Source organism: Nocardioides sp. URHA0020 (assembly GCF_000620705.1).
Classification (GTDB): Bacteria; Actinomycetota; Actinomycetes; order Propionibacteriales; family Nocardioidaceae; genus Nocardioides.
This window is the reverse complement of the sequence record NZ_KK211165.1, coordinates 93,763-151,433: the sequence shown is the minus strand read 5'-3', so window position 1 is coordinate 151,433 and position 57,671 is coordinate 93,763. Positions and strand designations below refer to the sequence as shown.

At 72.1% G+C, this 57,671-nt stretch carries 44 protein-coding genes and 1 tRNA gene (1 of these 45 running past the window's edge); 14 read left to right on the top strand and 31 right to left on the bottom strand.

Annotated elements, in window-relative coordinates; genetic code table 11:
• Window positions 1-369 carry the start of a hypothetical protein gene (locus N542_RS0104175; RefSeq protein ID WP_155992848.1) on the bottom strand. Its footprint begins 1,005 nt before the window's first position, so the window shows 369 of its 1,374 coding nt (coding positions 1-369); it begins with the start codon at window positions 367-369; the stop codon falls past the left edge of the window.
• Between the two features lie 106 nt (window positions 370-475).
• Between N542_RS0104175 and N542_RS0104170 the strand changes: the two genes are divergently transcribed.
• Complete coding sequence (locus N542_RS0104170; RefSeq protein ID WP_028642852.1) at window positions 476-4,459, top strand: type VII secretion protein EccC; 3,984 nt, start codon at window positions 476-478, stop codon at window positions 4,457-4,459.
• A 266-nt stretch (window positions 4,460-4,725) separates the two neighbouring features.
• Here the strand turns inward: N542_RS0104170 and N542_RS0104165 are convergent, their stop codons facing one another.
• A complete protein-coding gene (locus N542_RS0104165; protein ID WP_051551384.1) occupies window positions 4,726-5,175 on the bottom strand; it encodes a nuclear transport factor 2 family protein in 450 nt (149 codons plus the stop codon).
• A 176-nt stretch (window positions 5,176-5,351) separates the two neighbouring features.
• On the opposite strand from N542_RS0104165, the gene N542_RS27750 reads away from it, so the two are divergent.
• The 3 genes from N542_RS27750 (at window position 5,352) to N542_RS0104150 (ending at window position 6,419) form a co-directional block, all read left to right on the top strand.
• Window positions 5,352-5,525: a hypothetical protein gene (locus N542_RS27750; RefSeq protein WP_197025847.1), complete on the top strand. Its 174-nt coding sequence runs from the start codon at window positions 5,352-5,354 to the stop codon at window positions 5,523-5,525.
• Between the two features lie 94 nt (window positions 5,526-5,619).
• Window positions 5,620-5,916, top strand: coding sequence for a type II toxin-antitoxin system VapB family antitoxin (locus tag N542_RS0104155; protein ID WP_028642850.1), 297 nt, complete (start codon window positions 5,620-5,622; stop codon window positions 5,914-5,916).
• Window positions 5,916-6,419: a LytR C-terminal domain-containing protein gene (locus tag N542_RS0104150; RefSeq protein WP_028642849.1), complete on the top strand. Its 504-nt coding sequence runs from the start codon at window positions 5,916-5,918 to the stop codon at window positions 6,417-6,419. The genes N542_RS0104155 and N542_RS0104150 overlap by 1 nt, the downstream gene beginning before the upstream one ends.
• Window positions 6,420-6,423: 4 nt before the next feature.
• Here the strand turns inward: N542_RS0104150 and N542_RS0104145 are convergent, their stop codons facing one another.
• Window positions 6,424-7,929 carry a potassium/proton antiporter gene (locus N542_RS0104145; protein WP_028642848.1) on the bottom strand — a complete coding sequence of 502 codons (1,506 nt, stop codon included), beginning with the start codon at window positions 7,927-7,929 and terminating at the stop codon, window positions 6,424-6,426.
• A gap of 106 nt (window positions 7,930-8,035) precedes the next feature.
• Here N542_RS0104145 and N542_RS0104140 point away from each other — a divergent pair, with 106 nt between their 5' ends.
• The 4 genes from N542_RS0104140 to N542_RS0104125 all read left to right on the top strand — a co-directional run bounded on the left by N542_RS0104140 (window position 8,036) and on the right by N542_RS0104125 (window position 12,499).
• Complete coding sequence (locus tag N542_RS0104140) at window positions 8,036-9,502, top strand: FAD-binding protein (protein WP_028642847.1); 1,467 nt, start codon at window positions 8,036-8,038, stop codon at window positions 9,500-9,502.
• 66 nt (window positions 9,503-9,568) lie between these two features.
• Window positions 9,569-10,750 carry a pyridoxal phosphate-dependent aminotransferase gene (locus tag N542_RS0104135; protein ID WP_028642846.1) on the top strand — a complete coding sequence of 394 codons (1,182 nt, stop codon included), beginning with the start codon at window positions 9,569-9,571 and terminating at the stop codon, window positions 10,748-10,750.
• A 55-nt stretch (window positions 10,751-10,805) separates the two neighbouring features.
• Entirely contained in the window at window positions 10,806-11,117 is a 312-nt protein-coding gene (locus tag N542_RS23335) for a putative T7SS-secreted protein (RefSeq protein WP_051551383.1), read from the top strand.
• On the top strand, window positions 11,114-12,499 hold the full coding sequence (locus N542_RS0104125) for a hypothetical protein (RefSeq protein ID WP_028642845.1): 1,386 nt from the start codon (window positions 11,114-11,116) through the stop codon (window positions 12,497-12,499). Before N542_RS23335 ends, N542_RS0104125 begins: the two co-directional genes overlap by 4 nt.
• Window positions 12,500-12,835: 336 nt before the next feature.
• On the opposite strand, the gene N542_RS0104120 is transcribed toward N542_RS0104125, so the two are convergent.
• Together N542_RS0104120 and N542_RS0104115 are read right to left on the bottom strand one after the other, a co-directional pair.
• On the bottom strand, window positions 12,836-14,212 hold the full coding sequence (locus tag N542_RS0104120) for a VWA domain-containing protein (RefSeq protein WP_028642844.1): 1,377 nt from the start codon (window positions 14,210-14,212) through the stop codon (window positions 12,836-12,838).
• Window positions 14,209-15,087, bottom strand: a complete 879-nt coding sequence (locus N542_RS0104115) for an AAA family ATPase (RefSeq protein ID WP_028642843.1) — start codon at window positions 15,085-15,087, stop codon at window positions 14,209-14,211. Before N542_RS0104115 ends, N542_RS0104120 begins: the two co-directional genes overlap by 4 nt.
• Before the next feature lie 106 nt (window positions 15,088-15,193).
• On the opposite strand from N542_RS0104115, the gene N542_RS0104110 reads away from it, so the two are divergent.
• Complete coding sequence (locus N542_RS0104110) at window positions 15,194-15,547, top strand: hypothetical protein (protein ID WP_028642842.1); 354 nt, start codon at window positions 15,194-15,196, stop codon at window positions 15,545-15,547.
• A 123-nt stretch (window positions 15,548-15,670) separates the two neighbouring features.
• Here N542_RS0104110 and N542_RS0104105 read toward each other — a convergent pair whose 3' ends face one another.
• Window positions 15,671-16,444 carry a crotonase/enoyl-CoA hydratase family protein gene (locus tag N542_RS0104105; RefSeq protein ID WP_028642841.1) on the bottom strand — a complete coding sequence of 258 codons (774 nt, stop codon included), beginning with the start codon at window positions 16,442-16,444 and terminating at the stop codon, window positions 15,671-15,673.
• Window positions 16,441-16,977 (bottom strand): gamma carbonic anhydrase family protein, encoded by a 537-nt coding sequence (locus tag N542_RS0104100; protein ID WP_028642840.1) that lies wholly within the window; start codon window positions 16,975-16,977, stop codon window positions 16,441-16,443. Before N542_RS0104100 ends, N542_RS0104105 begins: the two co-directional genes overlap by 4 nt.
• Before the next feature lie 147 nt (window positions 16,978-17,124).
• On the opposite strand from N542_RS0104100, the gene N542_RS26360 reads away from it, so the two are divergent.
• Both N542_RS26360 and N542_RS0104085 read left to right on the top strand, forming a co-directional pair.
• Window positions 17,125-19,233 carry an Ig-like domain repeat protein gene (locus N542_RS26360; RefSeq protein WP_028642839.1) on the top strand — a complete coding sequence of 703 codons (2,109 nt, stop codon included), beginning with the start codon at window positions 17,125-17,127 and terminating at the stop codon, window positions 19,231-19,233.
• Between the two features lie 71 nt (window positions 19,234-19,304).
• Window positions 19,305-21,296: an acyltransferase family protein gene (locus N542_RS0104085; RefSeq protein ID WP_197025846.1), complete on the top strand. Its 1,992-nt coding sequence runs from the start codon at window positions 19,305-19,307 to the stop codon at window positions 21,294-21,296.
• 85 nt (window positions 21,297-21,381) lie between these two features.
• Here N542_RS0104085 and N542_RS0104080 read toward each other — a convergent pair whose 3' ends face one another.
• The 3 genes from N542_RS0104080 to N542_RS0104070 form a co-directional block, all read right to left on the bottom strand.
• Window positions 21,382-22,002, bottom strand: coding sequence for a hypothetical protein (locus tag N542_RS0104080; RefSeq protein ID WP_028642837.1), 621 nt, complete (start codon window positions 22,000-22,002; stop codon window positions 21,382-21,384).
• Between the two features lie 224 nt (window positions 22,003-22,226).
• A tRNA-Ser gene (locus tag N542_RS0104075) sits at window positions 22,227-22,316 on the bottom strand.
• Between the two features lie 50 nt (window positions 22,317-22,366).
• Window positions 22,367-22,945: a TIGR03086 family metal-binding protein gene (locus N542_RS0104070; protein WP_028642836.1), complete on the bottom strand. Its 579-nt coding sequence runs from the start codon at window positions 22,943-22,945 to the stop codon at window positions 22,367-22,369.
• 73 nt (window positions 22,946-23,018) lie between these two features.
• On the opposite strand from N542_RS0104070, the gene N542_RS0104065 reads away from it, so the two are divergent.
• Complete coding sequence (locus N542_RS0104065) at window positions 23,019-23,453, top strand: MarR family winged helix-turn-helix transcriptional regulator (RefSeq protein ID WP_028642835.1); 435 nt, start codon at window positions 23,019-23,021, stop codon at window positions 23,451-23,453.
• Here the strand turns inward: N542_RS0104065 and N542_RS23325 are convergent.
• The 15 genes from N542_RS23325 to N542_RS0103990 all read right to left on the bottom strand — a co-directional run bounded on the left by N542_RS23325 (window position 23,431) and on the right by N542_RS0103990 (window position 47,864).
• Window positions 23,431-25,347 (bottom strand): CocE/NonD family hydrolase, encoded by a 1,917-nt coding sequence (locus tag N542_RS23325; protein ID WP_051551382.1) that lies wholly within the window; start codon window positions 25,345-25,347, stop codon window positions 23,431-23,433. The genes N542_RS0104065 and N542_RS23325 overlap by 23 nt on opposite strands.
• 69 nt (window positions 25,348-25,416) lie before the next feature.
• On the bottom strand, window positions 25,417-31,164 hold the full coding sequence (locus N542_RS27010; RefSeq protein ID WP_081795008.1) for a family 78 glycoside hydrolase catalytic domain: 5,748 nt from the start codon (window positions 31,162-31,164) through the stop codon (window positions 25,417-25,419).
• 202 nt (window positions 31,165-31,366) lie between these two features.
• Window positions 31,367-31,594, bottom strand: a complete 228-nt coding sequence (locus N542_RS23315) for a helix-turn-helix domain-containing protein (protein WP_051551381.1) — start codon at window positions 31,592-31,594, stop codon at window positions 31,367-31,369.
• Between the two features lie 3 nt (window positions 31,595-31,597).
• Window positions 31,598-32,191, bottom strand: a complete 594-nt coding sequence (locus N542_RS0104045) for a LutC/YkgG family protein (protein ID WP_028642834.1) — start codon at window positions 32,189-32,191, stop codon at window positions 31,598-31,600.
• 445 nt (window positions 32,192-32,636) lie between these two features.
• Window positions 32,637-34,076 (bottom strand): lactate utilization protein B, encoded by a 1,440-nt coding sequence (locus N542_RS0104040; protein ID WP_028642833.1) that lies wholly within the window; start codon window positions 34,074-34,076, stop codon window positions 32,637-32,639.
• Entirely contained in the window at window positions 34,073-34,801 is a 729-nt protein-coding gene (locus N542_RS0104035) for a (Fe-S)-binding protein (protein WP_028642832.1), read from the bottom strand. The genes N542_RS0104040 and N542_RS0104035 overlap by 4 nt, the downstream gene beginning before the upstream one ends.
• Before the next feature lie 17 nt (window positions 34,802-34,818).
• Window positions 34,819-37,824, bottom strand: a complete 3,006-nt coding sequence (locus N542_RS23310) for a glycosyl hydrolase (RefSeq protein ID WP_051551380.1) — start codon at window positions 37,822-37,824, stop codon at window positions 34,819-34,821.
• A gap of 71 nt (window positions 37,825-37,895) precedes the next feature.
• A complete protein-coding gene (locus tag N542_RS0104025) occupies window positions 37,896-39,386 on the bottom strand; it encodes a rhamnulokinase (protein ID WP_036506312.1) in 1,491 nt (496 codons plus the stop codon).
• Window positions 39,383-41,425, bottom strand: a complete 2,043-nt coding sequence (locus N542_RS0104020) for a bifunctional rhamnulose-1-phosphate aldolase/short-chain dehydrogenase (protein WP_028642830.1) — start codon at window positions 41,423-41,425, stop codon at window positions 39,383-39,385. The genes N542_RS0104025 and N542_RS0104020 overlap by 4 nt, the downstream gene beginning before the upstream one ends.
• Window positions 41,426-41,428: 3 nt before the next feature.
• Window positions 41,429-42,601, bottom strand: a complete 1,173-nt coding sequence (rhaI, locus tag N542_RS0104015) for an L-rhamnose isomerase (RefSeq protein WP_051551379.1) — start codon at window positions 42,599-42,601, stop codon at window positions 41,429-41,431.
• 6 nt (window positions 42,602-42,607) lie between these two features.
• A complete protein-coding gene (locus tag N542_RS23305) occupies window positions 42,608-42,985 on the bottom strand; it encodes an L-rhamnose mutarotase (protein WP_036506309.1) in 378 nt (125 codons plus the stop codon).
• 118 nt (window positions 42,986-43,103) lie between these two features.
• Window positions 43,104-44,147 carry a rhamnose ABC transporter substrate-binding protein gene (gene rhaS, locus N542_RS0104005; RefSeq protein WP_028642828.1) on the bottom strand — a complete coding sequence of 348 codons (1,044 nt, stop codon included), beginning with the start codon at window positions 44,145-44,147 and terminating at the stop codon, window positions 43,104-43,106.
• Between the two features lie 5 nt (window positions 44,148-44,152).
• Entirely contained in the window at window positions 44,153-45,268 is a 1,116-nt protein-coding gene (locus N542_RS23300) for an ABC transporter permease (protein WP_051551378.1), read from the bottom strand.
• The gene (locus N542_RS0103995; RefSeq protein ID WP_028642827.1) at window positions 45,265-46,314 is read right to left on the bottom strand and encodes an ABC transporter permease; all 1,050 of its coding nucleotides are present in this window, start codon (window positions 46,312-46,314) and stop codon (window positions 45,265-45,267) included. The genes N542_RS23300 and N542_RS0103995 overlap by 4 nt, the downstream gene beginning before the upstream one ends.
• On the bottom strand, window positions 46,311-47,864 hold the full coding sequence (locus tag N542_RS0103990) for a sugar ABC transporter ATP-binding protein (protein ID WP_028642826.1): 1,554 nt from the start codon (window positions 47,862-47,864) through the stop codon (window positions 46,311-46,313). The genes N542_RS0103995 and N542_RS0103990 overlap by 4 nt, the downstream gene beginning before the upstream one ends.
• A gap of 197 nt (window positions 47,865-48,061) precedes the next feature.
• On the opposite strand from N542_RS0103990, the gene N542_RS0103985 reads away from it, so the two are divergent.
• Window positions 48,062-49,093, top strand: coding sequence for a LacI family DNA-binding transcriptional regulator (locus N542_RS0103985; protein ID WP_051551377.1), 1,032 nt, complete (start codon window positions 48,062-48,064; stop codon window positions 49,091-49,093).
• Here the strand turns inward: N542_RS0103985 and N542_RS0103980 are convergent.
• From N542_RS0103980 to N542_RS0103955, 6 genes are all read right to left on the bottom strand, one after another.
• Window positions 49,090-50,343 (bottom strand): MFS transporter, encoded by a 1,254-nt coding sequence (locus N542_RS0103980; protein WP_028642824.1) that lies wholly within the window; start codon window positions 50,341-50,343, stop codon window positions 49,090-49,092. The genes N542_RS0103985 and N542_RS0103980 overlap by 4 nt on opposite strands.
• A gap of 182 nt (window positions 50,344-50,525) precedes the next feature.
• Window positions 50,526-51,254, bottom strand: a complete 729-nt coding sequence (locus N542_RS0103975) for an alpha/beta fold hydrolase (protein WP_028642823.1) — start codon at window positions 51,252-51,254, stop codon at window positions 50,526-50,528.
• A gap of 47 nt (window positions 51,255-51,301) precedes the next feature.
• Window positions 51,302-51,766 carry a RidA family protein gene (locus N542_RS0103970; RefSeq protein ID WP_028642822.1) on the bottom strand — a complete coding sequence of 155 codons (465 nt, stop codon included), beginning with the start codon at window positions 51,764-51,766 and terminating at the stop codon, window positions 51,302-51,304.
• A gap of 9 nt (window positions 51,767-51,775) precedes the next feature.
• Window positions 51,776-52,597, bottom strand: coding sequence for an alpha/beta fold hydrolase (locus tag N542_RS0103965; protein ID WP_028642821.1), 822 nt, complete (start codon window positions 52,595-52,597; stop codon window positions 51,776-51,778).
• Between the two features lie 95 nt (window positions 52,598-52,692).
• Window positions 52,693-54,951, bottom strand: coding sequence for an NB-ARC domain-containing protein (locus N542_RS23295; RefSeq protein WP_081795007.1), 2,259 nt, complete (start codon window positions 54,949-54,951; stop codon window positions 52,693-52,695).
• A 113-nt stretch (window positions 54,952-55,064) separates the two neighbouring features.
• Window positions 55,065-56,216, bottom strand: a complete 1,152-nt coding sequence (locus N542_RS0103955) for an alpha/beta hydrolase family protein (RefSeq protein WP_028642820.1) — start codon at window positions 56,214-56,216, stop codon at window positions 55,065-55,067.
• Between the two features lie 109 nt (window positions 56,217-56,325).
• On the opposite strand from N542_RS0103955, the gene N542_RS0103950 reads away from it, so the two are divergent.
• Entirely contained in the window at window positions 56,326-57,564 is a 1,239-nt protein-coding gene (locus tag N542_RS0103950) for a glycoside hydrolase family 1 protein (protein ID WP_028642819.1), read from the top strand.
• Window positions 57,565-57,671 lie beyond the last annotated feature (107 nt).

The following is a 57,671-nucleotide window of genomic DNA, read 5'->3' as shown; positions in this document are numbered from 1 at the left end:
GGCGGCGAGCCAGCCGGCCGCGACCGCGCAGGCGGCGGCGACGACGGCGATCGTGATGGGAGCGGCGTCGGTGGGCCGCGCCGTCGCGTCGGCGGCCACGTCGCGGCGCCCACGACCCGCGGCCGGGACGACCTCGGTGGTGGCGATCAGCACGTCTCCCGCCCGGACCCCGGCGCGGGCGAGCGACAGGTCGGGCGGCAGCATCGCGCCGACCCGGGTGCACAGGGCCGGCACGGTGGCGAGCCCGGCCTGCCGGGCGTAGACCTCGGCGACGTCGAAGGCCGCGGCGCCGGAGGGCACGACCAGGTCGAGCACGCCGACCGGACCGTGCACGCTCAGCGCCAGGTCGGCGGTCGCGTTCGTCGTCACGTCGTCCACCTTCCCCACCGATGGGAGGCGTCAACCACCTCCCGGAGGGGTAGTTGCTCCCCTGAGCCGCTCGGCTACGGGGGGTCGGACTGCAGGAGGGGACGCGTTGACGACGACGCTGCGCGGCACGCGGATGGATGCGCCGGAGATGCCGACCGGGCAGCTCGTGCTCCAGCCGCCGCCGCAGATCGAGCCCAACGAGGGCGCCAGCGGCGTGCTCATGAACGCCATCCCGATGCTCGGCAGCCTCGGGTCCATCGTGCTGGTCGCCACGATGGGCAAGACGAACGGCGGGCGCGGGCTCATCGCTGCCGGCATGTTCCTCTTCGCCACGGTCGGCTTCATCATCGTCCAGCTCGACCGGCAGCGTAAGCAGCGCACCCAGCAGGTGACGGGCTCCCGCACGGAGTACCTCCGCTACCTCGCCAACGTCCGCAAGGTCGCCCGCGACGCGGCCGACCAGCAGCGCCGCGCCCTGACCTGGCACCACCCCGACCCCTCCGCGCTGCCGGCGCTCGCCGACGAGCGCTCCCGCGTGTGGGAGCACGGCACGGGCGACGCCGGCTTCCTGCACGTGCGGTACGGCGTGTGCGCGCAGCCGCTCGCGCTCGAGCTGGTGCCACCCGAGAGCACGCCGATCGACCAGGTCGACCCGGCGGCCGCCTCGGCACTGCACCGCCTGCTCGTCGTCCACCGGCTCCAGCCGGACCTCCCCGCCTCGATCGACCTGCGCGCCTTCGACCGCGTGGAGGTCTGCGGAGGGGAGGAGCCGGCCCGCTCGCTCGCGCGGTCGCTGATCTGCTCCGCGACCGCCTTCCACTCCCCCGAGCACCTCGTCGTCGCGGTGCTCAGCTCGGAGCAGAACCTGGCCCACTGGGACTGGGTGAAGTGGCTCCCCCACGCCCAGAGCTCCCGGCAGTCCGACGCGGTCGGGCCGATGCGGATGGTCTCGACCTCGTTGGCCGACCTGGCCGGGCTGCTGCCCGAGGACCTGGCGGAGCGGCCGCGGTTCGGCGCCGACGAGCGGCCCGCGACCCCGCACCTGCTGCTGGTGATCGACGGCGGCGAGCTGCCGCCCGGCAACCACGTCGTACCCCCGGACGGCCTGCACGGCGTCACGCTCATCGACCTGCCCGCCCGCTGGGACGAGCTCGAGGACCCAACCCGGCTGCGCATCCAGTTCGACGACGAGACCGCCGCGGACGCCCAGGGTCGGCTCGCGATCCTGGCGCTGCGGCTGCGCGAGGAGCCGATCCGGGCCCGTGCGGACGCCTGCCCGGTCGCGACCGCGGAGGCCTTCGCCCGCCGGCTCACCCCGCTGCACACCGTCGCCTCCGGCGTGGTGGAGTCCGGCGGGGAGATCGCCGGGCCCACCGACTTCATGGAGCTGCTCGCGCTCGGCGACGTGCACTCCTTCGACCCCAGCCGGGCCTGGCGGCCGCGGCCCGCCCGCGACCGGCTCCGGGTGCCGATCGGCCTGGGCGAGGGCGGCTCGGTCGTCCACCTCGACATCAAGGAGTCGGCCCAGCAGGGCATGGGCCCGCACGGCCTGGTGATCGGCGCCACCGGCTCCGGCAAGTCGGAGTTCCTGCGCACCCTGGTGCTGGGTCTGGCGATGACGCACTCGCCCGAGCAGCTGAACATGGTGCTGGTCGACTTCAAGGGCGGCGCCACCTTCGCCGGGATGACGACGATGCCGCACGTCTCCGCGGTGATCACCAACCTGGAGCAGGAGCTCACCCTGGTCGACCGCATGCAGGACGCGCTGTCCGGTGAGATGGTGCGTCGGCAGGAGCTGCTGCGCGACGCGGGCAACTTCGCCTCGATCCGCGACTACGAGAAGGCGCGCGCCGCGGGCGAGGACCTCGCGCCGATGCCCTCGCTCTTCGTCGTGGTCGACGAGTTCTCCGAGATGCTGTCGGCCAAGCCGGAGTTCATCGACCTGTTCGTGGCGATCGGCCGGCTCGGCCGGTCGCTCGGGCTGCACCTGCTGCTGGCCTCGCAGCGCCTCGAGGAGGGCCGGCTGCGCGGGCTCGAGTCGCACCTGTCGTACCGCGTGGGTCTGCGGACCTTCAGCGCCACCGAGTCGCGCTCGGTGCTCGGCGTGCCGGATGCCTACGAGCTGCCGGCCGACCCCGGTCTGGGCTACCTGAAGCCGGACCCGGCCACGATGCTGCGCTTCAAGTCGGCGTACGTCTCCGGGCCGCCGGCGCAGACGCAGGTGCGCCGGGACGAGGGTGGTCACGTCCGGGGCATCCTGCCCTTCACGATCTCCGAGGTGCAGAGCCTCGACCTGCCCGAGCCGGCCGCCGAGCCGGTGGTCGTCGAGCCGTCGCAGGGCGAGGCCGAGTCGCTCTTCTCCATCGCCGTGCGCCACATGGAGGGTCAGGGGCCGGCCGCGCACCAGGTGTGGCTGCCGCCGCTCGGCGAGCCGGACACGCTCGACGAGCTGATGGGCGACCTCACCGCCGACGCCGGCCTGGGCCTGGTGTCGGGCCGGTGGCGGGCCCTGGGCGGACTCGTCGTGCCGCTCGGCACCGTCGACCGGCCGCGCGAGCAGCGCCGCGACACGCTCACCGTCGACCTCAGCGGCGCCGGCGGGCACGCCGCGGTCGTCGGCGGTCCGCGCAGCGGCAAGAGCACGGTCCTGCGCACGATCGTCGCGAGCATGTCGCTGACGACGACGCCGCAGGAGTCGCAGTTCTTCGTGCTCGACTTCGGCGGCGGCACCTTCGCGCCGTTCACCGACCTGCCGCACGTCGCCGGCGTCGGCAGCCGGGCCGAGCCCGACGTCGTACGCCGGATCTTCGCCGAGGTGCGGGGCATCGTCGACCGGCGCGAGGCCTTCTTCCGGGCCAACGGGATCGACTCGATCGAGACCTACCGCTCGCGCCGGGCGGCCGGCAGGGCTGACGACGGGTACGGCGACGTGTTCCTCGTCGTCGACGGCTGGAGCACGCTGCGCGCCGACTTCGACGACCTCGAGGCCGAGATCCAGCAGCTCGCGACCCGCGGCCTGACCTTCGGCCTGCACGTCATCGTGGCCGCGGCCCGCTGGGCCGACTTCCGCGCGGCGATGCGCGACCTCTTCGGCACCCGCCTCGAGCTGCGCCTCGGTGACCCGATGGACTCCGAGATCGACCGCAAGGTGGCCGCGCTGGTGCCGACCGGTCGACCCGGCCGCGGGCTGGTGCAGGGCAAGCTGCACTTCCTCGCCGCGCTGCCGCGCATCGACGGGGCCGGCGACGCCGACACCCTCGGCGACGGCGTGGAGAACCTGATCAAGCAGGTCGGGGCCGCCTGGACCGGGCCGGCCGGGCCCAAGCTCCGGCTGCTGCCCGAGCGGATCTCGCTGGACGACGTCCGCGCCTTGGGCGACGCGGCGACCGGCGGCCGCGACCTGCTGCTCGGCGTCAACGAGAAGGACCTCGGCCCGATCGGCCTCGACGTCGAGACCGAGCCGCACCTGCTGATCTTCGGTGACGGCCAGTCCGGCAAGAGCGGCGTGCTGCGGGCCTACGCGCAGGAGATCATGCGGACCCGCTCCCCGAAGGAGGCGCAGCTGGTCGTCGTCGACTACCGGCGCTCGCTGCTCGGCGAGATCCCCGACGAGTACCTGCTCAACTACCTCACCTCCGCCACCCAGGCGCAGCCCGGGCTCACCGACCTGGCGACGTACCTCCAGAGCCGGATCCCCGGTCCGGACGTGACCCCCGACGAGCTGCGCAGCCGGTCGTGGTGGACCGGCGCCGAGGTGTACGTCCTGATCGACGACTACGACCTGGTCGCGACCCAGCAGGGGTCGCCGGCACTGGCACTGGCCCCGCTGCTCGCCCAGGCCCGCGACGTCGGGCTGCACCTGGTGGTCGCGCGCCGCTCCGGTGGTGCCTCGCGGTCGCTGTACGAGCCGGTCATCCAGTCGCTGCGCGACCTCGCCATGCCGGGGCTGCTGCTCTCCGGCAGCCCGGAGGAGGGCCCGCTCCTCGGCAACCAGAAGCCGCAGCCGGCCCCGCCCGGTCGTGGCCGCCTGGTCTCGCGCGACCGCGGCGTCGAGGTCGTGCAGATGGCGTGGAGCGAGCCGACGGTCTGACGGCCGGGCGGTTGTGGGGTGGCGCTCCGGGAGTTTCACCGGTTACCCGGTGAAACTCCGGGTTCCTGCACGAAGTTCCGTCCCAGAACCCCGAGATTCGTCAGGGCACCGTGACGCTTGAGTCTGATGTGACTGGCCCTCGCCAATCGGCGGGTTTCACCGGCTACCCGGTGAAACTCCGGGTTCCTGCACGAAGTTTCATCCCAGTACCCCGAGATTCGTCAGGGCACCGTGACACATGAGTCGAGACGGGACCGTGTCGGACGTCAGACGTGCGTGTGCTTGCCGGGACCGTTGACCTTGGTGCCGGGGAGGTCCTTGAGGTCGTAGGTGATCTCGAACGTGCGGCGGTAGCCGGTGTGGGCGACCCGCCAGCCGTCAGGCGTGCGCACGTAGCGGTCGGAGTAGAAGGCCGCGCCCTCGAGCATGAACTGGAACGCCGGGACGATCACCCTGTCCTGGAGGTACCAGCGGGCGGTCGCGGTGTCGCCGTCGACAGCGATCTCGGGGTGGTGCACCTGGTGCATGGTGAGGAAGCCCTCGCCGAGGTTCTCCCTCATGTAGGAGACCAGTGCGTCGCGGTTCTCGAAGAGCAGGCCGTTGTAGTCGCCGGTCGTCTGCGGGATGAAGCAGTCGGCGAACTCGTCCCACTGCTTGGTGTCCAGGGTGCGCAGATAGCGGTACTTCAGCTGGCTGATCGCGGTGATGTCGTCCACAGAACTAGAACGTATTCTAGTTTTTCCGGCGACAACAGCCCGAACGTTTGACCTGCTTGTAACGCAGGGTCAACCTCCCGGCGATGTGAACGATCCAATCTTGTCCCCAGAAGGCCGCCCCATCCACCGGCGGCCGGACCCGACAGCTGGTCACCACACCCGATCCGGAGGCACCGATGGACGAGCACAGCACCCCCGAAGTTCCGATCGACCGCGTTGCCGAGCAGCGCGCCCTGCTGCGGCTGCGCCACTCGGCAGCGCTCACCAACCTGATGGTGGAGCGCACCGACCTGCGCGGCGTGCACGCCCTGGCCGACACCATCGACGACGCGATCCGCTGGTCCGCCTGAGCCCCTCCCCGGCGCCGCCGGAGGGCCGCCCGCACGCGGCGGACCTCCGGCGGACGCACGGCCGCCGTACGGCAGGTCTCGTTATAGTCGCGGCGTGATCTTCAAGCGCATCGGCGTCGGAAGGCCGTACCCGGACCACGGACTCACGTCCAAGGGCTGGGCGGCCGTGCCGCCGCGCCAGATCCGCCTCGACCAGCTCGTGACGACCAAGGACACCCTCCAGCTCAACGCCCTCCTCGACGAGGACTCGACCTTCTACGGCGACCTCTTCGCCCACGTCGTCGAGTGGCAGGGTGAGTACTACCTGGAGGACGGCCTGCACCGCGCGCTGCGCGCGGCTCTCCAGCAGCGCAACATCCTGCACGCGCGCGTGCACGCCCTGGAGGGTTGATGACCCAGGCCGCCCGGACCACGATCACCCTGCTGGTGCTGGGTGTCGCGCTGGCCGTCGCGGGGGTCTGGGGCTGGCGCGCGACGATGGAGCCGCTGCCCGCCAAGCCCACCAGCGCGGTCTGCGTCGCCACGCGGGTCGCGGCCGGCGAGAAGGTCTACCCGCAGCAGGTCACGGTCAGCGTCTACAACAGCGGGCGCCGCGAGGGCCTCGCCGGGCGGACCATGCAGCTGCTCAAGGACCAGGGCTTCGTCCGGGGCAGCTCCGGCAACGCGGCCTCGGCCAAGGTGCGCAGGGTCGCCATCTGGACGACCACCCCCACCGACCCCGACGTCCAGCTGGTGGCCAGCTACTTCGGCAAGGGCGTCGACATCGAACGACGCAAGGGCCCCGGCGTGGGAGTGACGGTCGTCGTCGGCGACGAGTTCACCGAGCTGGCGAAGGGCCGCGCCGCCGTACGCGCCGCGTCGGACACCACCATCTGCAGCCCACCGGTGAACTGACGCCTCAGCGCGTACGCCGCTCGCCCAGCCACTGCGCGAGGCGGCCGTGCGCGCTGATCTCGCGCAGCCGCTCCTCGGTCGTCTCCCGCAGCTTGCGCGGGGCGACGATGAGCAGGTCGTCCCCGTGCCGCAGCACGGTCCGGGGCTCGGGGACCAGCGTGCTCCCGTCGCGGATCACCATCGACACCACCACGCCGCGCGGCAGCCGCAGCTCCCCGACCTCGACGCCGTGCATGCGCGAGACCGGGCTGATCGTCACCTGGAGCAGGTCGGCGGCGATCCGCTCGAGCGGGGCCGCCTCGACCTCGAGCCCCCGCGGCTCCGACCGGCGGGCGACCTTGAGCACCCGGGCCACGGCCGGCAGCGTCGGGCCGGTCAGCAGGGTGTAGATGATCACCATCACGAAGACGATGTCGAAGAGCTCCTCGGCCTGGTCGATGCCGTCGGCCAGCGGGATGGTCGTGAAGACGATCGGGACCGCACCGCGCAGGCCGGCCCAGGAGATGAAGGCCAGGTCGCGCAGCGGCATCGGCTGGACCAGCGCGCTGGCGAGGACCGAGAGTGGCCGGGCCACGAAGGTCAGGACCAGCCCGGCCAGGACCGCCATCCCGAGGATGTCCCACGTCAGGCGGCCCGGGGACAGCAGCAGGCCGAGCATCACGAAGAGCCCGATCTGCGCGATCCACGCGATGCCCTCCGAGAAGGACCGGGTGGCCGCCCGGTGCGGCAGCTCCATGTTGCCCAGGACCAGCGCGGCGACGTACACGGCGGCGAACCCGGAGGCGTGCACGGCCGCGCCGGCGCCGTACGCCAGGACGGTCAGGCAGAGCACGGCGATGGGGTAGAGGCCCGACGACGGCAGCGCGGCGCGGCGCATGATCCAGGCGCCGCCGAACCCGATGGCGAGTCCGATCGCGGTGCCGGCGACGAGCTCGAAGACGATCAGCCCCATCATCGCCAGCACGCCGTCCTCGGCCGCTGCGCCCGAGGAGACGAGCACCACCAGGACGACGACCGGGGCGTCGTTGAGGCCGGACTCGGCCTCGAGCGCGCCCGTGAGGCGCTTGGGCAACGGCACCATCCGCAGCACCGAGAAGACCGCGGCGGCGTCGGTGGCCGAGGTGACGGCGCCGAGCAGGACGGCGATCTGCCAGGGCAGGCCGAGCAGGTAGTGCGCGCTGAGCGCCACGATGCCGACCGAGATGGTGACGCCGATGGTCGCGAGCCCGACGCCGAGCCGCATCGACGGGCGGATCTCGCGCCAGCTGGTGGTCAGGCCGCCCTCGGCCAGGATCACGACGAGCGCCGCGAACCCGAGCGCGTGCGCCAGCTCGGCGTCCTCGAACTGGATGCCGAGGCCGGCCTCGCCCAGGAGCACCCCCATGAGGAGGTAGATCAACAGGCTGGGCAGCCCGGCGCGCGAGGACAGGCGCACGGCGAGGATCGCGAGCAGCGTGACGCCCGAGCCGACCAGCAGGAACGTGTCCAGCTGGTGGGCGTCGAAAGTCATCTCACCTCAGGGCTTCACGGCGTCGGGACCGCAGTCTACCGACGGGCGGCCCCCCTCTTGACGGACCGCCGTCGCATGGAACTGGAACTTGTTCTAGATTTGCGCCATGAGCAAGGGCACCGCATTACCCGCCGTCCTCCCGGCCTCCGCGCTGGCGGACGACACCGCGTCGTACGACGTCGTGGTGGTCGGCTTCGGCATTGCCGGTGGCTGCGCCGCCCTCGAGGCGGCGCGCGCGGGCGCGCGGGTGCTGCTGCTGGAGAAGGCGGCCGTGCACGGCGGCACCTCGTCGATGTCGGGCGGCCACTTCTACCTCGGCGGGGGGACGGCCGTGCAGGTCGCGACCGGGCACGAGGACTCGGTCGAGGAGATGTACAGGTACCTCGTCGCGGTCTCCAAGCAGCCCGAGCACGACAAGATCCGCGCCTACTGCGAGGGCTCCGTCGAGCACTTCGACTGGCTGGAGGACCTCGGCTTCGAGTTCGAGCGGTCCTACTACCCGGAGAAGGCCGTCATCCAGCCCGGGACGCAGGGGCTGATGTTCACCGGCAACGAGAAGGTGTGGCCCTACAGGGAGCAGGCGGTCCCGGCGCCGCGCGGCCACAAGGTCCCCGTCGCGGGCGACACCGAGGGCACCAGGATGGTGATGGACCTGCTGCGGGCCCGGGTCGAGGAGGCGGGCGTCGAGGTCCGCTACGAGACCGGCGTGACCAACCTCGTGGTGTCGGACGCCGGCGCGGTGGTCGGGGTGGCCTGGAAGTCGTTCGACGTGACCGGTCACGTGGCGGCGTCGGCCGTCGTGGTCGCGGCCGGTGGGTTCGTGATGAACCCGGACATGGTCGCGGCGTACACCCCCTCGCTGGCGGAGAAGCCCTTCACGCTCGGCTCGACGTACGACGACGGCCTGGGCATCCGGCTCGGCTCGTCGGTCGGCGCCGAGCTCAAGCACATGGAGGAGCCGTTCATCACCGCACCCTTCTACCCGCCGTCCGCGCTGGTCACCGGCTTCCTGGTGAACCGGGACGGCGAGCGGTTCGTCGCGGAGGACGGCTACCACTCGCGCACCTCGCAGTTCGTGATGGAGCAGCCCGACCACACGGCGTACCTCATCGTCGACAGCGAGCACGTGGAGTACCCCAAGTTCCCGCTGGTGCCGCTGATCGACGGGTTCGAGACGATCAAGGAGCTGGAGACCTCGCTGGGGCTGCCGGATGGCTCGGTCGCCGCGACGCTCGCGCGCTACAACGAGCTGGCCGAGGCCGGCGAGGACCTCGACTTCCACAAGAGTCCCGAGTGGCTGGCGCCGCAGGGCACCGGACCGTGGGCGGTCTTCGACCTGCGGCTCGGCAAGGCGATCTACGCCGGCTTCACTCTCGGCGGGATCCGCGTCTCGGTCGACGGTGAGGCGCAGCGGCCCGACGGCTCGGTGATCGCGGGCCTGTACGCCGCCGGCGCGTGCGCCTCCAACCTCGCGCAGGACGGCAAGGGCTACTGCTCCGGCACGCAGCTCGGTGAGGGGTCGTTCTTCGGGCGGCGGGCCGGGCGTCACGCGGCGAGGGGTTTCACCGCTTAGCCGGTGAAACTCCGGGTTCCTGTACAGAACTCCGTTCAGGAACCTCCAGTTTCGTACAGTCACCCCATGACCGACCGCTTCCAGGTGGCGAGCCGGGCCAACGTGCCGCCGTTCCACGTGATGGACCTGCTCACGGCGGCGGCGACGCGCCAGCGCACGCACGGTGACCTGCTCAACATGCTCGCCGGCCAGCCGATGACGGGCGCGCCGGTGCCGGTGCGCGAGGAGGCCAAGCGGCTGCTCGACTCGGCTGACCCGCTGGGCTACACCCCGGCTGCGGGCATCCTGGAGCTGCGCGAGGCGATCGCGCGCCACCACCGACGCACGCACGACATCGACGTCTCACCCGACGAGGTGGTCGTGACGACGGGCAGCAGCGGGGGGTTCCTGCTGGCGTTCCTCGCGGCGTTCGAAGTCGGTGACCGGGTGGCGATGGCCCGCCCCGGCTACCCCTGCTACCGCAACGTGCTGACCGCCCTGGGCTGCGAGGTGGTCGAGATCCCGACGGGCCCGGAGACCCGCTTCCAGCCGACGGTCGAGCAGCTCGCCGCGCTTCAGGCGTCCGGCAAGGGCATCAAGGGACTCGTCGTCGCCAGCCCGGCCAACCCCACGGGCACGATGCTCCTTCCGAGCGAGCTGGCCGCGCTGGCGTCGTACTGCGAGGAGCAGCAGATCCAGCTGATCTCGGACGAGATCTACCACGGCATCGAGTACGCCCAGCCGCACCTCGCGCGCAGCGCCTGGGAGACCAGCCGCGAGGCGGTCGTCTTCTCCAGCTTCTCCAAGTACTTCTCCATGACGGGCTGGCGGATCGGCTGGATGCTGGTGCCCGAGCGGTTGGGTCGCGCGGTCGACGTGCTCACCGGGAACTTCACGATCTGTCCGCCGGTGATCGCGCAGCGCGCCTGCCTGGCCGCCTTCGACGACGCGTCGTACGCCGAGCTCGACGCCCACGTCGCGCGGTACGCCGACAACCGCCGGATCCTGCTCGACGGGCTGCCGAGGCTGGGCATCACCGAGCTGGCACCGGCCGACGGGGCGTTCTACGTGTACGCCGACGTCGGCCACCTCACCGACGACACGATGGCCCTCTGCCACCACCTGCTGGCGACCACCGGCGTCGCCGTGGCTCCGGGCATTGACTTCGACACCGTCGACGGCGGTCGCTCCGTCCGGCTCAGCTTCGCCGGCCCGGGGAGCGAGATCGAGGAGGCGCTCGAGCGGCTCTCCACAGCCCTCGACCGCTGAGGTTTCTCCACAGCCGCCGACCGGTGAGCCTCCCTGCACGACGAAGGGGGACGACATGCTCACCGACACCAGCGGCATCCGGCACCTCGCCCGGCAGCTGCGCGAGCGCGCCCAGGAGATCCGGGCCGAAGGGGCCCGGCTGCAGCGCCTGGGCGACGGCATCCCGTGGCGGGGGCGAGCAGCGGACGCGATGCGCGCGCAGCTCGCCGTCCGACTGGCCACGCTCGGCGCGTGCGCCGGCCTGCACGACGACGCCGCCGAGGCCCTCGAGCGCCATGCCGGCGCGGTCGACGCCGTGGTCGCCGTGGGCGGTGCCGTGACCGACACCGTCGGCGACCTCGTGCACGACGCGCGGAGCCTGCTGTGAGCGGGGCCGACATCACCGGCGTGACCGGGGGCGTCGGCGGGATCGAGGCGACGTACGACGCCGTACGGGCGCTCGCGGACGTCTTCGACCGCACCGGTGACGAGCTCCGCGCGTGGGCGGGCGACGGCTGCCGGGCGCTCGTCGACCCGGACCTCGCGTCGTCGGCGCTGCTGTCACCCGTCACCTTCGCCGCCGCCGAGGCGGCGATCCTCGCGGCGACCACCGGGCCGCTCGGGCTGCTGGCCTGCTCCCTCGGCTGGGAGGCGGACGCCATCCTGGTCCGGGGGGCGCTGGCGGCGCTGGTGGCCAGTGACGACGCCGCCCAGCTGGCGCTGGACGTCATCGACTGGCGACTGGGGCTGACGGCCGGCCTCGCCCTTCGGGCCGCCGGTCCCGCCGCCGCCGTCGCCCTGTCGTCGATGCCACCCGCGATGCGGGCCCGGCTGGGAGCGGCGGTCCAGCGGTGGATCGTCCACCATCCCGGCGTGGTGCAGCACGCGATCAACGGCGGGGGCGGACTCCTCACCGGGCTCTCGCCGCTGCCGGTCCTGGTGCCCGACAACCGCACCGCGACGAGGCTGCTCGCATCGGCGTACGACGACGGCGCGGCCGGCACCGTCCGCCGCCCGGACCTGGGGTCGACCGTCAGCGACCGGCAGCCGGCGACGGTCCGGGGCCTGGTCGAGCACCTGTCCGAGGTGGCCGCGCTGTCGCCGACGCCGTCGTCCGGTGACAACGGGACGATCGAGGTGCAGTCGCTCGATCCCGGCACCGACCACGCGCGGCACGTGGTCTACCTGCCCGGCACCGACGACCTGGGCACGCTGCCGACGACCCAGGACGGCGACATCCGCGACCTCGGCACCGACCTGCGCTCGGCGGCCGATCTGCCCACGTCGTACCAGCAGGGCATCCTCGACGCGATGCACCGGGCCGGGATCGGGCCGCACGAGCCGGTGCTGCTGGTCGGGCACTCCCTCGGCGGGATGGAGGCAGCCGCGCTGGCCAGCCACGACACGGGCTTCGCGATCACCGACGTGGTCACCGCGGGGTCACCGACCGCCCAGGTCTGCGGCTTCCCCGACGGCGTCCACGTGCTCTCCCTCGAGCACCACGGCGACGTCGTACCCCTGCTGGACGGGGCCGACAACCCCGACAGCGTCGAGCAGACGACGGTCACCTTCGACGACGACCGTGCCGACTCGACCGTGGTCGGCGCGCACGGCTACGGCCACTACATCGCCGGCGGGGCGGCGGTCGACGCGTCCAGCGACCCGTCGATCACCGAGCAGATCGCCGGGCTACGCGACCGGGGCTTCTTGGAGGGCGGCCGGCCCGCCGCGGAGGTCACGAGCCAGGTCTTCCAGGTCGTGCGGCGGTGATGCGGGCGCGCGGGTCGGCGGTGGGCCTTCCACCGTTGTCGCCCAGCAGATCGGTGGATCTCCCACCGCTGCCCGGGTTGGGGGTGGGGATTCCACCGTTGTCGCCCAACGGATCGGTGGATCTCGCACCGCCTCCGTGCCGGCGGTGGGTATTCCACCGCTCCCGGCCAAGGATGGGTGGGTCTCCCACCGCCCCCGGGCCAGCGGTGGGCCTTCCACCGTTGTCGCCCGGCAGATCGGTGGATCTCCCACCGCCCACCCCCGCCGCAACCGCGACCACGCTCACGCTCACGCTCACGCTCACGCTCACGCTCACGCTCACGCTCACGCTCACGCTCACAGGATGTCGTGCACGAACTCCCCGAGCTGGGTGAGGTTGCGGCACTCGACCATCGGCACGACCGCGCCGTACTTGGTGGCGGCGGAGTCGCCCGTGTCCCAGTGCCGGCGGTGCTCGGGGTTGAGCCACCACGCGTGCCGGGCCTGGCCGGCGAGCCGCTCGAGCACGTCGAGGTGCAGGTCGCTGTAGTTGGAGCGGGCGTCGCCGAGGATCAGCAGCGACGACTTCGGGCCGAGCGCGTCGGGGTGGTTCTCCTCGAACTTCAGCAGCGCGCGCCCGTAGTTCGTGCGACCCCACAACGCGGCGTGGGCCGTGCTCGCGGCGAGGTCGGCCAGCACGTCAGCGGGGTCGGCACCCGGCACGAAGTGCTCGGTGACCTCGTGGACGTGGTCGATGAAGGTGAAGGCGCGGACCTTCTCGAACTGGTCGCGCAGCGCGTAGACGAGCAGCAGCGTGAACTGCGCGAAGTTGGCCACCGAGCCGCTGACGTCGCACAGCACGACGAGCTCGGTGCGGTGCGGTCGCTTGGGCCGGTGGTGGGTGGTGAGCGGTACGCCGCCGGTGGACATCGAGGCCCGCACGGTACGGCGGAAGTCCAGCGGACCCCGTCTCCTCGCGTGGTGCTCCTGGGTGAGCCGCGTCGCGAGGCGGCGCGCCAGCGGGTAGATCTCGCGCCGCATCTGCTCGAGGTCGGAGCGCCGGGCGGCGGTGAAGTCGAGCCGGTCGATCGACGGCTTGATCGCCACGTTGGCGACGTGCTCGGGGCCCTTCTCCTCTGCGATTCTGCGCCGGGCGTCGCCCTCGACCATCGCGGTGAAGCTGCCCATCCGGCGCCCGGCCTCGCGGCGTGCCTCGTCGTCGAGGCGGCCCTCCGCCATCAGGGCCTGCACGATCTTGTCGACCAGCTCGGCCGGCGCGACTCGCTGCATCGCGGTGTACGCCGACCAGGACGACAGCCCCGGTCCGCGCCCTGGCATCGCACCGAAGCGGGCGATCATCTCCGCCGCCATCTCGAGCATCGCCTGCTGGTCACCCTCGGCGAGCGCGTCGGCCAGCGCGTCGCGGAAGCCGGCCAACGCCTCGCCGTTGTCGCGCACCGCGCCGTCGGAGCCCTCCGCGTCGTCACGCTGACCGGCCACGCCGTCCCCGACCATCCGCGGGAAGTAGACGTCGAAGAGGGCGTCGAACGTCGGCCGCTGGGTCTGCTTCTTGACCAGCGTGGCGGCGTACCCCGCCCGCACCACCGAGCGGTCGCTCCACGCGAGCGCGTCCAGCGCCGCGATCGCGTCCAGGTCCTCGGCGAGCGACACCGACAGCCCGGCGGCGCGCAGCGCCTCCAGGAAGGAGATGTGCCTGTCGACGAGACCACTCATGAGCGGAGTCGGAGCTCCTTGACGGCCTTGGTCTGGTCGGACGCGTGCTTGAGCACGACGCCCAGCGTGTCGGCGATGGCCTTCTCGTCCAGCTCGCCGATCTCCAGGGCGACGAGCGTCCGGGCCCAGTCGACGGACTCCGCGATCGACGGCGCCTTCTTGAGCTCGAGCTCGCGCAGGCGCGAGATCGTCTCGACCAGGCGTACGGCGATCCGCTCGTCGAGGTCGGGCACCTGCGAGGTCACGATCTCCCGCTCCCGCTCGGCGTCGGGGTAGTCCAGGTGCAGGTAGAGGCAGCGCCGCTTCACGGCCTCCGACAGCTCGCGGGTCGCGTTGGAGGTGAGCACCACGAAGGGACGGCGTACGGCGGAGACCGTGCCCAGCTCCGGGATCGTCACCTGGAAGTCGGACAGCACCTCCAGCAGCAGCCCCTCGACCTCGACGTCGGTCTTGTCGACCTCATCGATCAGCAGCACCGTCGGCTCCGCGCGCCGGATCGCGGTCAGCAGCGGCCGGGTCAGCAGGAACTCGTCGGTGAAGATGTCGTCGTGGGTCGCCGACCACTCCTGGTCCGAGCCCTGCGACGACTGGATCCGGAGCAGCTGCTTCTTGTAGTTCCACTCGTAGAGGGCCCGCGCCTCGTCGAGACCCTCGTAGCACTGCAGCCGCACCAGCTCGGCGTTCGTCACCTTCGCGACGGCCTTCGCCAGCTCGGTCTTGCCGACGCCGGCCGGACCCTCGACCAGGAGCGGCTTCTCGAGCGCACCGGCGAGGTACGCCGTCGTCGCGGTGGTCGCGTCGGCGAGGTAGCCGGCCTCGGCCAGCCGGGTGACGGCGTCGGTGGGCGAGGAGAACCAGGGGCTCGACTGAGGCATGCCCACATCCTCGCGTACCCCCGGGAGGAGTCCGTCGTTGTGGTGGTGGGAGGACCATGCCCGCCCTGGGGGGACGGGCGTGGAAGTCCCGCACGAGGAGGTCCCCATGCACCACCGGCTCGCACCGCCGCACCGGCTGCAGGTGGGTCTCCTCGTGATCAGGGCGGGGGCGCTGGCCCTCGTCGTGCTGGCCGGTCTCTGGACGCCGCCGTACGACGAGGGCGGCGGCGCGATCGCGACGGCCCCCGACCTGCCGCCGCAGGTGCAGCTGCTCATCGAGCGCCACGACTGCTCGACCACGGGGTTCGCGACCGCGGCGCCGGCCTCGGCGCTCATCCGCTCGCGCAGCGGCCACCTGCGGCTGGTCTCCTACGACCGTGGCTGGGAGGTGTTCACCGACCACGGCTCGGCGCAGCTGATCGCGGTCTGCCTCGACGACCCGCCGACCCGCGGCGGCTGACGCCGATCGACGGCGACCTGGTGGTGGTTTCGAGGCTCAGGCCTGGCGGCCTTCACACCTCAACCACCGTGGGCGACGCAGCGGTGGTGGTTTCGAGGCTCAGGCCTGGCGGCCTTCACCCCCTCAACCACCGTGGCCGTGCCGACCCTCGCCGCCGGCGAAGCGGGCCGCACCGTCGAGCGCGCCGGCGTCGAGCGACGCCAGGCCGAGCCGCAGCTCGTTCGCGAGCGCGTCCCGCTCGGTCAGCCCCTCCTGCTCGAGCACCGAGAGCCGGTCGTTGCGCAGGCAGGCCTGCGGGAGCGCCGCCAGCGTCCGGGCGAGCGCCTCGGCCTCGGCGCGGGCGTGACCGGCGGGGACGACGCGGTTGACCAGCCCCATCCGCTCCGCCTCCCAGGCATCGACCGGGCGGCCGGTGAGGATCAGGTCCATCGCGCGGCTGGCACCGATCAACCGGGGCAGCCGCACGGTGCCGCCGTCGATCAGTGGCACTCCCCAGCGCCGGCAGAATACGCCGAGGACCGCGTCGCCACCGGCCACGCGCAGGTCGCACCAGAGGGCGAGCTCGAGACCCCCGGCCACGGCGTACCCGTCGATCGCCGCGATCACCGGCTTCGAGAGCCGCATCCGGGTCGGCCCCATCGGGCCGTCGGCGTCGCCGTCGTCGACGGGCGTCACCTGGTTGCCGCGCTCGGTGCCGATCGCCTTGAGGTCGGCGCCCGCGCAGAAGTGACCACCCTCGCCGTGCAGCACCGCGACGGCCTGGGTGTCGTCGTCGTCGAAGGCCCGGAAGGCATCGGCCAACGCGGCAGCGGTCGGGCCGTCGACGGCGTTGCGGGCGCCGGGCCGGTCGACGACGACGGTCGTGACCGGGCCGTCGATCTCGACCCGGACACTCACGGCTGCTCCCGGACCTCGGGGGCGCCGGCCCGGTGGCGCTGCGCGAGCTCCTGGTAGTACGGCGGGTTCTGCTCGATCCAGAACTCCGACGAGGTGCCCTCGATCTGCTTCGTCGGCCGGGCCGGGATGCCGGCGGCCACCACGCCGCCGGGGATCTCCGTGCCCGGGGTGACGACCGATCCAGCGGCCACCAACGTGCGCGGACCGATCCTCGCGCCGTCCAGCAGGGTGGAGCCGTTGCCGATCAGCGCCTGCTCGCCGACCTCGGCGCAGTGCACCACGCACCCGTGCCCGACGGTCGAGTCGGCGCCGATCACCAGGCTGGTGCCCGGCGCGGCGTGCAGCACGGAGTTGTCCTGGATGTTGGCCCCCCGCCCGACCACGATCGTGCAGATGTCGGCGCGCAGCACGGCGCCGTACCAGATGCTCGCGCCCTCCTCGACGGTCACGTCGCCGATCAGGGTCGCGGTCGGGGCGACGAAGGCGTCGGGGTGGACGGTGGGGCGCTTGCCCTCGAACTCGTACAGCGGCATGGAGGACATTCCACACCCCCCGGCGCCGCGGCGTTCGGGAGGGCAGCTGTCCGATAACCCCACGCACCCGACGATTGGGCGATATCCTCGTCGGGCGCGGTAGGCCCGATCGGGGCTCGCACGGGGTCCATCGGGGGAACAAGGTTCATGCGTCTGTCTGCAGCGCTCGCTGCTCTCGTCGCCGCGGTCGCGGTCGTCGTCACGGGTCCGGGTCCGGCGCACGCCGCCGACCCGGCGGGGCCCTTCTCGCCGAACGCCGCCAGCCAGGTGGACCCGCACTGCTCGGGCAGCGCCTTCCGCACGACGCCCCAGGACCCGCAGCTCGCGGCCGACCTGATGGCGGGCAGGCTCAAGCTCCCGACGTTCGCCACCTGGCGGCTGCCGGTGGACCCGACGTGGGCAGAGAACCCCTTCAGCAACGTCAACTGGGACGCCAACTACCAGATGCTGCGGTGGGTCGACCCGCTGCGCCGGGTGGGGCTCGCGACCCGCAACCAGGCGATGCTCGAGCGCTACGCGGCGCTCTTCCAGGACTGGCTCGCCGACAACCCGCCGAACGCGTCCCCGTCGCACTACGCCTGGGCCGACATGGTCGACGGCGTCCGCGCGATCGGGCTCGTCTGCCTGGGCAGCCTGTACGACGTGCCCCCGCCGTGGCTGGTCGACGCCGAGGCCGCCCATGCCGCGGTGCTGATGGACCCTCGGCACTACCGCACGGTCGGCAACCACGGCCTGTGGCAGAACACCGGCCTGCTCGCCCTCGGCTGCAGCAGCAACGTGCCCGCGTGGCGCGACCTGGCGGTGAAGCGGGCGATGACGATGCTCGGCAACGCCGTCGACAAGCAGGGCGTCATCGACGAGGGCTCGCTGCAGTACCAGGTGCTCAACTACATGTGGTACCAGGAGTTCGCGACGCGCATGGAGGCCTGCGGCCTGACCCCGGGCGCCCTCTTCAAGCGCCTCGAGCGGATGCCCGACTTCATCGCCCAGGCCACGCAGCCGGACGGCAACCTGGTCGCCTTCGGCGACACCTCCGCGATCCGGCCGGCGCCGTCCTTCCGCGGCACCACGACGGAGTACGCCGCCACCCGGGGCGAGTCCGGCCCGCACCCCGGTCGGACGTTCTCCCTGTACGGCCGCGGCTACGCCTTCTCCCGCTCCGGCTGGTTCGACACGCAGCGCGCCGACCAGCAGTCGCTGGTGTCGGTGCGCTTCGCGCAGTCGATGAAGGACGCGGTGCACGGCCAGGAGGACGCCGGCAACGTCGGCTACTTCGCCCACGGGCGGCAGATCCTCTGGCAGCCCGGCGTGTACGGCGGCGGTGGCGGCGCACCGCGTCGGTACGTCGTGTCCAACGAGGCGCACAACGTGCTCGACATCCCGGGGCGCCCGTACGACCGCACCGCGCGCACGCCGCTGCTCGCCTCCCGCTCCACGCGCCAGCTCGACCTCGTCAGCGTGCGGACCCACGCCATCACCGGCGCGACCTGGCAGCGCACCGTGATCCACCTCAAGGCACCCGAGCTGCTGCTGGTCGACGACCAGGTGCGCCAGCCCACCTCGCGCCCGATCGTCCAGCGCTGGCAGCTCGCCGCCGATCGCTCGGTGACGAGCAAGGGGTGCGGGCGTGCGGAGACCGCCGGTCCCGGCACCGACGCGACCCTGGTGTGGGCCGGCTCCTGTCCCCAGATCTCGGTCGTCAAGGGCCGCAAGACGCCCACCCTGCTGGGATGGCGCAGCGAGGACGTCAACAAGTTCGTCCCGACGCCCACCCTCCAGGCGACGACGTCCGGCAGGTCCGCCCGGCTGACCGCCCTGGTCGTGCCCCGCGCGACGGGGCACGGCCCCTCGACCGTCCGGGTGCTGCGCACCTCCACCACCGGTCAGCACCGCGTCGTGGACGTGCTGATCGACCGCGCGGGCTACCGGATCACGTTCAACGCCGCCCGTGCCACGGTGCGGCCGCTGCGCAGCTCGGCGCGGGTCCGCGTGAGCGCTCCGGGACGCATCTCGGCGACCACCCGGGCGACCGTCCGCACGGGCGTGCACGGCGACTGGGCGAAGGCGACCGGCCGGGTCACGGTCCAGGTCGACGGACGCTCCCTCGCGACCGGCACGCTGCGCCAGGGCGGCGCCGCGATCCGGCTCCCCCGCCTCGGCCCCGGCACCCACCACCTCCGGGTCGTCTACCGCGGCAGCTCCGCCGTGCGTCCCGCCACCAGCACGACCCGCACCGTCGTCGTACGCCGTCGCTAGGGATCGCCGCAGCGCTTCGGCGCTGCGCCCGGATGCGGCGCCGGCTCCTCATCCTGCGTAACCTCCCGCGGGTGACCTGGTCGCACCGCCCCGCGCTGGACGGCGTGCGCGCGCTCGCCGTCTACCTGGTGCTGCTCTTCCACGTCGGCCTGGCGACCTTCGACGGCGGCTTCGTCGGCGTGGACCTCTTCTTCGTCCTCTCGGGCTTCCTGGTCACCAGCGTGCTGCTCAGCGAGATCGACGCCACCGGCTCCCTGCGGCTGGGTCGGTTCTACGCCCGCCGGGTCCGCCGCCTGCTGCCGGCGGCCGTGGTGGTCGTGGTCGCCACCGGCGTGGCCTTCGTGCTCTTCACGAGCATCGTGCGGCGATTCCCGCTGGTCGCCGACGCGCGCAGCGCACTGCTCTACTACGCCAACTGGCACTTCCTCGGCCAGTCCAACGACTACTTCGCCGCCGACCTCCAGCCCAGTCCCTACCTGCACTTCTGGTCCCTGGCGATCGAGGAGCAGTACTACGTCGTCTTCCCGCTGGTGCTGCTCGGGCTGGTGGCCCTCAGCAGGCGCCGGGCGTGGGCGCTCCCGGTCGGCCTCGCCGTCCTCGCGCTGGTCTCGGTCGCCAGCCAGCTCTACTGGAGGTCGGCGGACCCCAACCACGCCTACTACGGCACCGACGCCCGGCTCTACCAGCTGCTGGTCGGATCGCTGCTCGCCCAGGTCTTCCGCGCGGGGTGGTCCCGCACCCGCCCGGCCTGGTCCGGCCTGGTCGGGCTGGCGATGATGGTCGTGGTCTCCTCGGCGCTGCTCGACGTCAGCCCCACCTGGCGGGGACTGCTGGCGACGCTCGCCGCGGTCCTGCTGATCGTGGGGATGATGGGCGAGGGGCCGGCCACGCGGCTGTTCGCCCTGCCGGGACTGGTCTACCTCGGCAAGATCTCGTACGGCACCTACCTGTGGCACTGGCCGGTGATCCTGATCCTCCGGGAGGTGCTCGACGTGTCCCCGTGGCTGCTGGCCGTGCTCGCCGGCGTGCTCAGCACCGCACTCGCCGCGCTCTCCGCCGAGATCCTCGAGCTGCCGATCCGCCGTCGGCCGGGCGCTCCCCGCTGGCAGTGGCCGGTCGCGGCGATCGGGGTGACGGTCAGCGCCATCACGGCGTTCGTGGTGATGCCGCCGATCCTGCACAGCGACCGTCAGCCCGCGCTCGTGGCCGGGGGCACCGGGTACGCCGGCTCCGACCGCACGCCCGTGCCCGACCTGGACTGGGACGCGGTCGCCCACGACTTCGGCGGGGCCCACAAGTGCAGCCAGCCGGAGGACTGCTACGTCGTCGACAACGGCGGTCCGACCGTGGTCCTGGTCGGCGACAGCCACGGCAAGATGGTGCTGCCGATGTTCGAGGAGCTCGCGCGGGAGAAGGGCTTCACCCTGGCCGTCAACGTCGCGGACGGATGTCCCTGGCAGGCGGGTCTGTCCAACGAGAACCGACCGCCGGACCTGCGCCAGAAGTGCATCGACCTCCGCGGGGACTGGTACGACGACGTGCTGCCACGGCTGCACCCCGACCTCGTCGTCCTGGTCGAGCAGAGCTACGACGGCGAGGCCGAGAAGTACGAGGGGACGCTCACCCGGATCGGCGGCTCGGACGAGACCCTCTCCGAGCTGCTCGCCCGGACCACCCGCGAGACCCTCGACACCTTCCACGACCACGGCATCAGGTCGCTGGTCGTCAAGAACACCATCCCGGCCGAGGCGGATCCGCTCGACTGCCTCGCCGGCGCGACCTACGTCTCGGAGTGCCTCGTCCCGGTGCCGATCGGCGTCGACGACAGCGACGCGGCGTACCAGGCCGAGGACGTCGCCCGCGACGACATGTGGTCGGTCGACCTCAACCCGGTCCTCTGCCCGGACGCGCCGCTGTGCCGCCCGGTCCTGGGCGACACCGTGGTCTGGCGCGACCACGACCACCTCACGACCAAGATCCTGCTCCGGCTGCGCGAGCAGATCTGGCAGCAGATCGTCGACTCCGGCGCGCTCGACGGGTCGGGCCTGGCCGGGACCCGCTGACAGCGGAAGGTCCCCAGGTGTCTCGTTCGCCTGGAGGTCGTCGAGGGTCGCTCACGCGTCACCCGCGAGTGCGTGGCTGGCGCCGCTACGGTGCCACGCGCACGGAGGACATGACGATGAAGACCTCGTCGGTGCCGGGCTTCGGCAGGCACGGGTCTGCCGTTCCAGCGCTCACGTAGGTGCTGGCACCGCCGACCTCGACGACGTCGCCGCCGTGGGCCACGACGGACCCGTACGAGTAGATGGTCAGCCGAGCGTCTCCGTCGACGGTGGCGGTGTACCCGGCCGGCCAGACCCAGTACGAGCGCCGTCGCTCCTGGTCCGCAGATCCTGCACGCGTCAGGGCCTGCAGGTCAGCGGCCCCGGCGAGGTAGACGCAACCGTCTTCGTCGACGGCCAGGGTGCCGCCGGCAGCGGCCGTCATGGCGGGGTCTCCAGACGACCAGCCGGACGTGGGCAGGTCGAGCGGTGTCGCGGCCACCTGAGCGCCGGCTCCGGCTCCGTGGTCTCGGGTCGCCGCCTGCTGGATGACCGCGGCACACGCGAGAGCCACGGCGAGGCCGAGGAGGCCGGCGGTCCGCTTGCGTCGGCGTGCGACGCGGGTGCCCCGGATGATGTCGTCGACCGGTGGGGTGCCCGCGGGCACCTCGTCCGGGCCCCGACGGGCACCCGCGTCCGCGGCGAGGTCTCCGTCTCGGTCCATCATGTCTCCCCCTGGCGTCCTCGGCGGCTACCCCCTGGACGAGCTGGCGCCCCAAGCGGCTCCGCCACCGACCACTGTGCCCGAGTCCTGCGGCCGGCAGGGGGCTTCGAGGAAACACCTCGCTGCCGAGCTCAGGAGGGCGGTGCCCAGAACGGTCGAAACCCCTCCGGGACCGGGTCCTGGAGGGGCTTCGTCACTGCTGGGTGCTGACTCTCGTCGGCACCTCATGGCGGTGGCGGTGGGATTTGAACCCACGGTGGGTTTGACCCCACACAACATTTCGAGTGTTGCACCTTCGGCCGCTCGGACACGCCACCGCCGGAGAGGCTACCGGAGGGGCTCGGTCGCGACGAAATCAGGTGGACCGTCAGGAAGTCCAGCCCGGGTCGCGTCCGGTGGCGCCCATCAGGCGATCGAGAGGAGACGCGGAGTCGGGGACCGGGACGGGCGGGCCGAAGGGCCCGGCGCCGGCGTCGGGCGGCACCTCGAAGCTCGACGCGAAGCCCAGGCAGGCCAGCACCACCGCGTCGTCGGGCCCGTAGGGCTGGTCCGTGGCGCGGGCCAGGTCCCAGCCGTGGACGACCACCTCGTCGAGGGCGACCAGGGCCGCGATCTCGGCCGGCATCTCCACCGGGCCGGCCATGGTGAGGCCGTCGTACGCCGTGGGGTCGCTCCAGGCCGCGGCGAGCCGGTCGAGCGCTGTCGGGATCTCGGAGCGCCACGAGGGCGGCAGCCGCGAGCCCTCGGCGGAGGCCTGGCCACCGCCGGGGACGGGCTCCTTGGTCGCGGCCAGCGTGAACGCCAGCGAGAGGCCGCTCAGGTGGTCGAGCAGGTCCGCGAGCGTGAGGCCCGGACACGGGGTCGGGCGACCCAGCTGGTCGTCGCGGATGCCGCCGAGGACGGCGGCCACGGCGTGCGTGGCAGGACGGAAGTCGAGGGTGGCCATGTCAACACCGACCAGCCCGGGCCCGGAGACTCATCGATGTTGCCACGACAACATCGGCCCCTAGGCTGGCCCCATGGATCCGCTGACCGACTCCGAGGCCGAGCTCTGGCAGGCGTGGCTCGCCGCGAGCGAGGTGTTGGCGCAGGTCAGCACGGATGTGGCCCAGGAGACCGGGCTCTCCGAGCCCGACCTCACGGTGTTGACACGTCTCCACGACCTCGGCTCGGGACGACTGCGGCAGAGCGAGCTGGCGGCGGCGACGGGGTGGCACCGCAGCCGCCTCTCCCACCACCTCCGGCGGATGCAGGAGCGGGGGCTCGTCGACCGCGCGGACGTGCCCGGGGGTGTCGACGTGCGCCTCACCACCATGGGCCGCGCGGCCCTGCACCGCGCACGGCCGGTGCATGCGGACGCCGTACGCCGTCACCTCGCGCAGGCTCTCCCGGCCCGGGACCGGGAGAGCCTGCTGAGGCTGCTGCGGAAGATCAGCCCAGCGCCGGGATCGTGAGCACCGACGGGTACGCCGCCGAGCTGTGGATCGTCAGCCCGGTCAGCGTCCCGGGCAGGTCGGGGACGGTCGGGAGCAGGTGGGGCACGTCGTACGCCTGGACGGCGATCCGCAGCCGGTGGCCCTTCCCGATCTGCGCGGAGGTCGGGAAGACCTCGACGTCGACCGGGGCGACCTGGCCACGGGTCAGCGGTCTCTTGGACGACCGGGTGAAGGGGTGGAACGGCTGGAGGACCTGGCCGTCGAGGTAGCGCGTGCGGGTCCGGTCGAGCGCGCGCTGCGAGACGACCTGCCAGCCGCCGGTCAGCCGGCTGACCTTCCCGTCGGGCGCCACGTCGGACACCGAGACCGACAGCATCCCGTCACCGCTCACGCTGGAGGCGTAGAGCCGGGCGTTGATCGGACCGCGCAGCCGCGTCGCGCTCGTCAGCGGCGCCGTCTCGTAGACGATGCCGGTCCGGTCGTTGGCCGCGTTGTCGCTCCAGCACGGGAGGTCGGCGAGCGCCGCCTCCGGGACGCCCGCGGTCCACTGGTTGGTCGAGCGGGTGCACAGCCCGGAGACCGGGACCGGCGGGACGTACGCCGTGCCGGCTGCGGCGCGGCCGGCGGTCAGCACGCCGTGCCCGCCACCGGCGGTGGCGGAGCCCGAGAGCCGGTACGACGCGGCGTGCTGGTCACCGACCCAGCGCCGCGCCTTGGTCCAGCGACCGCTGCCCTGCTCGTAGTAGGTGATCGGCGGGATGTCGGCGTCGAGCGTGGCGTCCTCGACGCCGCGCACGTAGCGGTCGAACCACCGCAGCTGCAGCTCACTCAGGCTGCCGTGACCTGCCTGGCCGACCCCGGCGCCCGACGAGCCCTCGAGGTGGTCCCAGGGACCGATGATCATCTTGGTCGGCACGCCGCGCCTCTGCAGGTCCTCGAAGAGCAGCGGGGTGCCGCGCTGGAAGAGGTCGTACTCGCCCCCGATCAGGAACGTCGGCACGTTGACCCTGCCGATCACGCGCGACGGCGACCGGTCGCGGTAGAAGGTGCCGTCGTACGCCGAGTCCCCGCCGGCCACCGCGTCGAGCAGCAGCGGCAGCGTGAAGGTGCCGGCGGCCGCGAGGTGGTCGATCAGGGCTCCGAAGCCGGACTGCGGGTCGGTCGCGGCGACCGCCGGGGGCAGGACTCCGGTGGAGGTGACCAGGCCGAGCCACAGCGGGATGAAGCCGACGTCGACCTGACCGCCGGAGGCGACGACGTCGCGGTAGACGTCCGCGGCGGGCACCTGCGGGAAGATCGCCCGGAGCCCGGCCGGGCGCGCCCCGGCGGCGAAGATCTGGCTGATCCCCATGTAGGACGGGCCGTTCATGCCGATCCGACCGTCGCTCCACGGCCGCCTGCTGGAGTGCGCCCACTCCACGATCTCGCCTGCGTCCTTGTCCTCACGTCGGCTGAACGCCGCCCACCGACCCTCCGAGCTGCCGGTCCCCCGCGCGTCGACGGTCAGGTGGACGTAGCCGCGCTGGACCAGGTAGTCGGGCGCGGACGGCTGGCCGGAGAGCCCGCCACCGGAGCCGAGCACGGTCTTGTTGTACGCCGTGATCGTGATGATCACCGGGAACCGCCTGGCCACCGCGGTGCCGTTGGTGTGGGCCGGGCGCACCACGTCGCCGCGCAGCACCGTGCCGTCGGACATCGGGATCGCGACGTCCTTCTCGGTGACCGTGGCGGGGTACGACGCGGGACGCGGCTGCCACCCAGCGGCCCGGGCCGACGACAGGGCGGACGACCGGGCCGACGTCGGCACGGACGCCGACGCGGGAGCGGCGTGCGCCGGCGTGGAGACCGCCACGACGGACGAGAGCGCGAGGGCCGAGACCAGGGTCAGGACGGTGCTGCGGATCGGGTTCACACCCGATCCAACGAGCCGAGCCCGGAGACGTGACGCAGGGTCACCTCTCCGGGCTCGGGAGCAGGTCGGTCAGCGCACGCGGATCGTCCTGGCCGCCGACGTGGAGCCGGCGACCACGGAGGACCCGGCGTACCCGGCCGTGACCTGGTGCGTCCCCTTGCTCCTGACCACGACGTCGACCGCTGCCCTGCCGCCCGAGAGCGTGACGGTGCGGACCGCCCTGCCGTCGACGCGGACCACGACCTTGCCGGTCGCCCGCGGGGTCGAGACCACGGTGACGCCCACCCGGACGGGCTTGCCCTTCTTCACCGTGGTCCTGTTGACCGTGAGACGGGTCGACGAGGTCGCCTTGGCCACGGGGGCCGTGGCCGCCGAGACCGCCGTGCCGGGCGCCCTTCCGGCCTTCGTCGCGGTCACCCGCACCGAGATCCGCTCGCCCACGTCCGACGCGCCCAGCCGGTAGGCCGTCGTGCGCGCACCCGAGATCGACCGGCCGTCGCGCAGCCACTGGTAGGTGAAGGTCAGGCCCTTGGTGTTCCAGGACCCGCTCGTCGCCTTCAGCGTGCCGCCGTACCTCGCGGTCCCGGTGACCTGGGGAGCGACCAGCGCCTGCACGGTGTCGACGTCGGACAGGTCGACGACCTGCTGGTGGACCACCTCGGGGTTGCCCGCCACGTCGGTCGAGGCGAAGTCGACCACGTGCTCGCCGAAGCCCTGCACCGTGATCTTCTCGGCGCCCACCGTGGCCCAGTCGCCACCGTCGATGCGGTACGCCGTCCGCGCCACGCCGCTGAGGGCGTCGGTCGCCGTGAGGGCCAGCGTCGCGGAGTCCGCACCGGCGACTCCCGCACCGCGGGTGGCCGTCAGCGTCGTCTGCGGCGCTGTCTGGTCGATCCAGACGGGCAGCGTCCTGCTGCCCGACGTGTTCTCCGCGGCATCGCTCGCCCGGTAGGACAGCTCGTGCTTGCCCTCACCCGAGACGGTCACCGGTCCGACGTACTCCTGCCACGTCTCGCCGTCACCGGTCTCGACCAGCGGGGCGTCGTCGCGGTTGTCGGCCGCGGACACGGCCACCGCCACGTCGCTGCGGTACCAGCCGTCGTCGCCGACCGTGCCGGACACCGCGAGAGCGGAGACGTCGGGAGCCTGGGTGTCGCCGGCGACCGGCAGCACCCACAGGTCCGCGATCGAGGGGTCGTAGAACCCGCTCGCGTCGGTCGGGTACTCGAACTTGACCCGGACGTTGCCGTCGTTGGCCAGGACGGCGGGGTCGTCGACCAGGAGGTCGTAGACCTTGGTGCCCGTGCCGGTCTCGGTGCGCGGCACCAGCTGGGTCTTGACCAGCGTGCCGTCCACGTAGACGTGGTACTTCTTCGTCCGCGCGCCGTCGAAGGTCTCGACGGCCCGGAGGACGAACGGCTGGTCCGGTGTCACGTCGACCGTGGCCGAGTACCACGCACCCGGGCTGGCCGAGTTGGCGTAGCGACGGGTGAGCCCCGCCTCCGTGTTGGTGCCGCTGCTGGCCGACGCCTGGATGTCGTGCGCGCTCTCCGAGGCCGTGTCGCCGAAGTCGACGTGGTCGACCACGGTGCCGGTCGGCGGCGTCGCCAGCGCGAACACCGGCTCGGCGTCGGTCGTGACCAGACGGGCACCGGCTCGTCGCAGCTCCACCTCGGCCGCGACCGCACCGGCCACGAAGTCCAGCGGGACCACGACCGGCACATCGGCGGTGACGGTGCCACCGGCCGGGACGGTCACCCGGTCCGACGGGACCGACTTCCACCCGGTCGGCAGCGTGACCACGACGTGCCCGGTGATGTCGGTGGTGCCCTCGTTGGTGACCGGCACCTTCACCGTGGCGTGCTCGGTCGGGTCGCCCTCACCCATCGTGGCCGTGACCGACCCGATCGTGAGTCCCGAGACGACCGCGGCCCAGTCGGCCGTGGTGTCGGTGAGCGTGAGCTCCTGACCACCGACCGTGAAGGTCAGCGACAGGGCGGCGTCGTACCCACCGGGCAGCTGGTGCTTCGGCACCTCGAAGCTGATCGGCAGCTGCGCGGTCTCGCCGACGGCGAGGCTGGCGCGGGTGGCGGTCCGGGTGCCCCAGCCGTCGACCGAGACCGCGGCCTCGAGACCGGTGACCGGTCCGGTGCCGTTGTTGGTCACGTCGACCGTGCCGGTCACGGTCGTGCCCGGCAGGACGGAGCCGGAGACCGGCGGCAGTGCGACCTGGATGCCCAGGCTCACGGTCAGCGCCCGCACCGCCTGCGCCTCGATCTGCGCGAGCCGACCGTGCAGGTCGGTCCGGACCGCCTGGTCGACGTCCGAGCCCGCCAGCCAGCCACGCAGCGCCTGCACGCCGGCGAGGGCGTCCTGCAGGTCGCCGGTGGCCGGGTCGCCGGCCAGGACGGCGAGCAGCGCGGAGCTGACGTCGCCGCGGACGCCGGCCAGGCCGCCGTCCAGGTGCTCGGCGTCGGAGGCCTCCAGGTCGTCGCTGTCCACCAGGTCGTCGAGGTGCGCCCGCACCGCGTCGATGGACCCGATGATCGCCCCCAGCCGCTCGTTGGCGGCCGTGACCTCGAACTCGTAGTGACCGGACCCGACGGTGACGGTGACCGAGCCGTCGACCGCGGCCACGTCGGTCACGCCGTCGACGTCGGCCAGCAGGTGGCCGCCCTCGGTGACGGCGTACTGGTTGCCGGCCGGCACCACGACCTCGGCCGTGGTGTTGACCGGGACCTCGACCTCGAGGGACAGGTCGTCCCCGGTCGTGCTCCAGTCGGTGTCGATCGCGCCGTACACCGAGTCGTAGTGACCGGACCCGTGGGTGAGCCCGCCGCCGACGGCCGGCTTGACCTGGATCTTGCGGTAGCCCGGCTCGAGGGCCTTGATGGCACCGATGTTCTGGTACATCCAGTCGCCCACCGCGCCGTACGCGTAGTGGTTGAAGGAGTTCATGCCCTCGTCACCGAAGCTGCCGTCCGGGCCGATCGAGTTCCAGCGCTCCCACATCGTGGTGGCGCCGTGCTCGATCTCGTAGCCCCACGACGGGTAGTCCTTCTTGAGGATCATCGTGTAGGCGAGGTCGGTGCGGTCGATGCTGGTCAGGGCCGGCAGCAGCCACGGGGTGCCGAGGAAGCCGGTCGTGAGGTGGTAGTCGCTGGTCTTGAGCTTGGCGACGAACCTCTGCGCCACCTTGGCACGCAGCGCCGGGTCGGTCACGAGGTCCATCCCGAGCGCCATCGCGTACGCCGTCTGGCTGTTGCCGTCGACCGTGCCGTCGGCGGCCACCAGCTTGGCCGTGAAGGCGTCGCGGATCTGGCCGGACAGCGCGGCGTACTCGGCCGCGTCGTCGTCCTCGCCGATGGCGGCCGCCATCTCGGAGAGCATCCGGGCGTCCTCGGCGTAGTACGCGGTGCCGAGCACGTCGACCCCGGTGTTGTCGTCGAGGTTGAGCCAGTCGTTCCAGTTGCCGCGCGCCGAGTCGATCAGGTCGGCGCCCGCGCCGGTCCTCACGAACGCGAAGAACTTCTGCATGGCCGCGTAGTTCTGGCGCACGATCGCCCGGTCGCCCTGCGCGTGGAAGGACGCGTAGGGGACGGTGATCGCGGAGTCCGACCAGCCCAGGCCGCTGCCGAGGTCGATGGTCGGCACCGACGGCGCGATGCCGGGCAGGTTGCCGTCGTCGTACGCCGAGTCGCGCAGGTCCGTGGTCCACTTCGAGAGGAACGCGCGGGTGTCGCGCAGGTAGCTCGCGGTCGGGGCGAACACGTTGATGTCGCCCGTCCAGCCGAGCCGCTCGTCGCGGGCCGGGGTGTCGGTCGGGATCGACAGGAAGTTGCCCCGCTGACCCCAGGAGATGTTGCTGACCAGCTGGTTGAGCATCGCGTCCGAGGTCTGCAGGTCGCCGGTGGCGGTGAGGTCCGAGCCCCAGACGACGCCGGTGACGTCACCGGTCTCGGGCGGGGTGGCCGCGCCGGAGATCTCGATGTAGCGGAAGCCGTGCTGGGTGAACTTCGGCGTGTACTCGACCGTGCCGGACTCCTTGAAGGTGTAGTAGTCCGTCACCTTCGCGGCCCGCAGGTTGCCGACGTAGAACGCACCGTTGGCGCGGAGCTCCTCGGCGTACCGGAACTTGACCGTCTGGCCGGCCGTGCCGGAGATGCGCATCCGTGCGACGCCCACCATGTTCTGGCCGAGGTCGTAGATGTAGCCGTTGGCGACGCCCGGCGAGGCGACGCGGGTGAGGGCCGGGCGCTCGCCGGTCACCCGGACCGGCTCGTCGGGCTGGGGCACCAGCTTGGCGGTGTCGGAGCCCGCGACCGTGACCTGGTGCCAGTCGGCGTCGTCGAAGGCCGGCTGGTCCCAGCCCGGCTGCTCGGCGTTGGCGTCGTACGTCTCGCCGTCGATGTTGTCCGCGGCGGCGTACGGACCGAAGTGGCTCGTCCAGCTGTCGTCGGTGCCGACGACCTGCTGGGTGCCGTCGGTGTAGTCGATCCGCACCTGGGCGATCAGGCCGAGCGACGACCCGAACATGCCGGGGCCCCACATGCCGACCTTGCCGGCCCACCAGCCGTCGCCGAGCTCGGCGCCGATGGCGTTGTCGCCCGCGCGGACCTGGTCGGTGATGTCGTAGGTCTGGGACTGGATCCGCTTGCGGTAGTCGGTGCTGCCGGGCGCCAGGAACTGGTCGCCGACCTTGTCGCCGTTGAGCTCGAGCTCGTACACCCCGTGCGCCGAGGCGTACACGCGAGCCGACTCGATCGTCTTGCCGGGCTCGGTGGTGAACTCCTTGCGCAGCAGCGGCTTGTTGGCGTCCGGCGAGCGCCAGAGGACGTCCTTGCGGTCGGCGACGTGCAGACCCTGGGCGGTGACGGTGCCACCGGTGAACGGGTTGCCGTCGGTGAAGTCGGTGTCGAGCAGGACGTCACCGTTCTTCGCGGTGACCTTCACGGCCTTGATGTCCGCCGACTCGTCGATGTCGTTGGCGAAGTCCTGGCGGAAGCCCACGAAGCCCTTCGTGAACGTCGCATCGGTGCGCTGGTCGATCTGGGTCCCGTCGAGGACGGTGGTGATGGTGCTGCCGTCCACCGTCACGGACAGCCGGTGCGTGCCCTCGAGCAGCTGGGCCGAGGACATGCTCGTGATCGGCAGGCTCCCGAGCAGCTGGTAGGAGTTGCCGACGCGCTTGTGGGGGCGGAACTTCGGCACGCCGGTGCCGTCGGCGGTCGAGATCTGCCACATGTAGGCGTTGGCGGTGTCCTTGGCGCGGACGAAGACCCCGATCGCCTGCTGGTCCAGGTCGAAGTCGATGTCGGCGGTGTAGTCGGCCCACCGGTCGATCTCGCCGCCGGCGGACTTGCCGATCCAGTCGGAGCCGTCCCAGTCGCCGGCGTCGAGCAGTCCGGTCTCGAAGGTCGCGGGCTCGCTCCACGCGGAGGCCTCGCCCGCGCCGTCCCAGACCTTGACCTGCCAGACGTAGCGCGTGCCGGACGTCAGGTCCGGGCCGCCGTACTCGACGTCGGCCTGCTCGTCGGAGTCGACCTTGCCCGAGTCCCAGACGTCGGCGTCGGCGAGTGCGTCCTCGCTGCTGGCCACGCGCACCTGATAGGCGCTCTGCACGACGCCACGCGCGGTGGACTGCGACCTCCAGCCGAGGCTCGGGGCGGCGCCCGGGATGCCGAGCGGCTCGGTGCGGCCGTTGGTCTGGAGACCGGTGACCGTCAGGGCGGCCGGCGCAGGAGCCGCGGCGGCGACCGCCGAGCTCGACACCAGCACGGCCGGGACGCTCAGCGACAGACCGGCTGCCAGCGCCATGACGGGCGCGACGAGACGGACTCGCGCCCGAGCGCGGGTTCGAGGTGCAGAAGACATGGGGGACTTCCTTGCGACGGGGGATTTTGAAACGTTGCAACCGCAACGTAGGGCGAAGTGATCGCCGTCACAACGGTTCTGTCCGCATCCGGTCACCGGAAAGGCTCAGGTCCAGGGAACGATTCAACCCGGCGGTCGAGACCGGTCAGATCACGCGCGCCCGGACGGCGTACACGACGGCCTCGATGGTGGAGTCCACCCCGATCTCGTCGGCGATGGTCCGCAGGCGACGCCGGATCGTGCGCTCGGAGACGCCCTCACGACGGGCGACCGCGTCGGTCGTGTGGCCCTCCGAGAGCAGCCTGAGGAGCCGCACGTCGTCCGGGCTCGGCTCCCAGCCGTGAGCAGTGGTGGTGCGACCCGGCTCCACCATCGCTCAGGATCCCTCGACGAGGACCAGCACCAACTTCCGAGGTCCGTGGACTCCTTCGACGCGGTCGAGCTCGATGTCGCTGGTGGCCGACGGGCCGCTGATCCAGGTGTGCGCGCGCTGGGGGTCGAGCAGGGGGAGCGCGTCGGGCACGTCGGGGACGACCTGGTCGGTCCGGACGATGCAGACGTGCAGGTCGGGCACGAGCGAGATCGCTCGGCGGCCCTGGCCGGGGCCGTGGTCGAGGATGATGGTGCCGGTCTCGGCGATGCCGACCCGCGCCTCGGTCACCACGGCGTCGTACGCGTCCAGCTCGTAGGGGTCGAAGCCGGTGTCCTCGTCGGCGCAGGGCACGTCGAGCGACAGCCCGGCCGGCACGACGACGCGGGCCCCCGCCGGCAGCGCGGCCGCGACCTCGGCAGCCAGCTCGGCGGACGTGCAGCGCACGACGACCGCCCGGTAGTCCGCGACCCGCTCGGCGAAGTGACCGACCAGGTCGGCGATCGGCGCGATCCGGGGAGCCGGCGGTACGGCGTACCCCTGCTCGACGCCGTCGAGCGCCCGGCGGACCCGGCCCAGGATGTCCTCGCGGGCGCTCATGCTCGACCTCCGGGGCCGTGTGGGGCGGTGGGCAGTCCACGGTCTGTGGGCGGCAGGCCGTGGGGGGCGGTGGACAGTCCACGGTCTGGCGGCGTGGAACGGTGGAGGGCCCACCGCTCCCCCGGGCCGCCTGGGGCGGTGGGCAGTCCACGGTTTGTGGGCGGCAGGCCGTGGGGGGCGGTGGACAGTCCACGGTCTGGCGGCGTGGAACGGTGGAGGGCCCACCGCTCCCCCGGGCCGCCTGGGGCGGTGGGCAGTCCACGGTTTGTGGGCGGCAGGCCATGGGCGGCGGTGGGCAGTCCACGGTCTGGCGGCGCGAAACGGTGGAAAGCCCACCGCTCCCCCGGGCCGCCGCGCGACGGCGGTGGGCGATCCACGCTCTGGCGGCGCGGAACGGTGGAGGACCCACCGCTCCCCCGGGCAGCCGCGCGACGGCGCCGGGCGCTCACGACCGACCCCCGTCGGTCCGCTTCCACCAGGTGCGGAAGGACTCCGGCGGCGCGGGTGGGAGGTCGCGGGCGTCGGTCCACTTGGAGGCGCCGAAGCGGCGCGCGACCCGCAGGCCGATGCGGGTGAAGCGCTCGCCGAAGGCGAGCTTGCGGGAGTCCGAGAGGGCGACGGCGGCCCCCTTGAAGGCCAGCGCCTCGGCCTTGGGTACGCCGCCGCGGTGGGCGTCCACCACCTGGGCGCGGAGGTCGACCAGCACCGACGGGATGTCGATGAGCACCGGGCACACCTCGAAGCAGGCGCCGCAGAGCGAGGACGCGTACGGCAGGGAGTCGACCTGCTCGTCCGCACCCGGGCCGCGCAGCAGCGGGTTGAGGATCGCGCCGATCGGGCCGGGGTAGACCGAGCCGTACGCGTGACCGCCGGTGCGCTCGTAGACCGGGCAGACGTTCAGGCACGCCGAGCAGCGGATGCAGCGCAGCGCCTGGCGTCCGACCTCGTCGGCGAGCGCGTTGGTGCGGCCGTTGTCGAGGAGCACGACGTGCACCTCCTGCGGACCGTCGCCGGGGGTCACGCCCGACCACGTCGACGTGTACGGGTTCATCCGCTCGCCGGTGGAGGAGCGCGGGAGCAGGCGCAGCAGGGGGTCCAGGCCGTCCCAGGTGGGCACGACCTTCTCGATCCCGACCACGGAGATCAGCACCTCGGGGAGGGTCAGGCACATCCGGCCGTTGCCCTCGGACTCGACGACGACCAGGGTGCCGGTGTCGGCGACCGCGAAGTTGGCGCCGGAGACGCCGACCTTGGCGCGCAGGAACTTCTCGCGCAGGTGCGACCGCGCCGCGGCCGCGAGCACGGCCGGCTCGTCGGTCAGGTCGGCGGGCGCGGCCAGTCCGACGGCACCCATCCTCGCGCGGAAGATCTCGCGGATCTCGGAGCGGTTGCGGTGGATCGCGGGCACCAGGATGTGCGAGGGCAGGTCGTCGCCGAGCTGCACGATGAGCTCCGCGAGGTCGGTCTCCCAGGCAGCGATGCCCTCGGCCTCGAGCGCCTCGTTGAGGCCGATCTCCTGCGTGACCATCGACTTGACCTTGACGACCTCGTCGACGCCGTGGGCCTTGGTGATGGCGGCGACGATGGCGTTGGCCTCGGCCGCGTCGTTGGCCCAGTGCACGGTGGCCCCGTTGGCGGTCAGCGTCTGCTCGAGCAGCTCCAGCTGGTTGCCGAGGTCGCGCAGCGCGGACTCCTTCACGCCAGCGCCGGCGAGGCGCAGCTCCTCCCAGTCGCTGTTGGCGTTGACCTCGTCGACGAGGCGCTGCCGCTTGGCCCGGATCGTGCCGGTGGCGTGCGCGAGGTTGTGCCGCAGCTGGGCGTTGCCGAGCGCCTCGTGCGCGGCGACGGGGAACGCCGGCATCCCGACGAACGTGGCCCCGCTCATGCGGTCGCCGCCAGGATCTCGGCCAGGTGCACGCTGCGTACGCCGGACCGGTCGCGGGTCAGCAGCCCGCCGATGTGCGTCAGGCAGGAGTTGTCGCCCGCGGTCAGCACCTCGGCGCCGGTGTCGGTCACGTGCCGCGCCTTGTCGACGCCCATCGCCACGGAGGTGTCGGCGTTCTTGAGCGCGAAGGTCCCGCCGAAGCCGCAGCACTGGTCGGCCGCCGGGAGCTCGAGCAGGGTGAGGCCGCGGACCTTCTCGAGCAGCTGGAGCGGGCGGTCGCCCACGCCGAGCATCCGCAGCGAGTGGCACGTCGGGTGGTAGGTGACCGTGTGCGGGTAGTAGGCGCCGACGTCCGTCACCCCGAGCACGTCGACGAGGAACTCCGACAGCTCGTGGACCCGCGGCGAGGTCTCGGCGACCGCCGCCTGCAGACCGGTGTCGCCGGAGCGACGCGCCACGATCGAGTGCTGGTGCCGCGCGCACCCGGCGCAGGACCCGGACGGCGTCACCACGGCGTCGTACCCGGCGAAGGTGTCCACGAAGTTGCGGACGACGGGCACCGCCTCGTCGAGGTAGCCGGTGTTGACCATCGGCTGGGCGCAGCACGTCTGCGACTCGGGGAACTCCACGTCCACCCCCAGCCGTCGCAGCAGCGTCACGACCGCCTGTCCCGTGCCCGGGTACAGCGCATCGTTGATGCACGTGACCATCAGGGCTACCCGCATTGCCTCATCCTGCCTCGCTATCGGGAGATCGTCGTCTCGGCGTACGGCACCAGACGCACCGGGCCGACCAGGCCGTAGGCCTGACGCGGCACCGAGCCGTACACGGCCGGCGTCACCGTCCGGAGCCGGTTGATGAGCGTGGTGGCGACCTCGACCTCGATGGTGTTGCGACCGCGCCGAAGCAGGCCGCCGAGATCGACGACCGGGTCGAGCACGTCGCACGGCGCGACCTGCCGGCCGTTGACCCGCACCCGGAAGGTGTCGTTGACCTCGCCGAGCTCGAGGACCGCACCGTCGGCGTCGGTCCAGTCACGGCCCAGGTCGACGACGGTCCTGTAGACGCCCACCCCTGACACGTCGGCCAGCTCCGGCACCTGCGACCACGGCAGCAGCGCGTCGAGGTGCACGGTGCGCACCGGCCGCACCGTCTCGGTCGCGGTCGCGCCCGGCTGCCAGTCCTCGACGGCGAGGTCCCACGACGTCAGGGCGACCGGCTCGCGGACCCGGTCGATCGTCGCCATCCTGGTCCGCCCGTCGGTGGTGACGGTGTGGTCGCCGGCCGTGGTGGAGCGCAGCACGAGCGACCGGCCCGCGATGCGGACCGCGCCACCGGAGACGGCGGTCGCGGACGGCGTACGCCGTCGCGGCCGGTCCAGCGCCACGATCGTGGACTGCCCCGGCAGCAGGTCGACGCTGACGCGCACCTGGTCGCCCTGCCGCTCCCACAGCGCGACCGGCGTGGTCTCACCGGTCCAGGCGTCGAGGACGTACGGCACCGCGTCCGAGCGGCTGGCGGTCAGCCAGACGTCCTGGGTCACCCGCACCAGCTTGCGGTTCTCGGCGTGCTTGGCGTTGGCCACGTAGTAGAGGTCGACGTCGTCGGCGGTCCGGCGCAGCGTCATGACCGTCGAGCTGTCGTGACGCACGTCCGGGGTGATCCCGAGGTCGGCGAGCGCCGCGGGGATCTCGGTCTCCAGGGCGATCGTCCGGGTCGTCGACAGGGCCCGGACCTGCGTGAGCAGGGCGCGCAGCTGGTCGGTCTCCCCCGGCTGGGCCAGCCCGACCGGCTCGGCCGTGGACCAGTCGCCGAGGAAGACGATCGGCAGCCCGGCCCGGCCGAGCTCGAGGACGCGCCTCGCGGTCGAGACGGCCATCGTGCGCTCCCCGCCGCGGAACTGGTCCGGGCCGATGATCATCACCTTGTACGCCGGGCCGTCCGGGGCCAGCCGGCCCCGGCGTACCTTCGCGCGGGGCAGGTCCAGCAGCGCCGGGGTGGCGAAGGAGTGGGTCCAGCCGACCGGGATGCCGTTGTTGGTCGCCCACGGGGCACCGATGCCGGTGGAGGCCCAGCCCTTCTGGCGCAGGAAGACGATGTCGTAGCGCGGCGTACCCGTCTGCAGCACGAGCTGGGTCCGGGCGAGGTAGTCGGACACGTCACGGATGTGGCGCCACTGCGGCGTCCGCGGCCCCCAGGCGTCGCCGTAGCCGACGGCGCCGTTGTAGTACGGCGAGAAGGCGGCGAACCCCGGCCACGTGACGCCGGGCGCGTCGGCGTAGGCGAAGCCGTGGATCATGGCCATGTTGACGCCTGCGGCGTAGATGCTGTTCAGCGTCTGCAGGGCGCGGTCCCAGGTGGTCTGGTACGCCGCACCGGCGTAGCAGATCGCCTCGCAGGAGAGCACCGTGTGCCCCGCCAGGTCGCGGCCGCCGGCCATCACGCGGTAGTCGTCGAGGTTCTTGAACCCGAGCGACTCGGTCTCCGGCACGTCGAGCAGCGCCGCGTGCTCGACGGTGTCGGTCTCGAGCCCGTAGGGCTGCACGCGCAGGCCCAGGCCGAGCGAGCGGGCGAAGCCCTGGACCGGGAGCAGGTGGCAGTCGCGGTAGAGGTCGGACAGCACCTGGTTGAAGTCGTCGCGGACCCGGGTCGTGGTGACGGCGTCGTAGGCGAAGACGTACTTCTCCTTGACCTCCAGCACGACGGGGAGGAACGGCAGCAGGTCGTAGCCCGCACGGCGACGGAACTCGGCCAGCATCCGCGGGGTCCAGATGGTCGCGTCGGTCTCGATCTCCAGCGAGTCCTCGAAGAGGTAGCCGCCGGCCTTGGCGAGCAGACGACGCAGGGACGGGTCGAGGATGCGGTCCTTCCAGAAGTCGATGACCGCCCCCGAGCCCGCCGCGCTGAAGTGGTCGACGACGTAGGCACGCGGTGACGTGTGCGGGCCGGCCTCGGGCTCCTGCGCGGAGCCGCGGCGCCAGTGGGCCAGGAGCACCCACGACCCGTCCGCCGGCGCCGTCCAGGTGATGCGGCCGTCGACGACGGTGCTCGTGAGGTCGACGTACGACGCGGGGTCGAGCGTCTGGACGGCCTTGACCGGGGCACCGACCGTGCGCAGCGCCTGCACCGCGACGAGGTGCCGCTCGGTGCTCGCCGACTCGGGGGCGACGACCGGGTCCGGGAGCAGGCCGTCGTACGTCGTGCCGCCCGCGACCACGACCTGCCCGTGCGCCAGCTCGGAGCACGCCGCCTCGTCGTCGGGGGTCACGGTCGGGACCGCCGCCGGCCAGGACGGGCCGACGGTGATGTCGACCCGGATCCCGTGCCGGGACGCCCGCTCGAGCGCGGCCTTGACCCCGGCGACCCAGGACGCCGTGCCCCAGCCCTGCTTCTCCAGGTCGATGGTGATCCCACGTGCCGACAGGCTGTGCGTCACGTCCGCGATCTCCAGCGCACCGAAGCCGGCCGCGGCGACCTGGTCGACCTCGCGGGCGATCTCCTTCGGGTCCACGGCACCGTGCGGCCACCACCAGCGGAAGCCCGCGGCCGTCTCCGGGCCCGGACGGCTGAAGCCGCGCAGGACGCTGCCGCCCGTCGCGGGGCGCACGCCGCCCGGCGCGGCGCCGGCCGACGCCTGGCCGGCGACGACGACGCCCGCGGTGACGGCGGCCGCCCCGAAGAGCGTGCGCCGGCGGACGCCGGTGGTCGCGGCGTCGGGGTGCTGGTCTGGTTGCTGCACTTCACTCATCAGGTCTCCCGAGAAGGACGGAGGGTCAGGTGGGTCAGGAAGAGGTCGGGCGGGTCGAGCAGGTGGAGGACTCAGCGGCCGACGCGTGCCGCGGCGGCCTCCCAGTCGAGGCCGCTGCGCGGCTCGTGCCGTCGTACGTCGTGGGTGCGCCGGATCAGCGCGCGCATCGCGGCCAGGTCGGGCAGGTCGGCGCCGAGGGCCCGGGCCTGCACGAGGCCGTTGCCGAGCGCGGCCGCCTCGGCCGGGCCGGCCAGCACCGGTACGCCGAGGGCGTCCGCGGTGAGCTGGCAGAGCAGGGTGTTCTGCGAGCCGCCGCCGACCAGGTGCACGACGTCGACGTCACGCCCGGCGAGGGACGCGGCCAGCCGGATGTTGCGGCGGTACGCCAGCGCCAGGCTGTCGAGGATCGTGCGGGTGATCGCGACCGGCGTGCGCGGGATCGGCTCGCCCGCCTCCCGCGCCAGCTCCTGGATCCGGGCGGGCATGCTGTCGGCCGATGCCGTGCCGGGGGTGAGCAGCCGCGGGTCGTTGATGTCGACCACGGTGCGCAGCGGCGGCGCCTGGGCCGCGCCGGCCAGCAGCGCGGGGAGCGTGACGTCGGTGAGCCGCTGGTCGGCCCAGGCGCGCACCGACTCGGAGAGCACCCACAGGCCCATCACGTTCTTGAGGAACCGGATCGTGCCGTCGACCCCGCCCTCGTTGGTGAAGTCGGCGATCCGCGCGTCCTCGGACAGCACCGGGCTCTCGAGCTCCAGGCCGACCAGGGACCAGGTGCCGGAGGAGATGTAGGCGAAGCTCTCCTCGGCGGCCGGCACGCCGACGACCGCCGAGGCGGTGTCGTGCGAACCGACGGCGATGACGGGGACGTCCGGCCGGCCGACGTGCTCGCCGACGGCGGGCAGCAGCGGCCCGACCACCGATCCGGGATCGCGCAGCGGCGGCAGGATCGACCAGGGCAGCCCGAGCCGCTTGGCGAGGTCGAGCGCCCACTCCCGGGTGCGCACGTCGTACAGCCCGGTCGTCGAGGCGTTGGTCCGCTCCGCGCCGAGCTCGCCGGTGAGCCAGTAGGTCAGCAGGTCGGGCAGCAGCAGGAGGTGCTCGGCCGCCTCGAGCGAGGGCAGGCCCAGCTCGGAGACCAGCTGGTAGACGGTGTTGAACGGCAGCTGCTGCAGGCCGGAGATGTCGTACAGCTCGGCGTCGGAGACGCTCGCGCGCACCTGGTCGGGTACGCCGGCGGTGCGGGGGTCGCGATGGCTGCGCGGGTTGCCGAGCAGCCGGCCGTCGCAGTCGAGGAGGCCGTAGTCCACCGCCCACGAGTCGATCCCGACGCCGTGAAGCTCGCCCGTGCGGGCGACCTCGCGCAGACCCACCAGCACCTCGCGGTGGATGCCGAGCACGTCCCAGTAGAGGTCGCCGCGCACCGGCACCGCACCGTTGGAGAAGCGGTGCAGCTCCTCGAGGTGCAGGGTGCGCGCCCCGACCCGGCAGGCCATCACCCGGCCACTGGTGGCCCCCAGGTCGACCGCGGCGACGCGGATGGGCTCAGCCGAACGAGCGGTCATCGCAGGAAGGCCGCCGCGACCCCGGCGTCGACCGGGATGTGCAGTCCGGTCGTGTGGCTGAGCTCGGCGCTGCAGAGCACGAAGACCGCGTTGGCGATGTTCTCCGGCAGCACCTCGCGCTTGAGGATGGTGCGCTGCGCGTAGAACTTGCCGAGGTCCTTCTCCTCGACGCCGTAGACCGCGGCCCGGTTGGCGCCCCAGCCGCTGGCGAAGATGCCCGAGCCCGCGACGACGCCGTCCGGGTTGACGCCGTTGACCTTGACGCCGTAGGCGCCGAGCTCGGCGGCGAGCAGCCGGACCTGGTGCGCCTGGTCGGCCTTGGTCGCGGAGTAGGCGATGTTGTTGGGGCCGGCGAAGACGGAGTTCTTCGAGGAGATGTAGATGATGTCGCCACCCATCTCCTGCTCGATCAGCACCTTGGCCGCGGCCTTGGAGACCAGGAAGGAGCCCTTCGCCATCACGTTGTGCTGCAGGTCCCAGTCGGCCTCGGTGGTCTCGAGAAGTGACTTGGACAGCGAGAGGCCGGCGTTGTTGACGACCAGGTCGAGGCCGCCGAAGGCGAGCACGGCCGCGTCGACCATCGCCTGGACGGCGCCCTCCTTGCTGACGTCGGCGGCCAGCCCGATGGCCACGTCCGGGCCACCGATCTCGGCGGCGGCGGCCTGTGCCTTGGCCAGGTCGAGGTCGGCGATGACGACGCAGGCGCCCTCGGCCGCGAGCTTGGTGGCGGTGGCCTTGCCGATGCCGCCGGCGGCACCGGTGACGAGCGCGACGCGGGTGGCGAGCGGCTTCGGCTTCGGCATCCGCTGGAGCTTGGCCTCCTCGAGCGCCCAGTACTCGATGCGGAACTTCTCCGCCTCGTCGATGGGCGCGTACGTCGAGAGTCCCTCGGCGCCGCGCATCACGTTGATCGCGTTGGTGTAGAACTCACCGGCGACGCGGGCGGTCTGCTTGTCCTTGCCGTAGCTGAACATGCCCACGCCGGGCACCAGCACGACGAGCGGGTCGGCGCCCCGGATGGCCGGCGACTCGGGGGTCGCGTTGCGGTCGTAGTAGCCCTGGTAGTCCTCGCGGTAGGAGACCGCGAGCTCCTTCAGGCGGGCGATCGAGTCCTCGACGGTGGCGTCGGACGGCAGGTCCAGGACCAGCGGCTTCACCTTGGTGCGCAGGAAGTGGTCGGGGCACGACGTGCCGAGCCCGGCCAGCCGCGGGTGCTCGGCGGCGGAGAGGAAGTCGAGGACGACGTCGGTGTCGGCGAAGTGGCCGACCATCGGCCGGTCCTGGCTGGCGATGCCCCGGATGGTCGGGGCGAGGGCGGCCGCCTTGGCACGACGCTCGGCCTCGGGCAGGGCGCCGTACCCGGCGAGGGCGGGCCCGAAGGGCTCGGCCTTGCTGTGCTCCGCGATGTACGCCGCGGCGGTGTCGATGATCCACAGCGAGCCGGCCTCGGCCTCGTCGCTGGTGTCGCCCCACGCGGTGATGCCGTGGCCGCCGAGGATGCAGCCGATCGCCTGCGGGTTCTGAGCCTTGATCTCGGCGATGTCGAGGCCGAGCTGGAAGCCGGGACGACGCCACGGCACCCACACCACCTTGTCACCGAAGATGGTGGCGGTGAGGGCCTCGCCGTCGGCCGCCGTCGCGATGGCGATGCCGGAGTCGGGGTGCAGGTGGTCCACGTGCGCGGCATCGACGAGGCCGTGCATCGCGGTGTCGATCGACGGGGCGGCGCCGCCCTTGCCGTGCAGGCAGTAGTCGAACGCCGCGACCATCTCGTCCTCACGGTCGAGACCCGGGTAGACGTCGACCAGCGCGCGCATCCGGTCGAGGCGGAGCACGGCCAGGCCGGACTCCTGGAGGGTGCCCAGGTCGCCGCCCGAGCCCTTGACCCAGAGGAGCTCGACGTCCTGGCCGGTGACCGGGTCGGTCTCCGTGCCCTTGGCCGAGGTGTTGCCGCCCGCGTAGTTGGTGTTCTTCGGGTCGGCGCCGAGCCGGTTGGAGCGAGCGATCAGCTCGGCTGCTGCCGGGTTAGTGGTGCTCATGGGTCAGTTCCATCCTGCCTGGGTGCCGCCGACGCGGTCCGCTTCGATCTGTTCCTGGTAGCCGCTCTCGAGGAAGGCCCGCATCGGGTTCGCGGGCAGGCCCCGGCCCTCGCGCCACGCGGCGAGGTCGGCGCGGACGTCGGTGTAGAAGGCGTCCATGAAGATCTCGTTGGCCAGCAGGACGTCGCCGTCCTCCTGCGCCCGGGTCAGGGCCGCACGGTCGACGAGCAGCGCACGTGCCGTCATCTCCTGCACGTTGAGCACCGAGCGGATCTGGCCGGGGATCTTCTTCTCGATGTTGTGGCACTGGTCGAGCATGTAGGCGACGTCGCTGTCGGGCCCGAACGCGCCGCCGCGGATGCACTCGAAGAGGATCCGGAAGAGCTGGTAGGGGTCGGCCGCGCCCACGATCAGGTCGTCGTCGGCGTAGAAGCGGCTGTTGAAGTCGAAGGAGCCGAGCTTCCCGAGCCGGATCAGCTGGGCGACGATGAACTCGATGTTGGTGCCGGGCGCGTGGTGGCCGGTGTCGAGGCAGACGAAGGCCTTCTCGCCGAGGGCGCTCACGTGGGCGTACGACGTGCCCCAGTCCGGGACGTCGGTGTGGTAGAACGCCGGCTCGAAGAACTTGTACTCGAGCACCAGGCGCTGGTCGTCGCCGATCTGGTCGTAGATCGTGGCCAGGCCCTCGGCCAGCCGGTCCTGGCGGCCGCGCAGGTCGCCCTGACCCGGGTAGTTGGTGCCCTCGGCCAGCCAGATCTTCAGGTCGCGCGACCCGGTCGCGTTCATGACCTCGATGCAGGCGAGGTGGTGGTCGATCGCCTTCTGCCGCACCGCCTTGTCGGTGTGCGTGAGGGCGCCGAGCTTGTAGTCGTCGTCCTGGAAGGTGTTGGAGTTGATGGTGCCGAGCGCGACGCCGAGGTCCTCGGCGTACGAGCGCAGGGCCCCGAAGTCGTCGACCAGGTCCCACGGGATGTGCAGGGAGACGCTGGGCGCCAGGCCGGTGAACCGGTGCACGGTCGCCGCGTCCGCGATCTTCTCGTGCACCGTGCGGGGGGTGCCCGGGCTGCCGAAGACCTTGAACCGCGTCCCGGAGTTGCCGTAGGCCCAGGACGGGACCTCGATCGCCTGGCCCTCGAGGAGGGGCGCGATCTCGCTGAACCTTGCAGACAGGGTCATCTCACATCACTTCTTGTACGTCGTCGTGTCGGCTGCGTCGTTGTCGGTGGGGCTGAGCTGGTCCTCGAGGTGGAAGACCTCCTCGAGCAGGAGGAAGCCCTCGTCGGGAGCGCGGCCGTCGATGCCGGTGAAGAACCCGGCCATCTCGGTCTGCCAGCGGGTGTTGACCTCGGTGCGGGCCATCGCGGCCTGGGCGGCCTCGATGGAGTCGGGCGTCTCGACGTAGCCGATCAGCAGCCCGTCCTCGCGGAGGAAGAGGGAGTAGTTGTGCCACCCGGTCTCGTGGAGCGCGCGGACCATGTCGGGCCAGACCGCGGCGTGGCGGGTCTTGTACTCCTCGATCCGGTCGGGCCGGACCTGGAGCTGGAAGCAGGCGCGTGGCATCGGTCCGCTCCTTCCGTGACGGTGGCGGTGGTGAGGGGTGCTGCTGGCCGACCCCGAGGAGGTCGGAGAGCCGGGGTCGGCCGGCAGCGGGTGTGTCTGGACTAGCTCGACCGGGGGATCAGAAGTCGAAGTCGTCGATGTTGGACTTGTCGTACGTGAACGGGTCGCCCAGCAGCACGACGCTGTCCTTGCCGACGGTGAACGAGCCCAGGTCGCCGGCGTCGAACTTGTCGCCCTCGTCGCCCTTGATCGTGCCGTCGACCAGCGCCTTGGCGGCGAAGGCCGACAGGGTGCCGAGGTCGCCCGGGTTCCAGAGGGCGAAGGCGGTGACGGTGCCGTCCTTGACGAACTCACGCATCTGGTTCGGGGTGCCGAGACCGGTCAGCGCGACCTTGCCCTTGGCGTCCGACGTCGAGAGGTAGCGAGCGGCGGCCGCGATGCCGACGGTGGTCGGCGAGATGATGCCCTTGAGGTTCGGGTGCGCCGAGAGCAGAGCAGCCGTCTTGTCGAACGAGGTCTGGTCGTCGTCGTCGCCGTAGACCGTGTCCACGAGCTTGATGTTCGGGTGGTTGTCGGCGATGTCCTTCTTCATCAGGTCGATCCAGGCGTTCTGGTTCGTCGCGTTGGCGGCGGCGGAGAGGATCGCGACCTCGCCGGAGTCACCGATCTGCTCGGCGATCAGGTCGACCTGCTTCTTGGCGATGCCCTCGGAGGTGGCGGCCTGGACGTACAGGTCGCGGCAGTCCGGGTTGGTGTCGGAGTCGAAGGTGACGACCTTGACGCCGGCGTCGCTGGCCTCCTTCAGCGCGTCGCACAGCGCCTCGGGGTCGTTGGCCGACACGACCAGGGCGCTCACGCCCTGCTGCGCCGCGGTGTTGATGAAGGGCACCTGGCCGTCGGCGGAGCCGGTGTCGGGACCCACCTGCTCGTACGTGCCGCCGTAGGACTCGACGGCCTTCTTGCCGGCCGCGTCGCTGATGTCGAAGTAGGGGTTGCCGAGGTTCTTGGGCAGGAAGGTGACGGAGATGTCGCCGCTGGCGCTGCCGCCGCTGCCACCGTCACTGCCGCCGTCGCTGTCGCTTCCACCGCAAGCGGTCAGAGCCAAGCTGGCGACCAGGGAAACCGCAGCCAGGGCGGTGATCCGCCGGTTCCGGAACTTCATGGTGCTCACCTTTCGTTGGTGCTTTCGTCGGCAGCGACCGCTTGCCGGTGCTGGCCGTTCTTTTCCGAGCTGGAAGGACCGCTTCCGCGGCCTCGTCGGGACCACAGGTCCTTGGCCCAGCCGAGGAAGCTGGTGGAGATCACCGAGAGCACGAGGAGCGTCCCGATGACGATGTTGATCTTGTTGACGGTGTAGCTCTCGAGACGCATGGCGCTGGAGATGACGCCGATCAGGATCACGCCGGCGATCACGCCGTGGATCGCACCGCGGCCGCCGAAGATGGAGACGCCACCGAGGAGCACGGCGGCGATGACCTGGAGCTCGAGCCCGGTCGCGTTGTCGCCGCGAGCACTGCCGAACCGCAGGGTGTAGTAGATGCCGGCGAAGGCCGAGACCGCGCCGGCCAGCACGAACAGCAGGAACTTGGTGCGCTGCACGTTGACGCCGGTGAAGTGCGCCGCCTCGTCGTTGAGCCCGATCTCGAAGACCCCGCGCCCGAAGGGCGAGAAGTGCAGGAGCAGCACGAAGGCGATCGCCAGCACCACGAACGGGATCAGGATCATCGGGTAGGCGTGACCCTCGACGATGCGCTCCTTGGCGAGGTCGGTCCACTTCTCGGGGAAGTCGGTGACCGCCTTGGTGCCGAGCAGGCCGACGGCGATGCCGCGGTAGAGCGCGAGCGTGCCGATCGTGACGGCCAGCGACGGGAGGCCGACGTACGCCACCAGGAAGCCGTTGAAGGCGCCGCACACCGCGCCGACGAGGATCGCGATCAGTCCGGCGACCGGGATGGAGAGACCGGCCTCGACGTGCAGCTGGGCGACCAGCACGCTGCTGAGGCCCACGACGCTCGCGACCGACAGGTCGATCTCCCCGGTGATGATCACCAGCGTCATCGGCAGCGCGATCAGCAGGATCGGCGCGATGTCGAGGAAGAGGTAGTAGAAGGTCAGCGGGCCGTCGAAGTTCGGCACGTTGTTGTTGGAGTAGAAGATCACCGCGACGAGCAGGGCGATCACCGCGAACTCGCGGGTGAAGAGCACGCGGCGCCACAGCGGACGCGAGTACGCCGGGTAGCTGCGGGTCGACCCCTCGGGGCGGCTCAGCACGGAGGTGCTCATGCGGACGGCTCCCTTGTCTCGTCGCGGGCGGCGATCAGCCGGCGTTCTTGTCGGGCGGAGAGGACCCGGTCGAGGACGACCGCGGCGATGATCAGCGCGCCCACCACGGCGCGCTGCCAGAAGTCGGAGATCCCGACGACCGGCAGGGCCCGGTTGATGGTCACCAGCAGGAAGGCGCCGATGGCGGCTCCCCAGACGGTGCCGCTGCCACCGAAGATCGCGACGCCACCGATGACCGCGGCGCCCACGGCCTGGAGCTCCATGCCGTAGCCGGCGTTGGAGCTGACCGTGCCGTAGCGCGCGGTGTAGACGACGCCGGCGAGACCCGCGAGCGCACCGCAGAGCACGAAGGCGCCGATGACTCGCCGCGTGACCGGCAGTCCGTAGAGGACGGCCGCGTCGGGGTCGGAGCCGATGGCGTAGAGCTCCCGGCCACCGCGGGCGGTGTAGAGGTAGTAGCCCGTGAGGCCGAGCGCGACCAGGCCGATGATCGTGAGGACCGGGATCGTCAGGATCTGCTTGGTCCCCAGGTCGAGGAAGCCGTGCGGCAGGTCCGAGGGGTTGATCCGGCTGCTGCCGGCCCAGCTCAGGAAGATGCCGCGGTAGATGTAGAGCGTGCCGAGGGTGATGACCAGCGACGGCACCCGGAAGAAGGCGACCAGGACGCCGTTGACCAGTCCGAGCAGCGCCCCCATCAGCAGACCGGCCACGAACACCGCGATGATCGGCAGGCCCGGGTGGTCGACGAAGAGCTTGCCGGTGAAGTACGCCGTGAGCCCCAGCGTCGAGCCGACGGACAGGTCGACGTTGCGGGTGATGATCACCGCGGTCTGACCGACGGCCAGCAGGAGCAGCAGCGACGGCGTCAGGAGCAGGTCGCGCCAGCCGTTGTCGCTGAAGAGGAAGCTCGGGCTCTTGATGGTCGTGAAGGCGATGACGAGGACCAGCACGGTGCCGACCGCGATCTCGCGGGAGCGCAGCAGCTCTCCGACGATCCGCTTGGTGGGCGAGACGGCGCTGGGCTCGACCAGGAGCGTGTCACTCATGCGGTCACCTCCTGGGTGCTGGCGGGGACGGCGTGGGAGACGCTGGCGGTGGCGGCGTGCATGACGGTCTCGGGCGTCGCGTCCGCGCGGGACAGCTCGGCGGTGATCCGGCCCTCGCAGACGACGATGACGCGGTCGGCCATGCCGAGGACCTCGGGCAGCTCCGAGGAGATCATCAGGATGGCGAGCCCCTCACCGGCCAGGTCGGAGAGCAACCGGTGCACCTCGGCCTTGGTGCCGACGTCGATGCCTCGGGTGGGCTCGTCGATGATGAGCAGCTGCGGCTCGGTCGAGAGCCACTTGGCGAGCACGACCTTCTGCTGGTTGCCGCCGCTCATCGTGGTCGCGGTCATGTCGAGGGCGCTGGTCTTGACCTCGAGGCGGCCGGCCCAGGGGCCGGCGGCGCGGTTCTCGTCGGCGCTGGTGAGCAGGCCGGCGTGGGTCAGCCGGCCGCGGATGACGCCGGCGACGTTGCGCGCCACCGAGCTCTCGGTGACCAGGCCCTGCTTGCGGCGGTCCTCGGGGACAAACGCCATGCCCGCCTTGATCGCCGCGCGCGGCTTCTGGGGAGGCACGGCGACGCCGCCCAGGTGCACGGTGCCGGCGTCGTACCCGTCCACGCCGAAGACGGCCCGGGCGATCTCGCTGCGACCGGCGCCGACCAGGCCGGCCAGGCCGACGATCTCGCCCGCGCGGACGTTGAAGCTGATGTCGTGGAAGGTGCCGGTGGAGGACAGCCCCGCGACGTCGAGCACGACGTCGCCGATCTCGGCCGGCGTCTTCGGGAAGAGCTCGGCGACCTCGCGGCCGACCATCCGGGAGACGATCTGCTCGACGGAGGTCTCGGCGACCGCGTCGGTCGAGACGTACTCGCCGTCGCGCATCACGGTGACCGTGTCGCACAGGGCGAAGACCTCGTCGAAGCGGTGGGAGATGAAGACCAGGGCACGGCCCTCGTCGCGCAGGCTGCGGGCCACGGCGAAGAGCCGGTCGACCTCGACGCCGCTGAGGGCGGCCGTCGGCTCGTCCATCACCAGGACGCTGGCGTCGAGGGAGATGGCCTTGGCGATCTCGATGATCTGCTGGTCGGCGATGGACAGGCCGCGGGCCGGGCGGCGCGGGTCGATCGCGACCCCGAGGCGCTGGAAGAGGCCGGTCGCCTCGGCGTACATCGCGGCGCGGTCGATGCGCCGGGACCGGCCGACCGGCTGGCGGCCCATGAAGATGTTCTCGGTGACCGACAGGTCGGGGAAGAGCGTCGGCTCCTGGTAGATCACGGCGACGCCGGCGGACTTGGACTCGGCGGTCGACCCGAAGTCGACGTCGTTGCCGTGCAGGCGCACGACGCCGGAGTCGCGGCGGTGCACGCCGGCGACGATCTTGACCAGGGTCGACTTGCCGGCGCCGTTCTCGCCCACGAGGGCGTGGATCGAGCCGGGGGCGACCGCCAGGCTGCCCGATCGCAGGGCGACCACGGCCCCGAACGACTTGGCCACGTCGCGCAGCTCGAGGGCCCAGCTGGGGGCCGCCTCGGGTGCGGTTCCGGGCATGAGGTGCTCCTTCGCGGGCTGTGGGACTCGGAATTGAAAGGTTTCAACTTCGATGCTCGGTACCGTAGGTGACTGCGATCACAGCCGTCAACAGGTTCGTCGAAATCTCTGCGTAACAGTCGAGACACGAATCCTCGCCACGGGGGGCCGACCGACCTCTAAGGTGTGCGTTGATCGTTTCAGCGAAGGGAGCACCGGTGCCGCATCGTGACCTGGGGGCGCGCAGCGCCTCGGTCAAGGACGTCGCGGCCGCCGCGGGCGTGTCGCTCGGCACCGTCTCCAACGTCCTGAACCGGCCCGACCGGGTGAGCCCCGAGACCCGCGAGAAGGTTCAGCGGGCGATGCTGGACCTGGGCTTCGTGCGCAACGAGTCGGCCCGACAGCTGCGGGCCGGGAGCAGCCGCACGCTCGCCTACGTGATGCTCGACGCCGCGAACCCCTTCTTCACCGACGTCGCCTCCGGCATCGACGAGGCCGCCGAGTCGGCCGACCTGTCCCTCGTGCTGTGCAACAGCCGCAACTCGGCCGAGCGCGAGCTGTCCCACCTCGCCCTCCTCGAGCAGCAGCGGGTGCAGGGCATCCTCGTCACCCCGGTCGACCCCGAGTCCCCGATGCTCGACGAGGTCGCCCGCCGCGGCACGCCCGTGGTGGTGGTCGACCGCACCCGCGCGGACCAGTCCTTCTGCTCGGTCGCGGTCGACGACGTCCTCGGCGGCAGGCTCGCTGCCGAGCACCTCATCGACCGTGGCCACACCCGCATCGCGTACGTCGGCGGCCCCTCGCACCTCGGCCAGTTCCGCGACCGGCTCCAGGGCGCCCGCGAGGCGATCGCCGCCGCCGGGATGCCCGAGGACTCGCTGAACCTGGTCGAGACCGCCGCCATGACCGTCGTCGAGGGCCGGGAGGCCGGCTCGAGGCTGGCCGGCCTGCCCGCGCGCCGACGGCCGACGGCCGCCTTCTGCGTCAACGACCTGCTCGCCCTGGGGCTCCTGCAGCACGCCATCACGTCGGGCGTCCGGGTGCCGGAGGAGCTGGCCATCGTGGGGTACGACGACATCGAGTTCGCTGCGGCCGCCGCCGTGCCGCTGACCTCCGTGCGTCAGCCGCGCCAGCTGCTCGGGCGCACCGCCGCCGAGCTCGTGCTCGACGAGGCCACCAACGCCGAGCACACGCACCGGCAGGTGCTCTTCACTCCCGAGCTGGTCGCCCGCAGCTCGACGCTGGCCTAGGCGACGGGCGCCGGCGAGCGCTCGGCGGCGGCACCCGCCGACCGGGCCTCGGCGAGGGCGCGACGGAGCCGGCCCTGCGACAGGCTCACCAGCACGACGGCCAGGCCCATCGCGGTCAGGGTCACGGCGAACGCCGCGGTGTGGCCGTGGTCGTCGGCCAGCCGGCCCGCGACGGTGGAGCCGAGGGCGTAGCCGATCCCGGTGGCGCTGGCCAGCAGGGTCATCGCGGTCGCGACCCGGCCCGGTGCGACCACTCTCTCGGCGAGGGTGAAGACGCCGATCATGAAGGGCGCCACGGCGCAGCCGAGCAGCGCCACCGCCGCCGTCAGCGCCGGCAGGCTGTCGACGAAGAGCAGCGGCACGGAGAGGACGAGCAGCGCACCGGCGGCGACCATGATCCGGCGCTCGGGACCGAAGCGCTCGGGGATGAAGGCGGTCGCGATCCCGGCGAGCGCGCTGCCGACGCCGAGCGTGGCGTGCACCAGGCCGGCGAACCCGGGGTGGCCGGCGGCGGTCGCGAGCACGGTCGTGCCGGTCTGGGTGGCACCGAAGAGGCAGCCGATCAGGAGCTGGGCGGTCGCCAGGACCAGCAGCACGGGCGTCACCAGTGCGACCTTCGCGACGGCACGGCCGTCGCCACGCACGGTGCGTGCGGTCCGGTGCAGGGCGAACGCCGTGCCGAAGCCCGCGAGCAGGCCGGCCGCGAGGAGCAGCGCACCGCCCGGTGAGACGGCCACGACGCCGAGGCCGACCAGGGCCGGTCCGATCGCGAACGAGGCCTCGTCGGCGGCACCCTCGTAGGAGAACGCGACGTCGACCAGGCGCCGCTGGTGGGTGCCGGTGCGAGCCGTGATCGGCCGCCACCGAGCCCGCGCCAGCGGCCCGACCTGCGGCATCGTGAGTCCGGCCAGCGCGGCGGCACCGACGACGGCCAGGTCGCCCGCGCCGGCGTGGACCAGGGCGACGAGCAGCACGAGGGACGCGGCCCCGGCCAGCGACTGGACGAGCACGACGTGGCGCTGACCGATCCGGTCGGCGAGCGACCCGGCGAACGGGGCGCCGACCGCGTTGGCGACCGCGAGGGCACCGGCCGAGAGACCGCCGAGGCCGTAGCTGCCGGTGGCGTCGGAGACGAGGAGGAGCGTGCCCAGCTGGCTCATCGCGAGCGGGAGCCGGGCGAGGAACGCGACGACGACGTACGTCGTCCCGGCGAGCTCGAAGAGACGCCGGTAGGAGGCGAGGGGTGACACGGGGGTGAGGCCTTTCGGGTGCGCCAAGTACGGCGCGCCGAACCCACCTCCAAGACGCGTGAAACCCTCTGCACCTCCATGGTACGGCGGCGGTCGCCGCAGGGCCGATTCGCCGCGCGTCCGCGGCCGGCCGAGCCCGAGGGCGGAGCCGGTCGTCCCGACCCCGCCCCGGTGAGCCGGGATCAGCCCTGATGCCCCGCCAGGTGGTCGATCGCCTGGTTGATCACGGCGACGACCTGCTCGGGCTGGGAGACCATCACGGAGTGCGATGCTCCCGGCACCTCGGTGACCGAGAGGGCGCCGGCGCGCTCGGCCATGAACCGCAGTCCCTCGACCGGGATGTTCTTGTCGGCGTCACCGAAGACGAACCACGACGGCAGGGACTTCCACGCGGGGGTCCCGGCAGGCTGGGGCTCGCCCAACGCGAAGTCCCGGATCGGGCGCTGGGTCAGCGCCTGCACGGCGGCCTCCTCGGCCGCCACGTCGGCAGCGAACTGCTGCGCGAAGAGCGCGCGGTCGACGACGAGGTCGTTGGTGCCGTCCCCGAGCGGGTAGGGGCGCACGGTCTCGCCCAAGGTGCTGCCGGGGAACTGACCGGTGAGCTGGAGCGAGTTCTCCCCGTGGTCGGGAGCGAAGGCGGCCACGTAGACGAGGCCGACGACCGCCGGGTTGTCGACGGCCGCCTCGGTGATGACGGCGCCGCCGTACGAGTGACCGACGAGCAGGATCGGGCCGCCGATGCCCTCGGTGGCGCGCCGGACGTTCTCGGCGTCGGTGGTGACGCTGCGCAGCGGGTTGGGGGTCGCGACGGCGGCGACGCCCTGGTCAGTCAGGCGCGAGATCACGCCGGACCAGCTCGCCGACTCGGCGAACGCTCCGTGGACCAGGACGACGGTGATGGGTGCGGACAAGAGGAGCTCCTGGGGGTGAGAGATGGGTGGTGCAGGTGACGAGCGGACTAGGCGAACTCGACGGTGAGCTCGACCTCGACGGGTGAGTTCAGCGGCAGCACGGCGACCCCCACGGCACTGCGGGCGTGGACCCCGGCGTCGCCGAAGATCGCCCCCAGCACCTCCGAGGCACCGTCGATGACGCCGGGCTGGGCCACGAAGCCGGGGTCGGAGGCGACGAAGCCGACGACCTTCACGACCCGGACGACCCGGTCCAGCGAGCCGATGACCTCGGCGACCGCGGCGAGCGCATTGATGGCAGCGGTGCGAGCGCAGTCCCGAGCGATCTCGGGGCTGACCTCGGCGCCCACCTTGCCGAGCGCCGGCAGCGTGCCGTCGACGAAGGGCAGCGCGCCGGCGGTGAAGACCAGGCTGCCGCTGACGACCGCCGGCACGTAGACACCGGCCGGTGCGGCCGCGCGGTGCGGGATCGTGATGCCCAGGGAGTCGAGCCGGGCGGCGATGTCACTCATCGGGTCCCCCTACTTGGCGATGAAGTCGAGGATGTCGGCGTCCAGGGCGACCTGGAAGTCGCCGTAGATGCCGTGCGGGGCGCCCGGGTAGACCTTGAGCGTGCCGTGCTGGACAAGGTCGACGGTCTTGAGCGCGGCGGCACCGATCGGCACGATCTGGTCGTCGTCGCCGTGCGCGATCAGGATCGGCACGTCGAGCGCCTTCAGGTCGTCGGTGAAGTCGGTCTCCGAGAAGGCCTGCACGCAGTCGTACGCCGCGGCCAGGTTGACCAGCATCCCCTGGCGCCAGAAGTCGTCCTTCGCGCCCTGCGAGACCTTCGAGCCCTCGCGGTTGGCGCCGAAGAAGGGCTCGGTCAGGTCCTGGTAGAACTGCGACGCGTCGGCGAGCACGCCGGCGCGGATGCCGTCGAAGGCCTCGATCGGGGTGCCCTCGGGGTTGGTCTCGGTCTTGAGCATGAGCGGTGGCACCGCACCGACGGTGACCACCTTGGCGACCCGGCCGACGCCGTGCTGCGCGGCGTACCGGACGACCTCGCCGCCGCCGGTCGAGTGGCCGACCACGACGACGTCCTGCAGGTCGAGCGCCTCGACGAGCTCGGCGAGGTCGCGGGCGTAGGTGTCCATGTCGTTGCCCTGGTAGGTCTTGGACGACCGACCGTGGCCGCGGCGGTCGTGGGCGATGGCGCGGTAGCCGGCGTCGGCGAAGACCTTGAGCTCGACCTGCCAGGCGTCGGAGCTCAGGGGCCAGCCGTGGCTGAAGATCACCGGCTGTCCGGAGCCCTGCTCGGTGTAGTAGATCTCGGTGCCGTCGGCCGTGGTGATGAAGGGCATGCGTGGTCGTCCTCGTCTGCTGGGGTGCGTGAGACTCCAGTAGATCGAGTCACGAGGAGCGTGCCCAGGAAGAAAGCATGCAGAACTGGTGAAGGTCAGTCGTCCGCGGGGGGACCGAGCAGGCCGCGGGCCGCGGCCGCACCGGCGGCATCACCGATCGAGTCGCGGAGCGCGACCAGGCTCGCCTGGTCGACCAGTGCCTCCGCCCGACGCCCCAGGGCGTCGAGCGCCAGCGCCCGGTTCTCGAGCAGCTGTGCGCGGAGGCTGACGACGTCGATGGAGGTCGGGACCGCGTCGAACGCCTCGGAGACCAGGTCGACGGTCTCCTGCCACCGGCCGAGTCGGACCAGGCCCGTCGTGATCAGCGTGGCGCTCGCGCCCCGGGTGAACGCCGCGATCGGGGCGCTCACCGCGCACTCGGGGTCGTCGAGCTCGGCGAGCACCCGGCGCTCGTGCTCGATCGCCTCCTCGTAGCGACCGAGGTGGATCAGGGTCATCGCGACCGCCCGGCGCGCCTCCACCTGGCCCTCGGCGTCGCCCGCCTCCGCGAGCGCTCGTTCGGAGGTGCGCGCGGTCTCCAGCGCCTCGTCGTAGCGGCCGAGGATCCGCAGGGCCGAGTGGGCGTAGATCGCCGCCCAGCCCACCTGCTGGAGGTTGCCGGCGCGGCGCGCGACGACGTCCGCCTCGAGCGCGTGGGCGAGACCAACCTCCGGCTGCAGGCGCGTGTACATCTCCGCCCAGGCGAGGTAGCCCAGCTGGGTGGCGAGCGCGTCGTCGTCGCCCAGGACCCGCGCCGCCTGCACGGCCAGGGAGAAGACGTCGTGCCAGTGGCCCCAGTGCGCCCACCGGTCGGAGAACCAGTGCAGGGACTCGGCCACGTCGATCACGAGGCGGTGCTCACCGACCTTGGCGGACTCCTGCAGCGCGACCAGCCAGTGCTCCGACTCCTCGCGCAGCCACGACTGCGCCTGCTCGGAGGTCTCCATCGCGACCAGCGGGTCGGGCACCGGCGGGGCGCCCCCGAAGTCGGGCTCGAACCACCGGCCGGCGCTGATCGTGACGCCGAGGACCCAGCGACGCAGGTCGATCTCGACCGCGACCCGCTCGGCCAGCGGCTCCTCCTCCTGCCAGCGGCCGCGGGCGAAGAGCCTCAGCAGGTCGTGCAGGTGGTACCGCCCGCGCGCGGCGGGCTGCACGAGGCCCAGGTCGGCGAGCTCGTCGACGATGTCCTCGGCCGTCGTCAGGTCCGTCGGCACCAACCGGGCCGCGAGCGCGTCGCCGAACGTGGTGCCGCGCAGCAGCGCAAGTCGCCGGAACGCCCGACGACCGCGCTCGGAGAGCCGGTCGTACGACAGCGTGATCGCGGCCCGGATCTCCAGGTCACCCGCGCGCAGCCCGGCGATCCGGCGGTCCTCCGAGGCCAGCCGGGCGGCCAGGTCGTCGACGGTCCAGGTCTGGCGGCTGGCCAGCCGGTTGCCTGCGATCCTGAGCGCGAGCGGGACGTGACCGCACAGCGCCGCGAGCCGCTCCAGGTCCTGCCCGTCGGTCTGCGGGCTGGGGACGAGGCTGCGGAGCAGCTGCAGCGAGTCGGCCTCGTCGAGCTGGTCCAGCGGGATCCGGACGACGTCCTCGAGCCCGGTCAACGTGCCCCTGCTCGTGATGACCACCGCCACCGGGCCGGTCGCGGGCAGCACGGCGCGCACCTGCTCCTCGGTGGCCGCGTTGTCCAGGATGATCAGCACCCGCCGGGTGCCGAGGACGCTGCGCCAGAGCACCACCGCGTCCTCGAGCAGGCGTGGGGCCGCACCGGTCTGCGGCTCGACGGCGTGGATCAGCCGGTTGAGCAGCGGCAGCACCTCGACGGGTCGGGCGTCGTAGCCCCGGAGGTCGACGAGGTGGACGGCGTCGAAGGCGTCGGCCAGGTCCGTCGCCACCTTCACGGCCAGGGTCGTCTTCCCGAAGCCCGGCGGCCCACTCACCACGACCACCGGAGCGGGACGGTCCACCGCGCCGGAGGTCAGGTGGGCTACGACCGCCCGCTGCTCGCTCCGGCGCCCGGTGAAGTCGGCGACGCTCCGCGGCAGCGCCGCCGCAGCCACCGACGGCTCCCGCACCCGACCGGCCCGGGCGGCACCCAGCAGCGCGGTCCGGTCGTCGTCGCTCAGCTCCAGGGCATCGGCGAGCAGCTGGAGCGTCCGGCGTTGAGGACCGAGACTGACGCCACGCTCGATGTCGCTGATGGTGCGACCGCTCACGGTCGACAGCTCGGCCAGGCCCTCCAGGGTGAGGTCCTGTGCCAACCGAAGGCGCCGCAGGGCGGCACCCAAGGACTCGCTCGCCACTCTTCCATCCATCCGCCGCACTGGGTTCCGCGTCCGCGGACGCCGCAGCCTAGGCCACCGCCAGCACGGTGCCGGGCGTTGGCCGCCCGCGCGAGACGGTCCCCACCGGCGAGGTCCGGCGGTGGTCAGGCCAGCTCGCGGAGCGTGTCCTCCACCCAGTCGGCGACGTACGCGTTGATGTGCGGCATGTGGTCGAGGCCGACGTGCTCGGCCGCGCCCTCCTCGACGGTGAAGATCCGCAGCTCGCGCTTCGGGCTGTTGACGGCCTGGTCGTAGGACTGGTGCGCGTAGTCGACCGAGATCTGCCGGTCGTTCGCGCCGTGCGCGATCAGGAACGGGACCGTGATCTTGTCGACGACGCCGTTGAGGTTGACGCCCTCGGCGTACTCGATGAACGTGTCGACGTCGTCGTGCCCCCACACCCAGAGCACGTGCTCCCAGTAGTGCGGCACCGGGTTCTCGCCCTCACGCTGCAGCCGCTTCCTCTGGACCTCGCCCCAGTTGTGGTTGGCGCCCCAGACGGCGATGAGCTTGATCCGCTTCTCGTACGCCGCCGCCCGCGGGACGTAGTAGCCGCCGAGCGACCACCCGACCAGGCCGATCCGGTCGCTGTCGACGTCGGAGCGGGACTCGAGGTAGTCCACCTGCGCCGCCGCCCACTGCTCGGACTCGATCCGGGAGGTGAGGCCCTGGAAGCGGAGCGCCTCCCCGGAGCCCGGGTTGTCGATCATCAGCACCGAGACGCCGCGCTCGCGCATCTCCTGCGCCCAGCCGGAGGTGTACATGTGCTCCTTGGTCGAGTCCAGGCCGTTCCACATGATCACGGTCGGCACCGGCTCGCCGGCCCTGCTGGCGTTGGAGAAGTACGCCGGCAGCGTCGTGCCCTCGAACGGGATCTCGACGCGACTGGTGGCGGGGTCGGCGATCTCGAAGACCTTCTCGAACGCGTCCAGCGCCTGCTGGTAGAACTCCTTGCGACCGGGGTCGGCGTTGCTCAGCATCCGCTCGGCCTGGCAGATGTAGAGACCGGAGCGGTACCACTGCTGACCCGCCGTACGTAGGTGTCCGGCGGCCTCGGAGGCACGCGCCTGGTCGGCGACCTGGTCGGCCACGGCCTTCCAGGACCGCATGAAGATCGTGCTGCCCGAGTTGACGTCGGCGGCCTCGCGCGCGGGCCGGCAGGCCCGGTCGACCTCGTCGATCGCGCCGCCGTTGTTGAGCGTCGCGCAGACGCCGAGGTTCCAGACGTACTTGGGGCCGGTGAAGTACTCGAACATGACCGTCACTGTGCCGGTCGTCACGGAGCGCGGGAACCCGCCGCCTGGTGATGCGAGGTATCGGCGATGCCGCTTTCCCTGTGACCGCGGTCTCACGTTGTCTGGTGGCATGACCGACCACCGCTTCCCGTCCGACTTCCTGTGGGGCGTCGCGCACGCCGGCCACCAGGTCGAGGGCGACAACGTCAACAGCGACACCTGGTACGCCGAGCTCGTCACGCCCACGGTGTTCCAGGAGCCCTCCGGCAAGGCCGTCAACAGCTGGGAGCTGTGGCGCGAGGACATCGACCTCGCCGTCGGGATGGGCCTGACGGCGTACCGCTTCTCCGTCGAGTGGGCCCGCGTCGAGCCGTCCGCGGGCACGTACGACGCGGCGGCGCTCGACCACTACGAGGCGATCGTCGACCGCTGCCTGGAGCGGGGTCTCGCGCCGGTCGTCACCTTCAACCACTTCACGTCGCCGCACTGGTTCGCGATGCGCGGCAGCTGGCTGAACCCGGAGGCACCCGAGCTGTTCGCCCGCTACTGCGACGCGGTGATGGCGCGCTTCGGCGACCGGATCGCGTACGCCGTCACGATGAACGAGCCCAACCTGGCCCGGCTCCTGAGCTGGCTGCAGCTGCCGGCGTTCGTCCGCGACCTGGAGCGCGGCACGCTCGAGGCCGCGACCGCAGCCACCGGCGTCGAGCGCTACCGCCTCGCCAACGTGATGCTGCCCGAGGAGATGGACGCCATGGCGGACGGCATGTCCGCCGGGCACGTGGCCGGCAAGGCGGCGATCAAGGCCCGCCGCGCCGAGCTGCCTGTCGGGCTGTCGCTCGCGATCGTCGACGACGTGGTCGTCGGCGACGACGCCTCGGTCCGCGACCGCAAGCGGACCGAGGTCTACGAGCGGTGGCTGGAGCTCGCCCGCGACGACGACTTCGTCGGCGTCCAGAACTACGAGCGGGTGCCGTACGACGGCAACGGCCTCGTCGCGCCACCCGCGGGCACGCCGCTCAACCAGATGGGGACGGCGATCGAGCCGCTGTCGCTGGCCGGCTCCGTGCGCTACGCCCACGAGGCGACCGGAGTGCCGGTGCTGGTCACCGAGCACGGGATGAGCACCGACGACGACACCCTCCGCGCCGCCTTCATCGAGCCGTCGCTCGACGGGCTGGCGGCGGTCATCGCCGACGGCGTCCCGGTCCTCGGCTACCTGCACTGGACGCTGATGGACAACTTCGAGTGGGTCTTCGGCTTCGGCCACCAGCTCGGCCTGCACGAGGTCGACCGCGACACCTTCGTACGGACGCCGAAGCCGAGCGCCGGCGTGTACGCCGACCTGGTCAAGCGCTACCGCGGGTAGGCCCCCGCCACAGGGGTCTCGACGACGCTCGGCCCTGGCGGGCCTCCCTGCTCGACCACCGGTGGTCGAGGAAGGACGAAGTCCTGCCACGAGACCCCCGACACCGG

Bases quoted from the DNA above. Each gene is read 5' to 3' on its own strand.
- N542_RS27750 (WP_197025847.1), top strand. From the start codon at position 5,352: ATGGACGAGCACAGCACCCCCGAAGTTCCGATCGACCGCGTTGCCGAG.
- N542_RS0104150 (WP_028642849.1), top strand. From the start codon at position 5,916: ATGACCCAGGCCGCCCGGACCACGATCACCCTGCTGGTGCTGGGTGTC.
- N542_RS0104145 (WP_028642848.1), bottom strand. From the start codon at position 7,929: ATGACTTTCGACGCCCACCAGCTGGACACGTTCCTGCTGGTCGGCTCG.
- N542_RS0104140 (WP_028642847.1), top strand. From the start codon at position 8,036: ATGAGCAAGGGCACCGCATTACCCGCCGTCCTCCCGGCCTCCGCGCTG.
- N542_RS0104135 (WP_028642846.1), top strand. From the start codon at position 9,569: ATGACCGACCGCTTCCAGGTGGCGAGCCGGGCCAACGTGCCGCCGTTC.
- N542_RS23335 (WP_051551383.1), top strand. From the start codon at position 10,806: ATGCTCACCGACACCAGCGGCATCCGGCACCTCGCCCGGCAGCTGCGC.
- N542_RS0104120 (WP_028642844.1), bottom strand. From the start codon at position 14,212: ATGAGTGGTCTCGTCGACAGGCACATCTCCTTCCTGGAGGCGCTGCGC.
- N542_RS0104115 (WP_028642843.1), bottom strand. From the start codon at position 15,087: ATGCCTCAGTCGAGCCCCTGGTTCTCCTCGCCCACCGACGCCGTCACC.
- N542_RS0104110 (WP_028642842.1), top strand. From the start codon at position 15,194: ATGCACCACCGGCTCGCACCGCCGCACCGGCTGCAGGTGGGTCTCCTC.
- N542_RS0104100 (WP_028642840.1), bottom strand. From the start codon at position 16,977: ATGCCGCTGTACGAGTTCGAGGGCAAGCGCCCCACCGTCCACCCCGAC.
- N542_RS26360 (WP_028642839.1), top strand. From the start codon at position 17,125: ATGCGTCTGTCTGCAGCGCTCGCTGCTCTCGTCGCCGCGGTCGCGGTC.
- N542_RS0104080 (WP_028642837.1), bottom strand. From the start codon at position 22,002: ATGATGGACCGAGACGGAGACCTCGCCGCGGACGCGGGTGCCCGTCGG.
- N542_RS0104070 (WP_028642836.1), bottom strand. From the start codon at position 22,945: ATGGCCACCCTCGACTTCCGTCCTGCCACGCACGCCGTGGCCGCCGTC.
- N542_RS0104065 (WP_028642835.1), top strand. From the start codon at position 23,019: ATGGATCCGCTGACCGACTCCGAGGCCGAGCTCTGGCAGGCGTGGCTC.
- N542_RS27010 (WP_081795008.1), bottom strand. From the start codon at position 31,164: ATGGCGCTGGCAGCCGGTCTGTCGCTGAGCGTCCCGGCCGTGCTGGTG.
- N542_RS23315 (WP_051551381.1), bottom strand. From the start codon at position 31,594: ATGGTGGAGCCGGGTCGCACCACCACTGCTCACGGCTGGGAGCCGAGC.
- N542_RS0104045 (WP_028642834.1), bottom strand. From the start codon at position 32,191: ATGAGCGCCCGCGAGGACATCCTGGGCCGGGTCCGCCGGGCGCTCGAC.
- N542_RS0104040 (WP_028642833.1), bottom strand. From the start codon at position 34,076: ATGAGCGGGGCCACGTTCGTCGGGATGCCGGCGTTCCCCGTCGCCGCG.
- N542_RS0104035 (WP_028642832.1), bottom strand. From the start codon at position 34,801: ATGCGGGTAGCCCTGATGGTCACGTGCATCAACGATGCGCTGTACCCG.
- N542_RS23310 (WP_051551380.1), bottom strand. From the start codon at position 37,824: ATGAGTGAAGTGCAGCAACCAGACCAGCACCCCGACGCCGCGACCACC.
- N542_RS0104025 (WP_036506312.1), bottom strand. From the start codon at position 39,386: ATGACCGCTCGTTCGGCTGAGCCCATCCGCGTCGCCGCGGTCGACCTG.
- N542_RS0104020 (WP_028642830.1), bottom strand. From the start codon at position 41,425: ATGAGCACCACTAACCCGGCAGCAGCCGAGCTGATCGCTCGCTCCAAC.
- rhaI (WP_051551379.1), bottom strand. From the start codon at position 42,601: ATGACCCTGTCTGCAAGGTTCAGCGAGATCGCGCCCCTCCTCGAGGGC.
- N542_RS23305 (WP_036506309.1), bottom strand. From the start codon at position 42,985: ATGCCACGCGCCTGCTTCCAGCTCCAGGTCCGGCCCGACCGGATCGAG.
- rhaS (WP_028642828.1), bottom strand. From the start codon at position 44,147: ATGAAGTTCCGGAACCGGCGGATCACCGCCCTGGCTGCGGTTTCCCTG.
- N542_RS23300 (WP_051551378.1), bottom strand. From the start codon at position 45,268: ATGAGCACCTCCGTGCTGAGCCGCCCCGAGGGGTCGACCCGCAGCTAC.
- N542_RS0103995 (WP_028642827.1), bottom strand. From the start codon at position 46,314: ATGAGTGACACGCTCCTGGTCGAGCCCAGCGCCGTCTCGCCCACCAAG.
- N542_RS0103990 (WP_028642826.1), bottom strand. From the start codon at position 47,864: ATGCCCGGAACCGCACCCGAGGCGGCCCCCAGCTGGGCCCTCGAGCTG.
- N542_RS0103970 (WP_028642822.1), bottom strand. From the start codon at position 51,766: ATGAGTGACATCGCCGCCCGGCTCGACTCCCTGGGCATCACGATCCCG.
- N542_RS0103965 (WP_028642821.1), bottom strand. From the start codon at position 52,597: ATGCCCTTCATCACCACGGCCGACGGCACCGAGATCTACTACACCGAG.
- N542_RS23295 (WP_081795007.1), bottom strand. From the start codon at position 54,951: ATGGATGGAAGAGTGGCGAGCGAGTCCTTGGGTGCCGCCCTGCGGCGC.
- N542_RS0103955 (WP_028642820.1), bottom strand. From the start codon at position 56,216: ATGTTCGAGTACTTCACCGGCCCCAAGTACGTCTGGAACCTCGGCGTC.
- N542_RS0103950 (WP_028642819.1), top strand. From the start codon at position 56,326: ATGACCGACCACCGCTTCCCGTCCGACTTCCTGTGGGGCGTCGCGCAC.